44 protein-coding genes, 2 tRNA genes and 1 pseudogene (1 of these 47 running past the window's edge) are annotated in these 57671 nt (G+C 68.5%); 22 read left to right on the plus strand and 25 right to left on the minus strand.

Annotated features, from left to right (window positions below):
* On the minus strand, window positions 1-1933 hold a 1933-nt coding region (locus AWC02_RS22860), incomplete at its 3' end, for a TPM domain-containing protein (protein WP_109560951.1).
* A gap of 137 nt (window positions 1934-2070) precedes the next feature.
* Between AWC02_RS22860 and AWC02_RS09705 the strand changes: the two genes are divergently transcribed.
* Together AWC02_RS09705 and dnaG are read left to right on the plus strand one after the other, a co-directional pair.
* Entirely contained in the window at window positions 2071-3333 is a 1263-nt protein-coding gene (locus AWC02_RS09705) for a deoxyguanosinetriphosphate triphosphohydrolase (protein ID WP_237160409.1), read from the plus strand.
* Between the two features lie 90 nt (window positions 3334-3423).
* Window positions 3424-5340 (plus strand): DNA primase, encoded by a 1917-nt coding sequence (dnaG, locus tag AWC02_RS09710; protein ID WP_085128578.1) that lies wholly within the window; start codon window positions 3424-3426, stop codon window positions 5338-5340.
* A gap of 118 nt (window positions 5341-5458) precedes the next feature.
* On the opposite strand, the gene AWC02_RS09715 is transcribed toward dnaG, so the two are convergent.
* Entirely contained in the window at window positions 5459-5713 is a 255-nt protein-coding gene (locus AWC02_RS09715; RefSeq protein ID WP_085128579.1) for a hypothetical protein, read from the minus strand.
* A gap of 134 nt (window positions 5714-5847) precedes the next feature.
* Here AWC02_RS09715 and AWC02_RS09720 point away from each other — a divergent pair.
* Window positions 5848-5923: transfer RNA gene (locus tag AWC02_RS09720), tRNA-Asn, on the plus strand.
* Window positions 5924-5938: 15 nt separating this feature from the next.
* Here AWC02_RS09720 and AWC02_RS09725 read toward each other — a convergent pair.
* Both AWC02_RS09725 and AWC02_RS09730 read right to left on the minus strand, forming a co-directional pair.
* Complete coding sequence (locus AWC02_RS09725; protein WP_085128580.1) at window positions 5939-6325, minus strand: hypothetical protein; 387 nt, start codon at window positions 6323-6325, stop codon at window positions 5939-5941.
* A gap of 50 nt (window positions 6326-6375) precedes the next feature.
* Window positions 6376-8322, minus strand: a complete 1947-nt coding sequence (locus AWC02_RS09730) for an acyl-CoA dehydrogenase family protein (protein WP_207568032.1) — start codon at window positions 8320-8322, stop codon at window positions 6376-6378.
* 81 nt (window positions 8323-8403) lie between these two features.
* On the opposite strand from AWC02_RS09730, the gene AWC02_RS09735 reads away from it, so the two are divergent.
* The 3 genes from AWC02_RS09735 to AWC02_RS09745 all read left to right on the plus strand — a co-directional run bounded on the left by AWC02_RS09735 (window position 8404) and on the right by AWC02_RS09745 (window position 11102).
* A complete protein-coding gene (locus AWC02_RS09735) occupies window positions 8404-9534 on the plus strand; it encodes an esterase-like activity of phytase family protein (protein WP_085128582.1) in 1131 nt (376 codons plus the stop codon).
* A 213-nt stretch (window positions 9535-9747) separates the two neighbouring features.
* Complete coding sequence (locus AWC02_RS09740; protein ID WP_085128583.1) at window positions 9748-10464, plus strand: TetR/AcrR family transcriptional regulator; 717 nt, start codon at window positions 9748-9750, stop codon at window positions 10462-10464.
* The gene (locus AWC02_RS09745; RefSeq protein ID WP_085128584.1) at window positions 10464-11102 is read left to right on the plus strand and encodes a TetR/AcrR family transcriptional regulator; all 639 of its coding nucleotides are present in this window, start codon (window positions 10464-10466) and stop codon (window positions 11100-11102) included. The genes AWC02_RS09740 and AWC02_RS09745 overlap by 1 nt, the downstream gene beginning before the upstream one ends.
* A gap of 27 nt (window positions 11103-11129) precedes the next feature.
* Here AWC02_RS09745 and AWC02_RS09750 read toward each other — a convergent pair whose 3' ends face one another.
* The 3 genes from AWC02_RS09750 to AWC02_RS09760 form a co-directional block, all read right to left on the minus strand.
* Window positions 11130-11495: a PAS domain-containing protein gene (locus AWC02_RS09750; protein WP_109560955.1), complete on the minus strand. Its 366-nt coding sequence runs from the start codon at window positions 11493-11495 to the stop codon at window positions 11130-11132.
* 421 nt (window positions 11496-11916) lie between these two features.
* Complete coding sequence (locus tag AWC02_RS09755) at window positions 11917-13725, minus strand: putative bifunctional diguanylate cyclase/phosphodiesterase (protein ID WP_085128641.1); 1809 nt, start codon at window positions 13723-13725, stop codon at window positions 11917-11919.
* Between the two features lie 252 nt (window positions 13726-13977).
* Window positions 13978-14427: a MarR family winged helix-turn-helix transcriptional regulator gene (locus AWC02_RS09760; RefSeq protein WP_085128586.1), complete on the minus strand. Its 450-nt coding sequence runs from the start codon at window positions 14425-14427 to the stop codon at window positions 13978-13980.
* A gap of 132 nt (window positions 14428-14559) precedes the next feature.
* Here AWC02_RS09760 and AWC02_RS09765 point away from each other — a divergent pair, with 132 nt between their 5' ends.
* Together AWC02_RS09765 and AWC02_RS09770 are read left to right on the plus strand one after the other, a co-directional pair.
* Window positions 14560-16563: an ATP-binding cassette domain-containing protein gene (locus AWC02_RS09765; RefSeq protein ID WP_085128642.1), complete on the plus strand. Its 2004-nt coding sequence runs from the start codon at window positions 14560-14562 to the stop codon at window positions 16561-16563.
* Window positions 16560-17354, plus strand: a complete 795-nt coding sequence (locus AWC02_RS09770) for a CbiQ family ECF transporter T component (RefSeq protein ID WP_237160410.1) — start codon at window positions 16560-16562, stop codon at window positions 17352-17354. Before AWC02_RS09765 ends, AWC02_RS09770 begins: the two co-directional genes overlap by 4 nt.
* Before the next feature lie 21 nt (window positions 17355-17375).
* On the opposite strand, the gene AWC02_RS09775 is transcribed toward AWC02_RS09770, so the two are convergent.
* The 4 genes from AWC02_RS09775 to AWC02_RS09790 are packed head-to-tail and all read right to left on the minus strand — an operon-like array spanning window position 17376 to window position 21400.
* Window positions 17376-18707: an ABC transporter substrate-binding protein gene (locus AWC02_RS09775; RefSeq protein WP_085128587.1), complete on the minus strand. Its 1332-nt coding sequence runs from the start codon at window positions 18705-18707 to the stop codon at window positions 17376-17378.
* Complete coding sequence (locus AWC02_RS09780; RefSeq protein WP_085128588.1) at window positions 18704-19516, minus strand: carbohydrate ABC transporter permease; 813 nt, start codon at window positions 19514-19516, stop codon at window positions 18704-18706. The genes AWC02_RS09775 and AWC02_RS09780 overlap by 4 nt, the downstream gene beginning before the upstream one ends.
* A complete protein-coding gene (locus AWC02_RS09785; protein ID WP_109560952.1) occupies window positions 19503-20357 on the minus strand; it encodes a carbohydrate ABC transporter permease in 855 nt (284 codons plus the stop codon). The genes AWC02_RS09780 and AWC02_RS09785 overlap by 14 nt, the downstream gene beginning before the upstream one ends.
* Before the next feature lie 26 nt (window positions 20358-20383).
* Window positions 20384-21400: a DUF2804 family protein gene (locus AWC02_RS09790; RefSeq protein ID WP_165757881.1), complete on the minus strand. Its 1017-nt coding sequence runs from the start codon at window positions 21398-21400 to the stop codon at window positions 20384-20386.
* Between the two features lie 62 nt (window positions 21401-21462).
* On the opposite strand from AWC02_RS09790, the gene AWC02_RS09795 reads away from it, so the two are divergent.
* Both AWC02_RS09795 and AWC02_RS09800 read left to right on the plus strand, forming a co-directional pair.
* Entirely contained in the window at window positions 21463-22977 is a 1515-nt protein-coding gene (locus tag AWC02_RS09795; RefSeq protein WP_085128591.1) for a TldD/PmbA family protein, read from the plus strand.
* The gene (locus AWC02_RS09800) at window positions 22974-24341 is read left to right on the plus strand and encodes a metallopeptidase TldD-related protein (RefSeq protein WP_085128592.1); all 1368 of its coding nucleotides are present in this window, start codon (window positions 22974-22976) and stop codon (window positions 24339-24341) included. The genes AWC02_RS09795 and AWC02_RS09800 overlap by 4 nt, the downstream gene beginning before the upstream one ends.
* 12 nt (window positions 24342-24353) lie before the next feature.
* Here AWC02_RS09800 and AWC02_RS09805 read toward each other — a convergent pair whose 3' ends face one another.
* Window positions 24354-31019, minus strand: a complete 6666-nt coding sequence (locus tag AWC02_RS09805) for a BTAD domain-containing putative transcriptional regulator (protein WP_085128593.1) — start codon at window positions 31017-31019, stop codon at window positions 24354-24356.
* A 166-nt stretch (window positions 31020-31185) separates the two neighbouring features.
* Here AWC02_RS09805 and htpG point away from each other — a divergent pair, with 166 nt between their 5' ends.
* Window positions 31186-33117 carry a molecular chaperone HtpG gene (htpG, locus tag AWC02_RS09810; protein WP_085128594.1) on the plus strand — a complete coding sequence of 644 codons (1932 nt, stop codon included), beginning with the start codon at window positions 31186-31188 and terminating at the stop codon, window positions 33115-33117.
* A gap of 11 nt (window positions 33118-33128) precedes the next feature.
* Here the strand turns inward: htpG and AWC02_RS09815 are convergent, their stop codons facing one another.
* The gene (locus AWC02_RS09815; RefSeq protein WP_085128595.1) at window positions 33129-34133 is read right to left on the minus strand and encodes a zinc-binding dehydrogenase; all 1005 of its coding nucleotides are present in this window, start codon (window positions 34131-34133) and stop codon (window positions 33129-33131) included.
* 40 nt (window positions 34134-34173) lie between these two features.
* Here AWC02_RS09815 and AWC02_RS09820 point away from each other — a divergent pair, with 40 nt between their 5' ends.
* Window positions 34174-34914, plus strand: coding sequence for a carboxymuconolactone decarboxylase family protein (locus AWC02_RS09820; RefSeq protein ID WP_085128596.1), 741 nt, complete (start codon window positions 34174-34176; stop codon window positions 34912-34914).
* A gap of 2 nt (window positions 34915-34916) precedes the next feature.
* Here AWC02_RS09820 and AWC02_RS09825 read toward each other — a convergent pair whose 3' ends face one another.
* Entirely contained in the window at window positions 34917-35780 is an 864-nt protein-coding gene (locus AWC02_RS09825) for an alpha/beta fold hydrolase (protein ID WP_085128597.1), read from the minus strand.
* A gap of 107 nt (window positions 35781-35887) precedes the next feature.
* On the opposite strand from AWC02_RS09825, the gene mddA reads away from it, so the two are divergent.
* Together mddA and AWC02_RS09835 are read left to right on the plus strand one after the other, a co-directional pair.
* Window positions 35888-36616 (plus strand): methanethiol S-methyltransferase, encoded by a 729-nt coding sequence (gene mddA / locus AWC02_RS09830; RefSeq protein ID WP_085128598.1) that lies wholly within the window; start codon window positions 35888-35890, stop codon window positions 36614-36616.
* A gap of 89 nt (window positions 36617-36705) precedes the next feature.
* Window positions 36706-36782 (plus strand) — tRNA-Ile (locus AWC02_RS09835).
* A gap of 59 nt (window positions 36783-36841) precedes the next feature.
* On the opposite strand, the gene AWC02_RS09840 is transcribed toward AWC02_RS09835, so the two are convergent.
* Complete coding sequence (locus AWC02_RS09840) at window positions 36842-37600, minus strand: PE-PPE domain-containing protein (protein WP_085128599.1); 759 nt, start codon at window positions 37598-37600, stop codon at window positions 36842-36844.
* Between the two features lie 331 nt (window positions 37601-37931).
* On the opposite strand from AWC02_RS09840, the pseudogene AWC02_RS23020 reads away from it, so the two are divergent.
* Window positions 37932-38355: pseudogene (locus tag AWC02_RS23020) on the plus strand (hypothetical protein); the annotation flags it as partial.
* On the opposite strand, the gene AWC02_RS09845 reads toward AWC02_RS23020, so the two are convergent.
* Window positions 38251-38862, minus strand: a complete 612-nt coding sequence (locus AWC02_RS09845) for a uracil-DNA glycosylase (RefSeq protein WP_085128600.1) — start codon at window positions 38860-38862, stop codon at window positions 38251-38253. The pseudogene AWC02_RS23020 and the gene AWC02_RS09845 overlap by 105 nt on opposite strands.
* Window positions 38863-39070: 208 nt before the next feature.
* Between AWC02_RS09845 and AWC02_RS21610 the strand changes: the two genes are divergently transcribed.
* From AWC02_RS21610 to AWC02_RS09855, 3 genes are all read left to right on the plus strand, one after another.
* On the plus strand, window positions 39071-39340 hold the full coding sequence (locus tag AWC02_RS21610) for a hypothetical protein (protein ID WP_133055619.1): 270 nt from the start codon (window positions 39071-39073) through the stop codon (window positions 39338-39340).
* 92 nt (window positions 39341-39432) lie between these two features.
* Window positions 39433-40404 carry a hypothetical protein gene (locus tag AWC02_RS09850; protein WP_133055620.1) on the plus strand — a complete coding sequence of 324 codons (972 nt, stop codon included), beginning with the start codon at window positions 39433-39435 and terminating at the stop codon, window positions 40402-40404.
* 282 nt (window positions 40405-40686) lie between these two features.
* A complete protein-coding gene (locus AWC02_RS09855; RefSeq protein WP_085128602.1) occupies window positions 40687-42780 on the plus strand; it encodes an Ig-like domain-containing protein in 2094 nt (697 codons plus the stop codon).
* Between the two features lie 29 nt (window positions 42781-42809).
* Here the strand turns inward: AWC02_RS09855 and AWC02_RS09860 are convergent, their stop codons facing one another.
* The 4 genes from AWC02_RS09860 to AWC02_RS09875 all read right to left on the minus strand — a co-directional run bounded on the left by AWC02_RS09860 (window position 42810) and on the right by AWC02_RS09875 (window position 46800).
* The gene (locus AWC02_RS09860) at window positions 42810-43436 is read right to left on the minus strand and encodes a hypothetical protein (RefSeq protein WP_133055621.1); all 627 of its coding nucleotides are present in this window, start codon (window positions 43434-43436) and stop codon (window positions 42810-42812) included.
* Between the two features lie 304 nt (window positions 43437-43740).
* Window positions 43741-44451, minus strand: a complete 711-nt coding sequence (locus AWC02_RS09865) for a cutinase family protein (RefSeq protein WP_419179231.1) — start codon at window positions 44449-44451, stop codon at window positions 43741-43743.
* Window positions 44452-44544: 93 nt separating this feature from the next.
* Window positions 44545-46128 carry a Na+/H+ antiporter gene (locus tag AWC02_RS09870; protein ID WP_085128644.1) on the minus strand — a complete coding sequence of 528 codons (1584 nt, stop codon included), beginning with the start codon at window positions 46126-46128 and terminating at the stop codon, window positions 44545-44547.
* Window positions 46129-46167: 39 nt separating this feature from the next.
* Window positions 46168-46800, minus strand: coding sequence for a TetR/AcrR family transcriptional regulator (locus tag AWC02_RS09875; RefSeq protein WP_085128605.1), 633 nt, complete (start codon window positions 46798-46800; stop codon window positions 46168-46170).
* A gap of 109 nt (window positions 46801-46909) precedes the next feature.
* On the opposite strand from AWC02_RS09875, the gene AWC02_RS09880 reads away from it, so the two are divergent.
* Both AWC02_RS09880 and AWC02_RS09885 read left to right on the plus strand, forming a co-directional pair.
* On the plus strand, window positions 46910-47944 hold the full coding sequence (locus tag AWC02_RS09880; protein WP_085128606.1) for a Rieske 2Fe-2S domain-containing protein: 1035 nt from the start codon (window positions 46910-46912) through the stop codon (window positions 47942-47944).
* Window positions 47941-49029, plus strand: coding sequence for an NAD(P)H-dependent amine dehydrogenase family protein (locus tag AWC02_RS09885; protein WP_085128607.1), 1089 nt, complete (start codon window positions 47941-47943; stop codon window positions 49027-49029). The genes AWC02_RS09880 and AWC02_RS09885 overlap by 4 nt, the downstream gene beginning before the upstream one ends.
* Before the next feature lie 51 nt (window positions 49030-49080).
* On the opposite strand, the gene AWC02_RS09890 is transcribed toward AWC02_RS09885, so the two are convergent.
* From AWC02_RS09890 to AWC02_RS09905, 4 genes are all read right to left on the minus strand, one after another.
* Window positions 49081-49746 carry an MPT63 family protein gene (locus tag AWC02_RS09890; protein ID WP_085128608.1) on the minus strand — a complete coding sequence of 222 codons (666 nt, stop codon included), beginning with the start codon at window positions 49744-49746 and terminating at the stop codon, window positions 49081-49083.
* 151 nt (window positions 49747-49897) lie between these two features.
* Complete coding sequence (locus tag AWC02_RS22865) at window positions 49898-50872, minus strand: MPT63 family protein (RefSeq protein WP_085128609.1); 975 nt, start codon at window positions 50870-50872, stop codon at window positions 49898-49900.
* 113 nt (window positions 50873-50985) lie between these two features.
* A complete protein-coding gene (locus AWC02_RS09900; protein ID WP_085128645.1) occupies window positions 50986-52725 on the minus strand; it encodes a serine/threonine-protein kinase in 1740 nt (579 codons plus the stop codon).
* Window positions 52726-52836: 111 nt separating this feature from the next.
* The gene (locus tag AWC02_RS09905; RefSeq protein ID WP_085128610.1) at window positions 52837-53949 is read right to left on the minus strand and encodes a glycoside hydrolase 5 family protein; all 1113 of its coding nucleotides are present in this window, start codon (window positions 53947-53949) and stop codon (window positions 52837-52839) included.
* Window positions 53950-54097: 148 nt separating this feature from the next.
* On the opposite strand from AWC02_RS09905, the gene AWC02_RS09910 reads away from it, so the two are divergent.
* Window positions 54098-54934 carry an SDR family oxidoreductase gene (locus AWC02_RS09910; RefSeq protein WP_085128611.1) on the plus strand — a complete coding sequence of 279 codons (837 nt, stop codon included), beginning with the start codon at window positions 54098-54100 and terminating at the stop codon, window positions 54932-54934.
* A 39-nt stretch (window positions 54935-54973) separates the two neighbouring features.
* The gene (locus AWC02_RS09915) at window positions 54974-56551 is read left to right on the plus strand and encodes a class I adenylate-forming enzyme family protein (protein WP_085128612.1); all 1578 of its coding nucleotides are present in this window, start codon (window positions 54974-54976) and stop codon (window positions 56549-56551) included.
* A 37-nt stretch (window positions 56552-56588) separates the two neighbouring features.
* Here the strand turns inward: AWC02_RS09915 and AWC02_RS09920 are convergent, their stop codons facing one another.
* A protein-coding gene (locus tag AWC02_RS09920; RefSeq protein ID WP_237160411.1) for an HNH endonuclease signature motif containing protein crosses the window boundary here: on the minus strand, window positions 56589-57671 show its 3' portion. Its footprint extends 336 nt past the window's final position; the window shows 1083 of its 1419 coding nt (coding positions 337-1419); its start codon lies off the right edge, out of view — the gene reads right to left on this strand; it ends in the stop codon at window positions 56589-56591.

Here is a 57671-nt window from a genome sequence, read left to right on the forward strand (position 1 = left end):
CGGTGGAGAACCGGTCGAAGTTGCCCCCGCCGAAGCCGCCGCCACCCCCGCTGAGGATGTTGCCGATGATGATGCCGCCCAGCATGGCGCCGGTGTCGTTGCCACCGCCGGGACCGCCGCCGTAGCGCCCGTAGTAGGCGCGCTGGGCCTCCTGCACGTCGGCCTTGGCCAGGGACTGCGCCGCGGCGGCCAGGGTGGCCGCGCCGTTGGCCTGGCTGATGGCGCCGGCCACGTCGGTGCCGCGCAGCGCCTCTGCCGCATCCAGCCGGCGCCGGGCTTCGGCCAACCGGGTACGGGCTTCCGGCCCGACGCTGCCGCGACGGGTGTCGATGTAATCCGATACGGCCCGAATCCGCGACGACGCGGTGAACAGCGCCTGCTCGAGGGTGCGGGCCAACCGTTCGGCGGCCGCGCGCGCTTGCGCGACGGTGTCCAGCAGCTGATCCAGGGCGGCGTCGGCCTTGATCAGCGCGGTGAACGCGCCCAGCGGATCTCCGGGGGTGCGGGCGTCGGCGACGGCTTTGACCACGGTGTCGCGCGCGGTGGTCAGTTCGGCCCGGTGCGCACCCACCCCCCGCGCCAGCTGTGCGGCGGCCTGGGCGATGCCCGCCTCGGCGTCGGCGATGGTCTCCGGCAGCGCGGCGACGGCGTGGCGGATGTCGCTGGCCGCACTGTCCACCGCGTCGAGCAGTGCCCGGCCCTGGACCAGCGCCGACTCGGCGGCCCGCACCACGTCCACCAGTTCACTCTGCCCCCCGGTCACCGGACGTTCGGCCAGGCTGCGCGCCCGGGTGATGTTGCGCTCGGCGAAGGCCGCCCGGTCCTGGGCGGTCTTGACGTTGCCGGACACCGAACTGAGGGCGGCGGCGTCGAACTCGGAGTGCAACTGCCTCAGATGCTGTTCGGAGGCCGGGATACGCCCGGTCAGCTCGACCAGTTGCTGGGTGAGGGCGTCGAGCCGTTCGGCGGAGTGCAGCACCAGATCGCGTAACTGCTCGAACGCCGCCCGCTGGGCCTCGAGTTCGCGGTCGGCCGTCGACGCGGTGACGATCACACCGGTCAACAGGTCGCGCTGTTGGGCCGGGGTTTCGGGAATGTCGTCATCGAGCTGCTGGCGCACGGTGAAGGCGTGCTCCATGGCCGCCTTGGCCGAGGCGACGGCCTGCGCGAACGGCTGGGTGCGTTGCTCGCCGAACTCCTCGATGGCCAACTGCAACTCGTTGGCGCTGGTGCGCACCGCGTTGTCGACGTCGACGACCTTCTCCCGGGACAGCGCGTCCAGCGCGGACACCGGCACCTCGGACAGTGCGTTGGGGTCGGTGGAATCGAGCCGCCGGGCGGCCGCCAGCGCCGCCACCCGTCGCCGGCTTCGCAGCCGGCGCACCACCAGCGCCACCATCAGGCCGGCCAGCGCCAGGGCGCCCAGCGCGATCAGGATCGGCGCCCAGCTGACCTCGGTGGGTGCGGCTGCGGCGTCGAGTCCGGTGGCGGCCGCGGTGGCCGCCCCCGACCAGTCGCCGCGGCGCAGCGCGGGCTCGATCTGGTTGCGCCGTAACGCGTCGACGTCGCCGCTGCTGATCTCGGGGATGCCCTCGGAGACCAGGAAGGCGTAACTGCGGTCCGCGATGGCGACGGCCAGCACGGCGTCGTTGCTGCCGAGTTCGCTCAGCCGCGCGGTGCTGCGGCCCCAGTTGTCAGCGGTCTGCCCGGAGAACACATCGACATAGACCACCCACAGCCGGATGTGCCGGTCGGCGTAGAGCGTGTCGATGGCGCTCTGCACCTTGGTCCGCTCGGGTTGCGACAGCACCCCGGCGTTGTCGGTGATCGAGCTGGGCAGACGCATCGGAGGTTCCGCCGCGGCGCCCGGAGACACCAGCAGCACTGCGATGAGAAACGCCAGGGCGGCGCTGGCCAGCCGGGTGATGCGCATGCTGGCCAATCTATATGCGATCGGCAGGTGATCCACGCCGATTCTGCGACCGGGCCGTCCGGTTCCGCCGCACTCGGGCGGGCCGCTTCGGCCCGCCGTGTCATCCGCGCGGGCGAGGTCAAAATAGACTGGCGGCGGTGGCCACAAACTTCCCTGACAGCTACGACGCGCACGACCGCGCCCGCATCGTGGCGGAGTCCCCGAAAACGGCCGGCCTGCCCGGAACCGACGGCCAGTACCGTACCGACTTCGCCCGCGACCGGGCCCGGGTGCTGCACTGCGCCGCGCTGCGCCGGCTGGCCGACAAGACTCAGGTGGTGGGCCCGCGCGACGGCGACACCCCGCGCACCCGGTTGACCCACTCGCTGGAGGTGGCGCAGATCGGGCGGGGGATGGCGATCGGTCTGGGCTGTGATCCTGACCTGGTCGACCTGGCCGGGCTGGCCCACGACATCGGTCACCCGCCCTACGGGCACAACGGGGAGATGGCGCTCAACGAAATCGCCTCGACCTGTGGCGGTTTCGAGGGCAACGCGCAGAACTTCCGCATCTTGACCAGCCTGGAGCCCAAGGTGATGGGCCCCGACGGTGCCAGCGCCGGACTGAATCTGAGCCGGGCGGCGCTGGATGCGGTCACCAAGTATCCGTGGTACCGGCGCACGTCAGACGGTGCGCTGCGCACCAAATTCGGTTTCTACGACGACGACCGGGCCGCCGCCGAATGGATGCGCCAGGGGGCCCCGGAAGGGCGGGTCTGTCTGGAGTCGCAGATCATGGACTGGGCCGATGACGTCGCCTACTCGGTGCACGATGTGGAGGACGGCGTCATCTCGGGCCGGATCGACCTGCGGGTCCTCGCCGATCCGTCCACGGTGGCCGAGCTGGCCCGGCTGGGCGACCCCGACGGGGTGCACGATCTGGCCGGGGCGGCGCGCCGGCTCACCGAGCTGCCGGTGGTGGCCGCGGTGGGCGCCTACGGCAGCTTCCCGGGGACCCTGTCGGCGTCGGTGGCGCTCAAGCGGTTGACCAGTGAACTCGTCGGGCGTTTCGCCTCGGCGGCGATCACCGCCACCCAGGAGGCCGCCGGGCCCGGGCCGCTGCGGCGCTACCAAGCCGATCTCAAGGTCCCCGAACTGGTCCGCGCCGAGGTGGCCGTGCTGAAAACCCTTGCGGTCCAGTTCATCATCTCCTCCGAGCAGCACCGCAGGATTCAGGCCGCCCAGCGCGAGCGGGTGCACGAGGTCGCGCATCGGCTGTCGATCACCGCGCCGGAGAGCCTGGACCCCGTCTTCGCCCCGGCGTTCGCCGCCGCGGCCGACGACGGCGAGCGGCTGCGGGTGATCGTCGACCAGATCGCGTCGTGCACCGAGGGGCGGCTGGAGCGGTTGGTCGCCGGCTGAGCGGACCGGCCGCGGCTCACCGGGCAGCTCTGCCCGGTTTCACCGCGCATGAGCGCCGCGGGGGTCCAGGGCGCGCTCTAGACTGACCCGGTGCCCGGCCGTATCTCCGATCGCGACATCGCCGCCATCCGCGAACGTGTCCGCATCGAGGACGTGGTCGGCGACTACGTGCAGCTCAGGCGGGCCGGCGCGGATTCGCTCAAGGGCCTGTGCCCGTTTCACAACGAGAAGTCGCCGTCCTTTCACGTCCGGCCCAACCACGGTCTCTTCCACTGCTTCGGCTGTGGGGAGGGCGGCGACGTCTACGCGTTCGTGCAGAAGATCGAGCACGCCAGCTTCGTCGAGGCGGTGGAGATGCTCGCCGATCGGGTCGGTCACACGATCACCTACACCGGCGCGTCGGCGACCAACATCCAGCGCGAGCGCGGCGGCCGCAGCCGGCTGATCGCGGCCAACGCGGCGGCCGCGGAGTTCTATGCCGCGGCGCTGGGCACCCCGGAGGCCGAACCGGCGCGACGTTATCTGACCGAGCGGAACTTCGACGCCGCGGCAGCCGAACGGTTCGGCTGCGGCTTCGCCCCCTCGGGCTGGGACACCCTGACCAAACACCTGCTGCGCAAGGGCTTCGAGTTCAAGGAGCTTGAGGCCGCGGGTCTGTCGCGGGAAGGCCGCCGCGGCCCGATGGACCGATTCCACCGCCGGCTGCTGTGGGCGATCCGGTCGTCGGCGGGGGAGGTGATCGGATTCGGCGCCCGCCGGTTGTTCGACGACGACCCCATGGAGGCCAAGTACGTCAACACCCCCGAGACCACGCTCTACAAGAAGTCCAACGTGCTGTTCGGCCTGGACCTGGCCAAGCGCGACATCGCCCGCGGGCATCAGGCGATCGTCGTGGAGGGCTACACCGACGTGATGGCGATGCACCTGGCCGGTGTGACCACCGCCGTCGCCTCCTGCGGCACCGCGTTCGGCGATGAGCACCTGGCGATGCTGCGGCGACTGATGATGGACGACAAGTTCTTTCGGGGCGAATTGATCTATGTCTTCGACGGCGACGCCGCGGGTCGCGCCGCCGCGGTCAAGGCGCTCGAAGGCGAACAGCAGCTTGCCGGGCAATCGTTTGTCGCGGTGGCCGCCGACGGCATGGATCCGTGCGATCTGCGCCTGGCGCACGGCGACGAGGCGCTGCGCGACCTGGTGGCACGCCGGACCCCGCTGTTCGAATTCGCGGTGCGCACGGCGCTGAGCGAGATGGATCTGGACACCGCCGAGGGCCGCGTCGCCGCGCTGCGCCGCTGCGTGCCGATGGTCGCCCAGATCAAGGACCCGACGCTGCGGGACGAGTACGCCCGCCAGCTGGCCGGATGGGTGGGCTGGGACGACGTCGCGCAGGTGATCGGCAGGGTGCGTGCCCAGGCCAAGGGCGGGGCCAAGGACGTCGGCCCACGCGGTCAGCGTCCGGTGTCCCGGGAGGCCGCCACATCCGCCGAACAACCGGCGGTTGCCCGGCCCAACCCGGCCGACCCGACCCTGTGGCCGCAGCGCGAGGCACTCAAGGCGGCGCTGCAGTTCCCGGCGCTGGCCGGTCCGGTGTTCGACACGTTGACGGTGGAGAGCTTCACCCACCCGGGCTACGCCGCGGTGCGGTCGGCGATCGACGCCGCCGGGGGAACCGCCGGGGTGGCCGGCGCCGGGGGAGCGCAATGGGTCGAGACGGTGCGTGCGCAGACGACCTCGCCGCTGACCACGGCGCTGATCCAGGAGTTGAGCGTGGAGGCCATCCGCGTCGACGACGACAAGGTGCCGCGTTACATCGGCGGGGTGCTGGCCCGGCTGCAGGAGGTGTGGGTGGGCCGCCAGATCGCCGAGGTCAAGTCCAAGCTGCAGCGCATGTCACCGGTGGAGCACAGCGACGAATACCATGCGCTGTTCGGCGACCTGGTCGCCATGGAGGCCTACCGGCGCAGCCTGCTGGAGCAGGCCAGCGGCGACGATCTGACCGCCTGATCGCAAGCCCGGCCGGAGGTCGGGTGCAGCGGGTCAGGCGTTGTGGGTGGGGCCTGATCGCAAACCCGGCCGGAGGTCGGGTGCAGCGGGTCAGGCGTGGAGGTCGGGCCTGATCGCCTCACCGCTGCGTGTCGTCGCCCGGCTCTTCCGGGCGCACCACGGTGATGCCCTCTTCGAGCTCGGTCAGCGTCACCATCGTCGGGTCGGGGTGGATGCGGTCGGCGATGCTGCGCCGCGCCTTGTCGATCACCGCTTGGGCGACCGGACTGCTCGTCATCGCGTGATAGGTGCCGACAATCTGCTCGTAGCGGCGGCGGCCGGCCTTGGTGCCCAGCACGTAACCGACCCCCATCACCACGACATACCCGATCAATGTGGCCCCTTAGAACAGTTGATGCAGTAGTTCCATCCTGCCTCACGCGCCGGCACGGGGGCCGGGTGCGACCCCCGTTGCACGGCGGTGATTTCGGTATGCGCTAGAGTCTTGCAAGTCCACGCGGACAGCAGTCCCCTGTAGCTCAATTGGCAGAGCATTCGGCTGTTAACCGGAGGGTTGGTGGTTCGAGTCCACCCGGGGGAGCCACGTTTGGTACCGGCGCTAGTCCAGCCGGGGAATCACCGAAGGACCCGCCTGCGAAGGCGGCTGTTGCTGGGCGAACATCGCCGGCGCTGACTGCGACTGCTGCTGGGCGGCACGGGCCTGGGCCAGTGCGCTGACCAGCGGGTTGTTGGCCATCATTTCGCGTCGCTCTTCCTCGGACAGCTCGTAGATGGCCCACGCGCCCCAGGCTGCCGGGCGCACGTACACGGTGACCCGCTGGCGGCCGCTGTTGAACACGGCGGGCACGGCAACAGCCCGGTCGCTGGCCGCGAAAGTGGCCAATTCCTCGGTGATCCGCTCGATGTCAGCGGTTTCGTGCAGCTCGTAGGTCGGTGCTTGCACACCCTTGGTGGGGGTGGCATTCAGGGCGAGGAACCACGCCATGATGAGGTACTCCTTTGTTCGTCTGGGGTCCAGACAGCCTATAAAGGCGGCTACCTGGGGGGCGCACCGGCGGGCGGTACCGCCAAGTGTTCCGGATGCAGCATCTCGGCGTACCGCAATTGCTCGGGGATGCCGAATCCGTCGATCAGCGTCTGGGCGTGCGGACGCAGCTTGCGGCACCGGTCGTTGATGGCGCGGGTCACGGCCTTGGCCCGCTCGGTGGACAGATACCGGTGCTCGATGTACCAGGCTTTGTCGTCTTCGATCACGCTGAGCGCATACAGGTCGCACACCAGCCCCAGCAGCTCGCGGGCGCCGGGATCGAGGCAGGTCGCGATGCCGGCGACGAACGCCTCCAGGATCACCCGGTCGATGTGCGCGGTGGCCGCGTGCAGCATGTGGTCCTGGACGGCGTTGAAGGCGTCGAAGTCGCCCATCTCCTGAGATTTGGCCCGCAGCCGGCGGGCCACCGAGGACAGCAGGTACTGCTCACGGTCTTCGAACATGTGCACCTGGGTGCCGCGGTTGAACAGGCTGCCCTCCTCCTCGCTGTCCTGCCGGGCGTCCACGATGGTCTGGATGATGGTCTCGGCCGCGGTGCGTTTGAGCACCCGTTCGCCGACCGTCTCGGCGGCGAATCGCACCCATGCGGCCGGGCTCATGTCGGCGATGTCATCGGCGTAGGCGGTCAGCAGCTGCTTGGCCACCAGTTGGGTCAGCACGTGGTTGTCGCCCTCGAAGGTGGTGAACACGTCGATGTCGGCCCGCAGGGCGATCAGCCGGTTCTCGGCCATGTACCCGGCGCCGCCGCAGGCCTCTCGGGCCTCCTGGATGGCCCGGGAGGCGTGCCAGGTGTTGGCCGCCTTGAGTCCGGCGGCCCGGGCCTCGAGCTCGCGTTGTTCTTCGGCGTCGGGATCGTCGGCGGTCTGCAGATCATGGCAGCGGCCCACCAATTCGTTCTGGGCGAACTGCAGGGCGTAGGAGCGGGCTATCAACGGGAGCAGCCGGCGCTGGTGGATCAGGTAATCCATGATCAGCACCTCCTCGCCGTCGCCGTCGTCGCTCGGCGCGCTGAACTGCCTGCGCTGCAGGGCGTATCGGGTGGCGATGTCCAGCGCCACCTGGGCGGCGGCACCCGCGCTCCCGCCGACGGAGACCCGGCCGCGGACCAGGGTGCCGATCATGGTGAAGAACCGGCGACCGTCGCTGTCGATCGCGGACCGATAGCTGCCGTCGGGTTCCACGTCGGCGTAGCGGTTCAGCAGGTTCTCCCGGGGCACCCGGACGTGGTCGAAGACGATACGACCGTTGTCCACCCCCGGCAGCCCGCCCTTGTAGTGACAGTCCGAGGTGGTGACACCGGGCAGATCGTTGCCCTGCGCGTCGCGGATGGGCACCAGGAAGCAGTGCACGCCGTGGCTGGTGTCTTCGGTGATGAGCTGGGCGAAAACCGCGGCTACCGTAGCTGTTTCGGCTGCGCCGCCGATGTAGTCCTTGCGTGCGGTCCCGGTGGCAGAGTCGATGACGAATTCCCGGGTCGACGGGTCATAGGTGGCCGTGGTCTCCAGGGACTGCACGTCGCTGCCGTGGCCGGTCTCGGTCATCGCAAAACAGCCGAGCAGGTCGAGGTCGATGATCTTCTCCACGTAGGCGCGGTGGTGGCGTTCGGTGCCGAGGTTTTCCACCGCCCCGCCGAACAGGCCCCACTGCACGCCGGCCTTGACCATCAGCGACAGGTCGGACATCGCCAGCATCTCGATCATGGTGACCGCCGCGCCGACGTCTCCGTTGCCGCCGTGTTCCTTGCGGAAACTGTCCGCGGCCGCCCCGGAGCCCGCGAGGATTCTGAGCTGCTCGGCGACCTTGGCTCGGGCGATCACGGTGTTGGGCGTGTAGTGCGGGCGAAACTTCTCGTCGCTCAAGGTGGCCCGGACCCGCTGCTTCACCGGCCGCCAGCGGCCGTCGAGGGTGTCGCGCAGGGCCTTAGAGGTGTCCACCTCGACCACCGTATCCGCGCGGAGCCGCTGCTAAACCGGGTTTACATTACGAAGGTGCGTGGGAAACCGGGCCGGGCGCCGATGTTGTGCGGTGTAGTGCTCGCCGGAGGGGCCGCACTTTCGGGCTGCGCGCCCTGCGACACCGCCCCGCCTGCGGCCGGGCTGCAGTATCTGGGCCAAGCCGTGCTGGCGCCGCAGACCGTGGTCGAGGGCACGGTGGTGGGCGGCCTGTCCGGGATCAGTTACGACGCCGGCCGCGACTGTTATTACGTGATCAGCGACGACCGTTCCGCCAGCGGCCCGGCCCGGTTCTACACGGTTCGGATGTCGGTGTCCGATAGCGGCGTCACCGACGTGACGATCAGCGGCGTGCACCCGCTGCTCGACGACGACGGCCGGCCGTTCGGTCCGCGGGACTTCGCCGCGACACCGCCGGTCATCCCACCCGACCCCGAGGGCATTGCCTTCGATGCCGGCCGCCAGCGGCTGTACTGGTCGTCGGAGGGGGAGCGCACCGAGGGCCCACACGGTGCGGTGCTGGCCGACCCGTGGGTCCGGATCGCCGGACTCGACGGCCGCTACCTGGGCCGGTTCTCGATGCCGCCGCAGCTGGCCATGTCGCAGGAGCTCACCGGGCCGCGCCGCAACACCACCCTTGAGGGACTGACGGTGACCGGCGACGGGCGGATGCTGTTTGCCGCGATGGAGGGGCCGGGCTACGACGACGGACCCCTGCCGGATGCTGCCCACGGCGCCTTGACACGCATCACCGCCTACGACCTGACCGGGCCGGCCCCCGACGCGCCGGTCGCCCAGTACGCCTACCGGCTGGAGCCGGCTGACCAGGGCGCCGGGCGGGCGGGCACCAACGGGCTCACCGACCTGGTGGCACTGTCAGACACCGAGTTCCTGGTGACCGAGCGTGCCTACGGCGAACACCCGACGGTGCGGCTGTTTCGCGCCGAGATCGCCGACGCCACCGATGTGCTGGCTACCCCGGCGCTGGCCGGCTCCGAGGTGACCCCGATGCGCAAGACCCTGTTGGCCGACCTGTCCATGACCCCGGGCCTGCACCCGCTGGACAACATCGAGGGCCTGACGTTGGGCCCGCGGCTGCCCGATGGCCGCCGGACGGTGATTCTGGTCAGCGACGACAACTTCTCGCCGAGCCAGGTGACCCAGTTCGTCGCGTTCGCACTGCCCGCCGGGTAGCAGCGGCGTGTCCCCCCGCCGGCGTGCACCGCCGTGCGGGACGGGCGCGAGCAGACCGAATGCAATCCGGCGCCGCAGAATTGGCGTTTTCAGAATGGCATCGAAGGTGAATGGCTATTCCAAGTATAGAAATGGGTCAACTTTGCCATTCGACTGATACCGTTACCCCGGTGTGGTACGACTGGGGGACTTCGATGAGGCTGAGCACGGGCATTGGCTGATTCGACCGACCGGCGTGCCGATGCAACGCGCCAGCAGATCATCCGTGCCGCTGCGCATCAGTTCGCGCAGCGGCCCTTTCACGACGTCGGGCTCGACGACATTCTCGCCGAAGCGGAATTGACCAAGGGCGCGATGTATTTTCATTTTCGTTCTAAGCATGCGCTCGCACTTGCCGTCATCGACGAACAACTCGCCAAGAGCGGAACGGCTGTCCGGGCGTTGGTGGACCGCAACCTTTCCGGCTTGGAAACGCTGCTGGACGTGGGCTATCTGATGGCGGTCGAAGACCTCACCAGTGACGGCGCCCGGGCTTTGCTGCATCTGCTGCCGGTGGTGGGCCGCGCCGAGGGGCTGCAGGCATCGGTGCTCAACAAGGTGATCCGGGGGCTCAGTGTGGTCGCCGAGCGGGCCATCGCCGAAGGCGATGTGCTCGAGCGTGATCCGCAGGACATGGTCCGGATGATGGTCGCGCTGTACCTGGGCCTGCGCCAGGCGGGCAATCTCGATGAACCCGAACAGTTTCTGCGCGAGCTGGAGCGGGTCTGGTCGATAGTGCTGCCCAGCGTGGTGCCCGCCGACCGCATCGACTATTTCGCTCAGTTCGTCAGGCGTCGCACCGTGCTGGCGATCAAGGCCGCGAGCGAGCAACCCAAGCAGGAGCCCAAGCAGGAGCCCAACCCCACCGTGCTCGACGATGAGGCCGGCTGATGGCACGCCAGGTGCGGTCCGAGGTGACCCGGCGCAAGCTGCTGGACGCGGCCATCGACGTGTTCGGCGAGGTCGGTTATGTCGCGGCGGGAAGAACCGCGATCATCGAGCGGGCGGGGGTGACCAAAGGGGCCCTCTACCACCATTTCGAATCGATGGACTCGTTGGTGACGGCCATCATCGAAGGCGGGTTCACCACCGTCTTGACCACCTTCCGCAAGATGTGCCAGCCGTCGTCGCCTGCCCTGGAGGGCATGATCCACGGCATCTTCGCGGTCACGGAGGTGCTGTCGGTCGACAAGGAGGCGCGCGCCGCCGGTCACCTGGTCTTCGCGCTGGCCGACGACAACGAATTGGGGGCACGGGTCGGCGGCGAATGGGCGGCTGCGATCACCGACCAGATATTGCGCGCGATAGCCGAAGGCGACTTGCGCGAGGACCTCGATGCGCGCCACGCTGCCGAATCGATCACCTCGGCCATGCTCGGGACGTGGCTGTTGACGCACGCCCCGCAGGACGGTGTCGGCCGCGTGACCCGGATGTGGGAGATGATGCTGCCGGCCATCGTGGCAGCCGATTCGCTGGCGTACTTCCAACAGTTTCTGGCGCGCGATGCCCTGCGGTATCAACGCGCATAGCGGCTCGACCGCCGCGGCGGCAATGCGCTAGCGCTCTTCGAGCCAGAGCTGCTCGGTGAGGTCCTGGAAGGTGGCGAGGGCGACGCGGTCGTCGGCGCGTTCGAGTGCTGACTTGCTCATCAGTGCCCGGACCGTTGAGCCGTCCCGATGTTCCAGGGAGACAACCAGATTGGCCAGCGAGTGCATGACCGACAGGGCTGACTCCTCGGCCGGGGGTACTTCCCCGAAGATCTGGCGGAATTCCAGGGACAGCACCTCTTCCTGGCTGTAGCCCAGCATGGCGGCGAACCCGCTGTTGGCGAACAGGATGGTGCCGTCGTCGGCGATCGCGAGCACCGGAACGGGGATCCGCTCAAGGGCGACCAGGGCCGGCAGCTGTCGCAGCGTCTCCATCGGTGCCAGGGGGGTTTGCGCGTTGCGCCGTCGCTCCATCGGCTGATTATGACGGGTGCCGAGCGTTTCGATGCGCGGTTCTGGCGGCGGGGCGGCCGGTGTCGGAAATGTGGGCCGCGGTGCCGCGTGGGAGCGTGATGTGACACACAGTCTGTTGGTGATTGGACACCATTCAAAAGGTATGTACTATTCGGAATTATGCGAGGAACTGGTCTGTACGGATCGGTGGCGCCCACGCGTGCGCCGCGGCCGTCGTCTTCCTCTTCCTCCCACAGCATCGCCCGGGGCACCTCGAGGGGTCCGTATCGCCGACTGCCGCCGCACGCCGAGCCGCGTTGGTGCACCGCACCGACGGCTGTGCTCGCCGGCAGGCAGTCGGGGGTGCGGTTGCGTGCCGCTTTCCACCGGGCGAGTTGCTTTCTCAGATCACCAAAGCCTGGCTGTCTGCCAGGAATGGCATCGCCATCCAGCGCGACGCCAGCATAGCTTCGGCGGCCGGACCCGGAACCGGACGCGAGAACAGGAAACCCTGCGCCCGGTGACAACCGTGCCGCATCAAGGTGAGCGCGGCCGCTGAGGTTTCCACGCCCTCGGCGACCACCTGCAGTCCGAACGCCTCGGCAAGGGCGATGATGGCCCGAACAATCGCGAGATCGCCAGGGTTGACGCCCAATTCACGTACGAACACCGTGTCGATCTTGAGGATGTCCACGGGCAGATCCTTCAGGTGCGACAACACGGCGTAGCCGGTGCCGAAGTCGTCGATGGCGATCTGAACACCCGCTTCGCGCAGTTCGGCCAGCGTGCGACGGGTCGTCTCGATGTTCTGCACCACCGCGCGCTCGGTGATCTCCAGGCACAGCGAGCCCGGCCGTAGGCCGAACTCGGCGGCGGTGTCCACCACATTCTGGACAAAGCCGCGGGCGGCCAACTGAACTGGCGAGACGTTGATGCGCAAGGTGGCGTTGGTCCGAACGCCGTTGGCCTGCCACCGGCTGTACTCCGCGCACGCACTGCGCATCACCCAACGGCCCAGATCGTCGGCGAGATTGGCCGACTCGGCGATGCCGATGAACGAGCTCGGCAGCAGCAGCCCGCGGGTGGGATGCCGCCAGCGCACCAGCGCCTCCACCGCAACGATTGCGCCACTCCACAGATCGACCTCGGGCTGGTAGTACAGCAGCAGCGACTCGTCATCGATCTTGCCCTGCATGTGCAGCTCGATGTCTTTGCGGAACAGGCTTTTCAGCGACATGTCGTCGGTGGAGCTGACCGTCTGGTTGCCCCCGCCGCGTTTCGCCGCCAGCACCGCCTCGTCGGCGCGGTGCAGCAGACCCGCGCTGGTGTCCTGGCCGGGCAAACCCACCGTCACGCCCACGCTGACGGTGCTGTTGACCGAGTGGCCCTGGATGTCGACCCGCGCGCGCAGGGCGCTTTGGAGCCGGTCGGCGAAGGTCTCCGCGCTGGCCATCGACATCGGCCAGTCCGGAATGACGACGAATTCGTCACCGCCGATCCGCGCGGCCACGGACCGGTTGCCGGCATAGGCGCGCAGCCGCCGGGCGAAGTCCTGGATGAACCAGTCGCCGGCGGCGTGTCCGAGGTAGTCGTTGATCGGTTTGAGCCGGTCGAGGTCGATGTAGAACACGCCGACCGGTCCGGGCTGGCCCGCGACGAGCCGCTCGGACAGGTGCGCGACCAGCGCACGCCGGTTGTACAGGCCGGTCAAGTCGTCGTGGTCGGCCAGATAGCGCAGCCGCTCCTCGGCGGCGACACGGGCCTGCAGCTGAGCGAACAGCGAAGCGATCGCCTCGATCGTGTTGAGTTCCTCGGTCCGCCACTTGGGTCGCCGGAACTTGACCAGCCCCAGCATGCCGATGGTCACCGGGCCGGAGATCAGCGGCGCGGTGGCCACCGACAGCGACTCCACCGAATGCTCCCGCGCCATCTGGCGTACGTAGCCGGACTCCCCGGGGTCTGGGCGCATGACCGCGACCTGCTTGCCGTGGGCGCAGGAGGTGAAGACCGGGTCGGCGGTGGTGAACGAGACCACGGCGAGCGGATCCGGGTCCGGAGGATCGGTGCGCGGCGGCCATTCGGCGACCAGTTTCGACGCGCGGATCTCATGATCGTTGTGGCGCAGAAACGCGGCGTCGACGTGCAGTTGCTCGACCAGCGTCTGCAGCACCCGTTCGCTGATCGCAGCTGCCGTCGAAGGCGTGGTGGCCATCAATTGGGCGGCGATCGAGGTGACCAGCGCCAATCTATCCGCCACGATGTCCTTCCCCCGAAGACCGCCAGCCCAGGGGCCCGCCGCAGGAAGCCTGGATCGCTTCGGGCCGATGCCGCTGTGAGCATATTCCGAAAGGGGCCGGGCTGGAAACAGCTCCGCGGAAACGGTGCGAGCCGACCGGCGCGAGGCGCGGCGGTTTGGCCGCGGGGAATTCGGGGGCCGGGATGCGGCCCGGGTCGCAGCGTGGGGTTAGCGGGCCGGCCGCGCCGGTGCGGTCTCGGCGAGGAAGCGGTGCAACACCTCGACGGCGTCGGCGAGGGTCTGGCGATCCGCTGCCGAGAGCCGGTCGAGCTCGGGGTCGATCGCCGCGGCCCGGTCCTGGCGAACCCGCGCCATGGTCTGGACGCCCTTCTCGGTGATCCGGATCAGGACGGCGCGGGCGTCGAGCGGGTCGGGGGTACGGGTGGTCAGGCCCGCATCCTCCAGGCGGCGCACCTGGGTGGTCATGGTCGGCTGGGAGCAGTGGTCCACCGCTGCCAAGTCGGAGATCCGGGCTACGTCCAAGTCCTCGATAGTGGACAACAGTCGAGCCTGCGCGCCGGGGATCGGAAGCGCGACGCGCTGAGTGGCAAGCCGATTGAGCCGGGATACCACGCTGAGCAAATCGGCTCCAAGGCTGGCTTGGGCGGGGGCAACCATCGGGCAAGTATTTCACAACCGTGCACGAAAGTGGACGAGGCCGGTACATGCCGCGAGCAGGGGCCCGACGGCTGGCAGAATCGACGGGTGACGAAGACCGGCCAGGGCGATGCGCGAGTCCGGGGGCGGTCGATGCGGCCCGTCGAGACCGCGCAGGCCGCCGTGATGGCGGCGCTGTGCGCGGCGACGGCGATCATCGCGGTGGTGGTTCCGTTCGCCGGCGGGCTGGCGCTGCTCGGGACGGTACCGATGGGTCTGTTGGCCTACCGCTACCGGATCCGGGTGCTGATCGCCGCCACCGTCGCCGCCGCGACCATCGCGTTTCTGATCGCCGGGATGGGCGGCTTCATGACGGTGGTCAACAGTGCCTACATCGGCGGTCTGACCGGTGTCATCAAGCGTCACCGACGCGGTCTGCCCACCGTGATTGCGGCCTCTGCGGTGGCCGGCGGGGTTTTCGGCATCGCCATGGTGCTGGCGCTGACGGTGCTGTCGCGGCTGCGCCACCTGATCTTCGACACCATCACGGCCAATGTGAACGGTGTCGCGGCGGCCATGGCGCGCGTCCCGCTACCGGAGTTCCAGCGCGCCGCCGCGGACCTGAACGGATTCCTGGGAGTGCTGCTGCGCTACTGGCAGTGGCTGATTCTGGCGCAGATGACCACCAGCGTCATGATCGTCTCGCTGCTGGGCTGGTGGGCGCTGTCGCGGGTGCTCGACCGGCTCCGCGGGGTCCCCGACGTGCACAAACTCGACCTGCCGGACGAGTCCGGCCCGGTGGCGCCGGTCCCGGTCCGGCTGGATCGCGTGCGGTTCCGGTATCCGCAGTCCGACCACGACGCCCTGGGGCCGGTGAGTCTGGAAGTGCGTGCCGGCGAACACGTCGCGGTCACCGGCGCCAACGGTTCGGGCAAGACCACCCTCATGTTGCTGCTGGCCGGACGGGCGCCGACCGCCGGCACCGTCGAGCGTCCCGGCGCGGTGGGCCTCGGGGCGCCCGGTGGCACCGCCGTGGTGATGCAGCACCCGGAGAGCCAGGTGCTGGGCACCCGGGTCGCCGACGACGTGGTGTGGGGCCTGCCGCCGGGGACCACCCCCGACGTCGAGCGGCTGCTGGGGGAGGTCGGCCTGGCCGGCTTCGCCGAGCGCGACACCGGCGGGCTGTCCGGCGGGGAACTGCAGCGGTTGGCGGTGGCGGCGGCACTGGCCCGCGAACCCGCGCTGCTGATCGCCGACGAGGTCACCAGCATGGTCGACCCGCAGGGCCGGGAGGTGCTGCTGGGAGTGCTCTCGGAGCTGGCCGGGTGCTCCGGCCGGCGCTGCACGTCATTGGTGCACATCACCCACTACAACGACGAGGCCGGCAGTGCCGACCGGACCATCGACCTGTCCGGTTCCCGCGACAACACCGTCATGGTCGAGACCGCGCAGGTGCCCACCCCCGCAGGCGGCGCCGCACCGCGCCGGTCCGGGCCGCCGGTGCTCGAACTGCGCGGCGTGGGACACGAATACGGCAGCGGCACCCCGTGGGCCAAGACCGCGTTGCGCGACATCACCTTCAGCGTCGCCGAGGGTGACGGCCTGTTGATCCATGGCGGCAACGGTTCGGGCAAGTCCACCCTGGCCTGGATCATGGCCGGCCTGACGACCCCGACGACGGGCAGTTGCCTGCTCGGCGGCCGGCCCGCCGACCAGCAGGTGGGTGCGGTGGCGCTGTCCTTCCAGGCGGCGCGGCTGCAGTTGATGCGCGGCTATGTCGGCCTGGAAGTGGCGTCGGCGGCCGGATTCTCCCCCCGCGATCACGACAGGGTCAGCGCCGCCCTGGCCGCCGTCGGCCTGGACGCGGCCCTGGCCGGCCGGCGCATCGACCAACTCAGCGGCGGACAGATGCGCCGCCTGGTGCTGGCGGGCCTGCTGGCCCGATCGCCCCGGGCACTGATTCTCGACGAGCCCCTGGCCGGGCTCGACGCCGCCAGCCGGGACGGCTTGCTGCGCCTGCTCGAGGACCTGCGGCGCGAGACCGGGCTGACGGTGGTGGTGATCTCGCACGACTTCGCCGGGCTCGGCGACCTGTGCCCGCGAACCCTGCACCTGCGCAACGGCGTCCTGGTGCCGGCCCCGGCGGGTGCGGCGTGACGGGGCAGCCGCGCCCGGTGGTGCTGTTGCGGCCGGTGCCCGGCGACTCCGTGGTGCACCGCCTGTGGGCCGGGACCAAGCTGACGGTGGTCTTCGGTATCTCGGTCCTGCTGACCTTCTACCCCGGCTGGGCGACCATCGGGGCGGTGGCGCTGCTGGTGCTCGGCGCGGCCCGGCTCGCCCACATCCCCCGGGGTGCGGTGCCCTCGGTGCCGCGCTGGTTGTGGGTGCTGCTGGTGGTGGGCGGCGTGACCGCGGCCATGTCCGGCGGCGATCCGGCGGGCCTGGGCGGGCTGCTGTACTTCCTGCGGATCACGGCGCTGTCGATCGTGCTGCTGGGTTTGGGCGCGATGGTGTCGTGGACGACCAATGTCGCCGAGATCGCCCCGGCGGTCGCTAGTTTGGGCAAGCCGCTGCGGGTGCTGCGGATCCCCATCGACGACTGGGCGGTGACGCTGGCGCTGGCGCTGCGGGCGTTTCCGATGCTGATCGACGAGTTCCGGGTGCTCTACGCCGCCCGCCGGCTGCGGCCCCGAACGCGGCCGCGTACCCGGCGGCAACGGCGGCGGCAGTGGGCGCGCGAGGCCATCGACTTGATCACGGCCGCCATCACCGTCACCCTGCGGCGGGCCGACGAGATGGGGGACGCGATCACCGCCCGCGGTGGTATCGGCCAGATTTCGGCCGCGCCGGCGCGGCCGGGCGTCAACGACCTGGTTGCCGCGGCGATCGTGGTGCTGATGTGCGGTTCGGCTGTGGCGGTGGAACTGACGGTGCTGGCCACGCCCTGAGGCCCGTGCGGTCCGTCCGCGTTACCGGCGGGCGGCGGCGTTGGCGGCTTCCTGGGCGTCTCGCAGGGCAGTGCCCACCTCGGTGCGGCCGAGGAACATGTCGTCGAAATAGGGCTTGATGGCCTGGTTTCCGGCGGGAAAGCCCGCCCCGCCACCGGGCGCGGCGATTCGCGGTCCGTCGAGTACCGCGAAGAACGGCGTGAGGTCCACACCGCGCCGGCGCCAGTAGTCGAAGTAGACCCGTTGGGCGCTGAGCACCGCTGGTATCGCCGCCCCCTGTTGCCCCAGGTACGCGTTGCCCGCACTGCTGCCGAGCCACGCCAGGACTTCCCGTACCGCTGCCGGGTGCCGGGTGGCGGCGTTGGCCACCGCCGCGATCCCGTTGGTGACGCTGACCCGGCCCGCCGGCCCGGCCGGCAACATCGCCACACCCCAGGGGAACCGGGCCTGCTCGGCGATCGCCGCCAGGCTGTAGGTGCCGGACTGAAACAGCGCCATCCGGCCGGCCAGGAACTGGTTGCGGGAGAAGTCCCCGTTGGTGTTGGTCTCCGATGCCGGCGGTGCCACGTGATCGGTGTTGATGAGGCGCACCAGATAGCTGAAGGCCGCGACCGCGGCCGGATTGTCGAAGGCGAACTCGTCACCGCGCTGAAAGACTCCGCCGGCTGAGCCGACGTAATTCAGGTAGATGCCCTGCGGATCGTTGGCGGCGTTGTACCCCCACTGCCGGATACGGCGCTCGTCGAAGCCCGGGGTGCCGGCGCTGCGCCCGGCACTGTCGCGGGTGAGCCGGGCCAGCAGCGGGCGCAACGTGTCCTGCGTGCCCTGCGGGTCCCAGCGCAGCCGCGCCAGCACAGCCGGATCGACCCCGGCGGCGGCCAGCAGATCCGCGTTGTAGAACACCGCGATCCCGGCGTCGGTCAGTTGCGGAACTCCCCACAGCGTGCCGTCGCGGGTGAACTGCGCGACCACCGAGGGTTCCCAATCCGGGTCCGTCGCATCGATGCTCAGCAGTCGGCCGTTGTCGGCGTACCCGGCCAGATAGGCGTTGGAGAGCCAGAAGATGTCGTCGGCGCCGCCGCCGGCGACGTCGGTGCGCAGCGTGTCGAAGTAGGTCCGGTAGGCGACGACGTTGACGCGCACCTCGATGCCGGGGTGACTGCGGCGAAACGCGGCCAGCGACTGGCGGTAGGCGGCGGCCACCGGCTCGTCCCACAGCCGGACCGTCACCACCGTCGCCCCGGACGTTGCGGGGGTCGCGCCGCGGTCCAGCAGCACCGCCGCCGCGCCGAGCAACCCCGTCAGTGCCACGATCGCCGCGGCGAACGCGGTGGAGAACCGCGGCCGGCTCACTTGATCCCCGTGACGACGATCGACTGCACGATGCGTCGCTGAAACACCATGAACAGCACGATCAGCGGGATCATGGCCACCGTGGTTGCCGCCATCACCAGCGTCCACTGGGCGTCGTAGCGGGACTGCAGCGCGGCGGTCGCCACGGTGAGCACCCGCCACTTGTCGCCGCTGGTGATCACCAACGGCCACATGAAGTTGTTCCACTGCGAGACCACGGTGATCAAGCCGAGGGTGACCAGAATCGGTCTGCTGGCCGGCATCATCACGTGCACGATCACGTCCAGGGTGTTCGCGCCGTCCAGGCGGGCGGCGTGGATCAGATCGTTGGGCACTGTCCGGAAATGCTGGCGCAGCAGGAAGATCGCGTACGGAGAGCCGAATACGAAGGGCAGCACCAGCGCCCAGAAGGTGTTCCGCAGGCCGGTTTGCGCCATCATCAGATACAGCGGCACCACCGTCACCGTGGCCGGCACCATCAGGGTTGCCACATACACCCAGAACAGCTGGTCGCGACCCGGAAACTCCAGGCGCGCAAACGCGTAGGCGGCCAGCACCGAGCAGGTCAACTGGCCCAGCACGATCACCGCCGTCATCAGCGCCGTGACCGCGGCCGCCCGGCCGAAGCCGGCGCCGGCGAGGTCGGCGTAGTTGTCCAGTGTCGGCGGGTCGGGCCAGGACAGCGGGGTTCCGGTGGCGAACTGGCGGGCCGGAGTGAACGACGTCAGCAGTCCCAGCCCGAAGGGCGCCAGGGTGATCAGCGCGCCCAGGGTGAGCAGCGCATACACGGCAGCGTTACGTGAGGTCATAGCTGACCCGCCGGCCGAAGGAGAGCTGCTGGAGCACCGTCACCCCGACCAGCGCGGCGAACAGCACCAGTGCCATCACCGCGGCCCGGCCGATGGCCGCCGACCCGAACGCCTCGTCATAGATGCGGTGCGCGATCAGGTCGGTGCGTCCGCCGGGCCCACCCCCGGTCAGCGCGTAGACGGTGTCGAACACCTGCGCTGCGCTGACCACGCCGGTGACCACGACGAAGAACATGGTGGGGCGCAGCATCGGCAACGTGACCCGCCAGAACCGCTGCCACGCGTTGGCCCCGTCGATCCGTGCCGCCGACAGCACCTGGGTGGGGATGGCCAGGATGCCCGCCAGGAAGAACAGCGCGACATAGCCGACATTGGTCCACACCACCACCGCCGAGGTCACCGGCAGCGCCAGCCCGGGATCGGTCAGCCATTCGATGCGGTGACCCAGCACGGTGCTCACCGCGCCGTCGGTGGGGCTCAGAATCCAGCGCCACAGCACCGCGATCGCCAACGGTGCGCAGATCCAGGGCAGCACGTACACGGTGCGGTACACGCCGCTGCCCGGCAGTCCGCGGGCCAGCAGCATCGCCACCGCCAGCCCCAGCACCGTCTGGACCGGCACGACGAACGCGACGAAGAGCACGGTCACCACAAGGGAGTTGCCGAACACCGGATCGGTCAGCACCGAGCGCCAGTTGTCGGCCCCCACATAACTGATCGGCCCCAGCAGATCCCAGCGGTGCAGACTCAGCCACACCACCACCAGCATGGGCAGCAGCAGGAAGGTGACCACGCCGAACAGGCTGGGGGCCAGCAGCGCATAACCCAGCGTCGGGCTCATCGGAGCAGCGCGGCGCTGACGTGGACTCAAAAGCGGGCCTTCATCCGCTCAAGCACCCCCGGCACGTGATCGAAGGCGAAACACTCTCCGGCTAAGGATCGCACTGTTCCCCGGTAGGTTCCGCTGAGTTGCCAATAGTCGATTCCGGCGGCCACCAGGTTGGCCTTGACCGCTTTGCGGCCCGCCGGCGTGAACGTCACATCCAGACGACCGTCACGGTCGCGCACCTGCGCGCTGGAGCGCGGCTCGTCGGACGCGAAGGCGAACTCGACCCCGGCGAGCGGCTCCACTCCGCCGGGAACCCAGTTGCAGGACTCGTCGTCGTCATCGCTGAGCTCCTGCCGCTCGACGAAATTGGAACCGACCACACCACCGCCCATGTGCACGGCGAACGTGCCCCACGTCCACGTCGTCGAATACGGGAACTGCGAACGATGTTCATCAAGGATGGCGAAATCGCGGGCCGGGTCGAAGACGTAGCTGCGGTCACCGACCGTGAGTGTCCCGCCGGCCGGGAGGGGCTGCTTGAAGGTGTAGTAGTCCATCGTCGACGTGAGCCTGGCGCTGAGGCTGAGCGGCGGCGCGGCCCCGTCGAGGTACAGCGTCAGCGCCCCGGCGATCGCCGGCCCACGGCGGTCGGCCGCACAGTCCATCCGAATGGTGATCGTGCCGGCTGGGGCGTCGAAGGCGTAGTCGAGCAGATAACGCCGGGTCTTGACCCGGCAGTGGCCGCCGTGCAGCAGGTCGTCGGGCAGGCCCAGGCTGGCGCCCCGGAAGCGGGCGCTTTTCTCCACTAGGACACCGGTGGCCTGATCACGGACGAACAGCTCCGACGACGCCAGGTATTTGACGTCCTGCATGATCATCGCGCCCGATATCTCGGGATGGACCAGGCCGAATCCGATCCATTCCTTGAGCCGAAATTCGCGCCACAGGCGCGCGACACCGCGGTGCGCGTCGACGGGGTTGACGTCGCGGACTCGCCCGTCGAAGCGGCCGTAGTGGCGGACACCGTCTTGAACCAGTCGCTGCGGCGCAGTCACGCCGTGATCATTATGGACACCTATTCCGTGGTCAACCTTCGGTACGTCGTTACGGTGGACGGGTGAGCGCGAACCGGGGGATCGACACCGAGTTTCTGGACCTGCCCCGCCACGAGTTGGCCGACGCCGCGTTGTCGGCGGCCAAAGCGGCGGGCGCCGAGCACGCCGACCTGCGTATTCACCGGATCGCCACCGAGGTCATCCGGCTGCGCGACGGTGCCCTGGAGACCGCCGTGCTCAACCGCGAACTGGGCTTCGCCGTGCGGGTGATCGTCGACGGCACCTGGGGCTTCGCCTCGCATGCCGAACTGGCGCCCGGCGTGGCCGCCGAGACCGCCCGCCGTGCGGTGCAGGTCGCCAAGACGCTGGCCGTCCTCAACGCCGAACGGGTCGAGCTGGCCGCCGAACCAGTGTACCGCGACGCCAGCTGGGTCTCGGACTACCGGATCGATCCGTTCGAGGTGCCGACGGCCGACAAGATCGCCGTGCTGGAGGACTACTCGGGCCGGTTGCTGGCCGCCGACGGCGTGCACCACGTGACGGCCGCGCTGACCGCGGTCAAGGAGCAGACCTTCTACGCCGACACGTTCGGCTCGTCGATCACCCAGCAGCGGGTGCGGCTGATGCCGGTGTGCGACGCGGTCACCGTCGGTCCGGACGGTTTCGACTCGATGCGCACATGCGCGCCGCCGACCGCACGCGGGTGGGAGGCGGTCGCCGGCGACGAGGTGTGGGACTGGTCGGGCGAGCTGGCGGAGATTCCGGTGCTGCTCGCCGAGAAGGTGAAGTCGCCCAGCGTGGCGGCCGGGCCGACGGACCTGGTGATCGACCCGACCAATTTGTGGCTGACCATCCACGAATCGATCGGCCACGCAACCGAATACGATCGAGCGATCGGCTACGAGGCGGCCTATGCCGGGACGTCGTTCGCCACCCCGGACAAGCTCGGCACGCTGCGCTACGGCTCGCCGGTGATGAACGTGACCGCCGACCGCACGGTGCCCTACGGGCTGGCGAGTGTCGGCTACGACGACGAAGGGGTGGCCGCTCAGAGCTGGGACCTGGTGCGCGACGGGCGGTTCGTGGGCTACCAGCTCGATCGGGTGTTCGCCCCCCGGCTGGGCCAAGCCCGCTCCAACGGCTGCTCCTACGCCGACTCTCCGCATCACGTTCCGATCCAGCGGATGGCCAACGTGTCGCTGCAGCCCGGAACCGACGGCCTGTCCACGGCCGATCTCATCGGCCGGGTGGACGACGGCATCTACATCGTCGGAGACCGGTCCTGGTCGATCGACATGCAGCGCTACAACTTCCAGTTCACCGGGCAGCGTTTCTTCCGGATCCGGGACGGCCGGCTCGACGGGCAGGTCCGTGACGTCGCCTACCAGGCGACCACCACGGAGTTCTGGAATGCGATGGAAGCTGTCGGCGGGCCCGAGACATGGCGGCTCGGCGGGGCGTTCAACTGCGGAAAGGCTCAGCCCGGTCAAGTGGCCGCGGTCAGCCACGGCTGCCCGTCGGCGCTGTTCCGGGGGATCAACGTGCTCAACACGCGCAGCGAGGGGGGCCGGGAATGATCGGGCCGCAAGACGTCGTCGACACCGCGCTGGCAGCGGCCCGCAGCGACGGGGCCGAGACCATCGTGCTGGTCACCGACCGGACCGAGGCGTCATTGCGCTGGGCCGGCAACTCGATGACCACCAACGGGGTGTCGACCAGCCGGACCACGACGGTGATCTCGATCCTCACCGACGACGAGGGGTCGCGCGTCGGCTCGCTGAGCTCGGCCGAGGTGGACCCCGCGCTGATCCCCGAACTGGTCGCGGCGTCGGCGGCGGCGGCCGCGCAGGCACCGCCGGCGCGTGACGCCGCGCCGCTGCTGGGCGGCACCGACGTACCGCAGGACTGGGACGCGCCGGTGCCCCAGACCGGCGCGGAGGTGTTCACCGAGCTGGCAGCCGGACTGAGTCGCGGCTTCAAGGGCGCCGAGGCGCTCTACGGCTTTGCCCGCCACGAGGTGGAGACCACGTTCTTGGCGTCCTCGACGGGACTGCGGCGGCGTTTCACCCAGCCCACCGGGACGGTGGAGATCAACGGCAAACGCGACGGCGCCAGTGCCTGGGCCGGGATCAGCACCCCGGACTTCGTCGACGTCCCGACCGATTCCCTTCTGGAGCAGCTGGGGACGCGGTTGGGCTGGGCGGCACGCACCGTGGAGCTGCCGGCCGGGCGCTACGAGACGTTGATGCCGCCTTCGACGGTGGCCGACATGATGATCTATCTCGGCTGGACGATGAGCGGCCGCGGAGCCCAGGAAGGCCGCACCGCGCTGGCGGCACCCGGCGGCGGCACCCGGGTGGGGGAGCGGCTGACGGAACTGCCGCTGACGTTGTACTCCGACCCGCACGCGTACGGGCTGGAGTGCGCGCCGTTCGTTGCCACCGGCACGTCCTCGGAGACGGCGTCGGTGTTCGACAACGGCCTGGACATCGGGTGTGTGGACTGGATTCGGGGCGGGGTGATCAACGCGCTGGCCTATCCGCGGGCCGTGGCCGCCGAGTTCGGTGCCCCGGTCGCCCTGCCTGCCGACAACCTGTTGATGACGGGCGGTTCGGCCAGCATGGACGAGATGATCGCCTCGACCGAGCGTGGGCTGCTGTTGACCACGCTGTGGTACATCCGCGAGGTGGATCCGACCACGCTGCTGCTGACCGGGCTGACCCGCGACGGTGTCTATCTGGTCGAAGACGGCCAGGTGACCGCGGCGGTGAACAACTTCCGGTTCAACGAGAGCCCCCTGGATCTGCTGCGCCGGGCCACCCAGGCCGGGATCGCCGAGCCGACGCTGCCGCGCGAGTGGGGTGACTGGGCGACCCGGGCGTCGATGCCGTCCCTGCGCATTCCCGACTTCCACATGTCGTCGGTGAGTCAGGCGCAATGACGGCGGCTGCGATCAACTGAGTTCGTCGAACCGGATGAGCGCGGCGTCGAGGTCGTCCCCGTCGAACAGTTCAGAACGATTGAACAGGTGGCCGTCGACAGTCATGACGACGATATCGCGCCATTCGGCGGCGAAACCGTCTTGTGACATCCCGTGCGCCACGTGGGTGACGACCGCTCCGAAGCTGCTGAGCCGATGCACCGCTGCGATATAGATGGTGGTGTCTGGTGAATCGGCCCAGGCGGCCTGGATGTAGGGGATCATGTCCCCGGACTCGAAACCTGCTCCCCGCCGGTGGTCAATGCTGATCCAGTCCGGCGTCGTCGGAAAGACTTCGCGCCGGTTGAACCCGTCATAGGCGGCCGTGACCAGCGACCACGTCTGCGCACAGGCGGCGGCCTCGTCGGCGATGTAACGGGCGTCGAGTTCGGCCAGCGCGGTGTCGAGGTCGTCGATGTCGAAGGACATGGTCAGCTGTATGAGACCGGCGGAGTCGAGTTGCACCAGATGCAACAGCTCGACGGATATCGGGCGGTCGGGATCATCGATGTCGCGATAGCAGTCGCGGGTCAGCGAGAGCCGGGATCCGCGCACGGCGATGGGTTTGACTTCCATCCGCCAGGTGCTTGGGACCGTTGTCACCGTGGCGTCGATGACTTTCCGCCGATCTGGGCCCTCGAGCACAGAACGCAGACCTTTGCGCCGGTCGTCATACCGGCCGTCCTCGCTGGTAAGGGCGAAGATCGCGTCCCCGTCACGGCGGTTGAAAGCGTCGGCAGCGAGTACGCAGCGCCGTGTGGCTGCGTTCTCCAGCGCAGATCTCGATCGGCTCAGCTCGTCGAATCTGGCGAGTGCGTCGTCGAGATCGGCCTCGTCGAATACTTCGCAGCGGCTGATCATTTCGCCCTCGACCGTGAACAGCACGACTTCGCGCCATTCGGCCTCGAACCCCTCTTGTGAGGTCCCGCGCACCACTTGGGTGACGACTGCACCCAAGCCATTCAGCCGATGCACCGCCTCGCCGTAGCACCCGACGTTGGGCGCGAGGTCCCACGTAGCGCGCATATAGGCGGCCAACTCACCGGGGGCGAATGCCCTCCCGCGACGATGATCGACATTCTCCCAGTCGAGTTCGGGAAATTCGCGTTGGTTGAAGGCGGCATAGCCCGCGGTTATTACCGACCACGTGTGTGCGTAGGCCGCCGCTTCGCCGGCCAGGTAGCGGGCGTCAAGCTCGGCGAGGGCGGCCTCGAAGTCGTCGGGGTCAAACGAGACACTCGCCGCCAACCGCCCCTCCGCATTGAACTCCCCGACGTCGAGTTGCTCGGCGACGAATGCCTCGGGGTCTTGATCCCGGAATGAGAAGACGCTCCGAGTGAGGATGAGGTGCTCCCCGCGCGTCGCGATGTCGCTCACGTCGACGTCGGTGATATTGAGGTCGGCGACAGCCCGCATGTTGGCCAGGGCAGCCTCTCGGCCGTGTCGAATCCCGGCGTTCACGATGCTGCGGTGGTCGTCGTGGTAGTAGTCGTCGGCCCATATATCGGCCATAGCGGCCCAGTCATGGTTGGTGAACTGGGCTAGGAAGCGTTGGGACGCCTGACTTGCCATATTGTGCAATCGCCGCGTCTTGCGCGACTGCAGCTCCTCCAGCCGTGCCAGTGCGGTGTCGAGGTCTGCCTCGTCGAACATCTCGCAGTGGCTGATCAGACCGCCGTCGACCACGAGGGTGTCGACCATGCGCCACTCGACGTCTGAGCCGTCTTGCGATGTCCCCTTGGCCACATGCGTGATCACTGCGCCGCGGTCGGTCAACCGATGTACGGCTTCGACGTAGATGAAGGTTCGCTCCATGTCTGCCAGCGCGACGCGAAGGTATGCCATCAAGTCGCCCGCCCCGACGATCGCAAGCGCCCGATGGTCGACATCGGTGAAGGCGGGCATGGTCGTCGGCGTGTCGCCCCGATTCAGCGCGCCGAAAGCCGTTGTGATCGCCGACCAGGTGGTGGAACACCCGGCCGCTTCGCCCGCGAGATACCGCGCATCGAGCACGGCCAATGCGTCAGCGGAGTCGTCAGCATCGAAGATGACACCTGCCGCGAGCCGTCCGTCGGTGTCGATCTCGATGACGCTGAGTATCTCGCCATGAAACGCATCGGGCCGGTGCTCATGTTCCGACAGTCGGTCAAGGCAGAGGGCGAGGTGCTCGCCGCGGGTGGCCACGACCGTCGACATCATGTTCGTATCAAGCTCGGCGAGAACCCGCATGTCGGCGATTGCGACATCTCGCCCCCGTCTGACCCCGGCGCCCACCACGCGCCGCCGATCGTCGGTGCAGATATTGTCGGCTGACATAGCTGCCATGGCGGCCCAGTCACGCGCCGCGAAGTGTTCCCGCCAGCGCTCAGCCATCTTGCTTGCCAAGTTCCCGAGCGGCAGTCGAGGATGTGCCTTTTCGCACTCCGCGTGCAGCGCATCGAGTTCAGCGATTGCGGCGTCCATGTCTTCGAAGTCGAACGATATCCGCAGTGCGATCCGGTCATCCGCGCCGAGACCGAACAGCTGGAGTATGTCCTCCTTCGGCGCCCCAGGGCTGACGTCGGCAGTGCCTACCTCCAGCCGGGTGAGTGCGAGGCGTTCGCCCCGCACTGATACCACCATGTTCCGGTGCCGCACGGTGAACATCGCACGGTAACGCCTTGCTTCGCGGGCCCATTCGATTGCCGGGAGGTTGTGGGGGCCGAAACCAACCAACCTGCGGCGGCTCTCGACCAAGACCGTGGGCGCGTACAGCTGCTCGACCTCTTGCCAGGCTTCCCGATCAAAAGCTGCTTCGATGCGGCGGACTACTCGCACGCATGCATTGACCGGTTCGACGGGCGGTTCTTCGGGCGGCGGTGGTGCGGTGTGCATGTCGTGATCACCGAAGATCCGGCGCGCCTTGGCGACAAGCGCTTCCGCGCCTTTCCGCTCGTAGAGCCCCGTCGCTCGCTCCGCCGCGGCTCGCGCTCCCTGCGTGTCGCCGGCGGCGTGGCGCACCGTCGCCAGTGCCAGGCAGGCATCGCCGTGATCGACCAGGGCGTCGGTGCGTTCAGCCAGGTTTATGGCAGCTTCGGCGAACCGGCGGGCTTGCTCATGATCACCGCGGCGCGCCGCCAACAGCGCGCGCAGAGTCCGCCAGGCGATGGACGCCTTCAGCGCATGACCCGCGAGACGCTCACTCTCAGTGCACAACTGCTCGGCTTCGGCATCTCGGCCAAGCGCCAGGCAGGCACGGCCAAGCAGGGCAGCGGTCTCGGCGGTGTCGGTGTCCATCCTCATGCGACGAAAACCGTTGTAGGCCTGACGTAGGTGTGGCTCGGCGCCGCCTGGGTCATCGAGAACCAGCTCAATGATTCCGGCGAACTGCTCCACCTCGAGCAATGCATGGCGCAGGCCGATCTCGGCCACGGTGCGCCGCGCCGAGTCGATCATTCGTCGGGCGGTGGCGGCACGGCCGCGGAACGCCTCTAGGACGGCTTGGCATCGCGTCGACGTCGCCTCCACCGCAGGAGAATCCGTCGTGATACGCAACAGCCGTACCACATCAAGACAACGCCCACCGGCACGCGGAACCGGGCTGGGACCCCATAGTGCGGCCAGAGGCGCTCCCGCCAGCACGGCGTTGACCCGGCGCTGCTCGCGGGCGTGCCGCGCCGCGGTCAGCGCCCTGTCCAGCGCGATCTCGCAGTCGCCGATTCGCCCAAGACGGGCAAGGCATCCCGCCCGCACGGTGTGGGCTTTGGCTTCTCCTTCGGGGTCGCCCAATCCGGCCAGCCGGTCGGCGGCCGCGCCCAACGCGGCCTCGATCTCGTCCAATCGCTCCGGATGCATCAGCATCGACAGTTGGCCGTCGAAGCAGGTCGCCCACGCCGCCAACCGAGCCGAATCCACCGTCGCCGCCTGCAATTGCGAGACCGCGTGGGTGGCCGCCGTCACCTCACCGGCGGCCAGCAGCGCCTCGCAGCGCGCGACCAGCAGATCCGCGGTCTGGTCGCCCCGATCGGGCAGCTCGTCGTCGATCTCCTCCAGGGCGTGCAGCGCCCGGTCGTACAGATCGGCGGCGGCTTCGTAGGCCAGGCGCGACATCGCCTGGTCTGCCGCTCGCCGGCAGTATTCGACGGCTTTGGCCGCGTTTCCCGCCCACGCGCATTCGAAATAGTGGTATGCCAGTTCTCCCAGCAGCTCCTCGTCGGTGCCGTGGGTGGCCTCCAGCGTGGCGGCGATGCGCTGGTGCAGTCGCATGCGCCGCACCGAGGCCAGCTCGGCAATCAGTGCCTGCCGAACCAGGGCGTGGTTGAACCGGTATCGACCGCCGGGTTCTTCGATGACGATGCCGGCCTTGCAGGCCTCGTCGAAGTCGTCGACCAGGTCGCGTCCGACCACCCGCTCCACGAGGTCCACGGCGAAGTGGCTGCCGACCACGGCGGCGGCGGCCAGGGACGTGTTGGTCTCTGCCGGAAGACGCGACAGCCTGCGGCTCACGGCTTCACGCACACCCTGCGGCAAGGTGTTGGGATCCCAGACTCCGCCACTTTCCGCCACGTGGCGCAGTGCCTCGATCAAGAAGAACGGGTTGCCGCCGGTCACCGATGCCAATGCCCGGGCGAGCTGTTCGTCGTCGTAGCCGGCCTCGGCGATATAGGCGGTCACGTCGTCGGCGCCGAGGCCCCCGAGGGAGAGGCGGTCTGCGGTGCCGTCCCGGCTAAGGTCGGCGAGCATTGCCGCCAGGGGATGAGATCGGTCGAGGTCGGTACTTCGGTACGTCGCGACGATCTGCACCCGGGTGTGATCGCCGAAACGCAGCAGATGCCGCAGCAGCAACAGTGTCGGTTTGGCCGCCCAGTGCAGATCGTCGAGTATCAACACCACGGGCGCACCGGCAGAGGCCAGTTCCAGCAGCCCGACCACGGCGTCGAAGAGCGCATAACGTTCGGTGTCAGGGTCGGCGCGGGGCGCCGCGGACAGATCTGGGAGTAGCTCGCTCAAGCTGGGAATCAGAGCAAGCAGCGCCTCAACGCCGCGCAATCCGCGGAGTCGGTGTGTGCCGATGCAGGGTACGAGTGAGCGCAGCGCTTCGGCGAATGGCTGATAGGGCGCTCCGAGGTCCTCGTCGGACCGGCCGTACAAGACGACGGCGCCCTGCTCGAAGGCCTGTCGCGACCATTCACCGGCCAGACGCGTCTTGCCCACACCGGGTTCGCCTGCGATCAGCATTGCGTGAATGCCGCCTGCCAGCACGACATTCCACGCGGCGGCCAGTCGTTCCAGCTCCAGACCGCGCCCCACGAACCGCCCGGGGCCGGTCAGCACCGCGGGCAGATCGGGCCGCTCGAAGGGTTCGCCGAGGGGCTCCTCGGGCTGCTGCGCGGTCTGCGGGCGGAGCTCGAAGACATGCTCCGGTCGCGGCAGGTTACGCAGTGCGCGCATCCCGAGGTCGTCGAGGACGACGTCGTCGGGCAGGGTGTCGATGACGAGCTCGGCCGTAGCGCCTGAGCACAGGATCTGGCCGCCGGCGGCCAGTGACCGCAGACGGGCGGCGCGGTTGACCGCGCGACCGAAGTAGTCGCCGTCGCGCAGCTCGACTTCGCCGGTGTGCAGGGCGATCCGGATGCGCATGGGGTCATGGAGAGCCCACGGCTCGTGGGCGATGGCGTCTTGCAGCTCGATGGCCGCGGCGGCCGCCGCTGAGGGCCGGTCGAAGACCGAGAAGGTGGCATCGCCTTCGCCACGCGTTTTGATGAGCCGCCCGCCGCGGGAGGTGACGACCTGTTCGACGAGTTCGTCGTGGCGCGCGAGCGCTTTTCCCATGGCGTCGGCATCGGCCTCCCACGCGGCCGTCGATCCCTCGATATCGGTGAGCAGAAAGGTCACGGCCCGGGTCACCGACGGAAGGTGCTGGGTCACCGGGTGATCCAGTGCGGAGTCCTGGGCGACGATCGCGGCCGCCAGCCGCCGCAATTCCGGTCCCGGGTCGACACCGAGCTCGTCGGCGAGCAGCGATCGCGCTCGTTGATAGGCGCCCAGCGCTTCGCCCTGCCGGCCGGCACGGTAGAGGGCCAGCATGAGCTGGGCCCAGCGCCGTTCGCGCAGCGGCGCCTCGGCCACCGCGGCCTCCAGTTCGCCGATGAGTTCGGCGGCGCGCCCCGTCGCCAGCAGTGCATCGGCCCGGTCCTCGACCATCGCGGCGTGGCCCTCGATCCAGCGGGTCCGTTCCGAGGCGCCCCGGCGGGAACCGGGAAGTTCGGGTGCTCCGCGCCAGAGGCACAGCGCCTCCTCGAAACACGCCGCCGCCTGATTGGCATCCCCGGCCGCCGCTGCGTCTCGGCCGGCTTTGGCCGCGAGTAGGTAGCGCGGGGCGTCCACCTCGGTCGCGTCCAGAACCCAGCCCGCGCCCTCGGTGCGGACGAACCCGTCGCCCAGCGCCCGCCGCAGCGCCGAGATGTGGGTTTGTAGGGCTTTGGCGGCGGTGCGCGGGGGATCCTGGCCCCAGAGCAGATCGATCAGCGTTTCGGCGGGCACGACCGCGCCACCGCGCAGTCCCAGCATCGTGAGGATCGCACGCGGTTTGGCGCCCGGGATGGCGACCGAGGCGCCGTCCCGCCGGGCCTGGAGAGGTCCCAAAACCCCCAGCTCCACGGTTTGAATGGTAGTCACGGGAGAATCGTCGGTGGGCCGATTCAACAGGCGGTCAAGATCCGGTAAAGGCTCGATTCGCCCCCGCTGCCGGGGCCTGCCGCGACGCCGGGCCGCCTGTTCGGCCCCCTGAGCATCGCGACGAATCCGTCGGTAAAATTCGGCTCTTATGAGCGAACGTGTGGAGCGGCTGGAGTTTCAGGCTGAGGCTCGTCAGCTGCTGGATTTGATGGTCCACTCGGTGTACTCCAACAAGGACGCGTTCTTGCGGGAGCTGATCTCCAACGCCTCCGACGCATTGGACAAGCTGCGGCTCGAGGCCTTCCGCAACAAGGACCTGGAAGTCGACACCTCCGATCTGCACATCGAGATCGACGTGGACAAGGCGGCGCGCACCCTGACGGTCCGCGACAACGGCATCGGCATGTCACGCGACGAGGTGGTGGATCTGATCGGCACCCTGGCCCGCTCCGGCACCGCCGAGCTGCGCCAGCAACTGCGGGAAGCCCGCGACGCCGAGGCGTCCGAGGAACTGATCGGCCAGTTCGGGGTGGGGTTCTACTCGGTGTTCATGGTCGCCGACCGGGTCGAGATGCTCACCCATAAGGCCGGCGAGAGCGAGGCCGTCCGGTGGGAGTCCAGCGGTGATGGCACCTACACCATCGAATCGGTCGAGGACGCGCCGCAGGGGACGTCGATCACCTTGCACCTCAAGCCTGAGGATGCCGAAGACGCGCTGCACGACTACACCTCCGAGTGGACGATCCGCAGCCTGGTCAAGAAGTATTCCGACTTCATCGCCTGGCCGATCCGGATGCAGGTGGAGCGCCGCACGCCGCCGGCCGAGGAAGGCGGCGAAGAGACGGTCACCGTCGAGACCGCGACGCTGAACTCGATGCAGGCGCTGTGGGCACGGCCCAAAGACGAAGTCTCCCAAGAGGAATACAACGAGTTCTACAAGCACATCTCGCACGCCTGGGACGATCCGCTCGAGGTCATCGTGATGAAGGCCGAAGGCACGTTCGAATACCAGGCCTTGCTGTTCATCCCGTCGCACGCGCCGGTGGACCTGTTCAACCGGGATGCTCACGTGGGCGTGCAACTGTATGTCAAACGCGTGTTCATCATGGGCGACTGCGATCAGCTGATGCCCGAGTACCTGCGCTTCGTCAAGGGTGTCGTCGACGCAGCGGACATGTCGCTGAACGTCTCCCGGGAGATCTTGCAGCAGGACCGGCAGATCAACGCCATCCGCCGGCGGCTGACCAAGAAGGTGCTCTCGACCATCAAGGAGCTGCAGTCGCAGCGGCCCGAGGACTACCGCACCTTCTGGACCGAGTTCGGTCGCGTGGTCAAGGAAGGACTGCTCTCCGACTTCGACAATCAGCAGACCCTGCTGGAGATCAGTTCCTTCGCCTCGACGCACAGCGACTCCGAGTCCACCACGCTGGCCGAATACGTCGAACGGATGAAAGACGGTCAGGAGCAGATCTTCTACGCCACCGGCGAATCGCGTCAGCAACTGCTGAAGTCGCCGCATCTGGAGGCGTTCAAGGCCAAGGGCTACGAGGTGCTGCTGCTGACCGACCCGGTCGACGAGCTGTGGGTGAACACCGTCGCCGAGTTCGACGGCAAGCCGCTGCAGTCGACGGCCAAGGGCGAGGTGGATTTGGACTCCGAGGAGGACAAGGCAGCGCACGAAGCCGAGCGCAAGGAACAGCAGAAGGATTTCGCCGACCTGATCTCCTGGCTGGAGCAGACCCTGGCCGAGCACGTCAAAGAGGTCCGGCTGTCGACGCGGCTGACCGAGTCCCCGGCCTGCCTGATCACCGACACCTTCGGGATCACTCCGGCATTGGCGCGCATCTACCGCGCCAACGGTCAGGATGTGCCGGTCGGCAAACGCATTCTGGAGATCAACCCGACCCACCCGCTGATCACCGGTCTGCGGCAGGCGCACGCCGAGCGCAGCGACGATCCCGGCCTGGCCGAGACCGCGGAGTTGCTCTACGGCACAGCGCTGTTGGCCGAAGGCGGAGCACTCGAGGATCCGGCCCGCTTCGCCGAGCTGCTGGCGCACCGGCTGGCGCGCACCGTCTGAGCCGGGCCCGGCTAGGGCACCAGTACCACCTTGCCGACGTTTTCGCGGGCCGCCAGAATGCGGTGGGCCTCCGGGGCGTTGGCGAACGGCACCGCCGCATGCACCACCGGGGCGGCGATCCCGTCGGCCAGCGCCGCGGTCAGCGGGGCGATCCAGGGGCCGAGGGTGCCGCGGTCGTCCCACAGGCGCAGCATGTTCAGGCCGATGACGGTCTTGGACTGCTCCATCTGCGTGATGAGACTGAACCCGCGCAGCATCGCCGCCGCCTGCGGCGCCGCGCGCAGCAGCGAGCGTTTCTCGCCCTGCTGCAGCGACGAGATGCCGTAGGCGACCAGGCGTCCGCCGGGACGTAACAGCGCGAACGAGCGCCGCAGCGAGGTGCCGCCGAGCCCGTCGAGCACGATGTCGTACGGCGGCAGGTCACGCCACCAGCCTTTGCGGCGGTAGTCGAGCGCCCGGTCGATACCCAGCGCGGTGAGCTGGGCGTGCTTGCCCGGCGACGCGGTGCCGTGCACGACCGCGCCGGCGGCCTTGGCCAGCTGGATCGCCGCGATGCCGACCCCGCCGGCCGCGGCGTGCACCAGAACCCGCTCACCGGCCTGCAGCGATCCGTAACCGTGCAGCGCCGCCCAGGCCGTCGAGTAGTTGACCGGAATCGCGGCGCCCTCTTCGAAACTCATCGACGGCGGCAGCGTCACCGTGTCGGCGGCATTGGCGTTGACGATCTCGGCATAGCCACCGAAACGGGTGCCGGCCAGAACCCGCTCGCCGACGCGCGCCGGGTCCACACCCTCGCCGACGGCCTCGATGACCCCGGCGACCTCATAGCCGACCACGGCGGGCAGCTTCGGCGCATCGGGATACAGCCCGACGCGGGCCAGGTGGTCGGCGAAGTTCACCCCGGCCGCACGGACCGCGATCCGCACCTGGCCGGCCGCCGGAGGGGGCGGATCGGGACGATCCTGTACCCGCAGCACCGACGGGGGACCGTGCTTGGTGATGACGACGACGCGCATGGGCCTCAGCCTATTGCCCGCCCGGGCCATAATCCTTGGCATGGACATCCTCGCTGAGCTGAATCGGTTGGAGGCGTTGGCGGGCGGGCCGGCGGCCGAGTCCGATCCCGCGGTGGCCGAGTTCACAGAGCAGTTCTGTGTCGATGTCTCGCTGATCACTGATGATCAGCGCAGCCGGCTGTGGGAAGCACTGGGGGAGCAGACGCCCGGGGCGGTCGTGCAGATGTTCGTCGCCGATTTTGCGCCGCGGGTGCGTGCCGGCCTCGCTGCCCTGGGGATAGCCGGCTCGTCACCTGCGGCTGGCGGGGATACCTCGGGCCAGCTGGCCGACGCGCTGTTCAACGGGTTCATGCCCGCGGTAGCCCGGATGCGGTCCCTGGATGCGGTGACCTCCGAGGTGGTGCGGCTGCGCGGTGCGGCTCAGCACAACTGCCGGCTGTGCAAGTCGCTGCGGGAGACGACTGCCCTGGATGCGGGCGGATCTGAGTCGCTCTACGACGACATCGAACGTTTCGAGGAGTCGGTGTTGCTCAGCGACGCGCAGAAGGCCGCGCTGCGCTACGTCGACGCGCTGATCTGGTCGCCAACGCACATCGACGCCGAGGTGGTCGCCGGGGTACGCCGGCACTTCACCGACGAGCAGGCCGTCGAGCTGACTCTGGACGTGATGCGCAACGCTGGGAACAAGATTGCGGTGGCGCTGGCTGCCGACGCCGCGCGGGTCGCCGACGGCACCGAGCGCTATCTGCTGGACGCCGACGGCCAGACGGTGTTCGGCTGAGCTCAGTCGGCGTGCCGCGCCAGGAACTCCAGGATGGCGTCGGCGAAGACGTCATTGCGGTCCCCGGCGACCATGTGGCCGGCGCCGGCGACGTCGACGAACTCCACCTGCGGGAATCGGGCCAGGAACTCCTCGGCGTTGGCGGCGCTGACCAGGTCGCTGAGCTGGCCTCGCACCAGCAGCATCGGGACACCGCCCTCGAGGATGGTGCGCACCGCGGCGTTGAGCCGGTCGACGTCGTGGATCTCCATCGGCCCTTGGTGCTCGGGGCCACGGATGAACTCCGGGTCCCAGTGCCAGTACCAGCGGTCGCCGCGCCGGCGCAGGTTGGTGGTGAGGCCCTGGAGGTCGGCGGGGCGGGGCCGGTGCGGGTTGTAGGCGGCGATCGCGTCGGCGACCTCATCAAGGGAGTCGAAACCGGATTCCATGTTCTCGGCCATGAACGCCTGCACGCGCTCAGCGCCGGAGGCGTCCATGTTGGGCACGATGTCGACCAGCACCACCGCGCTGGCGGCCCCGGGCGCCAGTTCGCCGGCGAGCAGCATTGCAGTGCACCCGCCCAGCGAGGCACCCACGAGCACCGGGTCTGGCGGCAGAGTGCGCAGCACCTCGTGGACGTCGGTGGCGAAGCTGACCAGGCGGTAATCGCCCTGGTTCGCCCAATCCGACTCGCCGTGGCCGCGCAGGTCGACGGTGACCGCTTGCCAGCCGCGTGCGGCCACCGCCGCGGCGGCCCGGCCCCAGGATCGGCGGGTCTGCCCACCGCCGTGCAGGAACACAACGGCGCGGGCGTCGGGGTCACCATGGCGGTCGGAGATGATCCGGAGATCGCCGGGGGTGTGGGTGACGAACGTTTCGGCGGTCATCCTGGGATCGTAAGCCGAGGCCGATCGGTGCCCGTCAGACGGCCGGTCGAACCCCTATCGAGCTGCGGAAATGCGAGCTAGAATGGCTTATTCCCTAGGAGCGCGCCATGGCACGTCACCTCGCCCTCGTCTACGGGGTGCTCAACTATCTGGTCTTCCTCGCTGTCTTCGCCTATGCCGTCGGGTTCGTGGGAGATCTCGTGGTGCCGCGCACCGTCGACCACGGACCGCAGGCGCGCCCGGTCGCGGCGCTGGCCATCGACGTGTTGCTGCTGAGCCTGTTCGCCGTGCAGCACAGTGTGATGGCCCGGCCGGTGTTCAAGCGGTGGCTGACCCGGGTGGTGCCGGTGAGTATCGAGCGCAGCACCTTTGTTCTGGCCTCGAACGTGGTTCTGGCCCTCTTGTTCTGGCAGTGGCGTCCGATTCCGGCGGTGGTCTGGGAGGTGACGGCCCCGGCGGGCCGGATAGCGCTGTGGGTGTTGTTCTGGCTCGGCTGGGGGATAGCGCTGGTGTCGACCTTCCTGATCAGCCATGTCGACCTGTTCGGGCTGCGCCAGGTCTACCAAGCGTGGCGGGACCAGCCCTACACCACCGTCGGGTTCCGGACACCGATGCTGTATCGGCTGGTGCGGCATCCGCTGATGCTGGGCTTCCTGATCGCGTTCTGGTCGACGCCTCAGATGACCGCCGGCCACCTGCTGTTCGCCGCGGCGACCACCGCCTACATCGCGATCGCGGTGCGCTTGGAGGAGGGCGACCTGATCCGGTTGCTCGGCGACCAGTACCGGCAGTACCGCGGCGAGGTCCCGATGCTCGTTCCGCGGCGGGTGCGCTGACTTCTGTATCAGCGGCAGCGAAAGTGCCGCACCGCCGTGTCGTCTACGGCCCCGGCGGGCGCTAATGTCATGGTCGCCAGATAGACCAGGGGGCGGTAGCTCAGTCGGTTAGAGCCGCGGACTCATAATCCGTTGGTCGTGGGTTCGAGCCCCACCCGCCCTACCATCAATCGTCCGCGAGGCGTACGTGAGCCCAGTGCCGGGCGCAATGCCCTTATCGGTGCATCACACCGAAAAGAACGAGTTGAACAGCGCTTGGATCAGTTCACCGGTGTCGAGGGTGGGAATATCGTTGAACGTGGTCATCCCGTCGACGGTCGCGGTGGCCGAGTCGATTTGGTCTGCCGTCAAGCCGAAGTAGACCTGATGAATCGCCAATCCGTACAGCAGGTCTTGCCAACTCGTGTTTCCCAACAGCAGGTCCCACCAACTCTTGCCCAAGTTGTCGGCGAAGACGTCGCCTTCGATGTTGAATACCTCGGTCGGGTACAGGTCGGTGGGGACAGCAGCGGGGTTGGCGCCGAGCATCACGAAACGTAAAGCCTCGGTGGGTACGCCGGCTTCGGCGAGTTGCTCCTGGGCGTAGGAAGCGATGAGGCTGCTCTGGGAGTAGGTGAAGATGGTCAGCGGGTCGGTGCAGACGCCCGAGGCGTCGCAGCCCATCTCGCCGGCGTGGTAGTCGGCGAGGATCGCATCGACGAGGATCGCCTGACCCTGCGGAACGCTGTTCAAGAAGTCCCAGCTGTTGGGCATGGTCAGCGGCAACGTCGACGCCAGGGTGCCGTTGTAACCCAGTGGCTCGAGGTACAGGTCGATCCCGTTGCTGATGTAGTTGGCACTTGGTGTCGGGATTCCGGTCGGGCCCAGGACCAACGCGTCGGTTGAGCCGTAGAGGAATTCGTAATTGTCGTTGGCGGCGTTGGCTGCACCGGCCAGGCCCAGCGCGGCGCCACACAGTACGGCGCCGAAGATGATCTGCTTCATCGATCCCCCCTTGATCGCAACAATCACTGACGATGTCGCCAAGCTGATTGGACGACACGTGACTGCGCCGTGCGACATGCCCCCGAAGATGTCGAATCGTGCGCCGCGCCGTCCGCCGGCGACTGACAGAATTATTGCAAGCAGCGTCAATTTGGTGGGGCGAATCAAGATAGTCGCAGAAGAAAGTTGACGAACGTCAGTGCCGTTGAGGTGTGGGGTTCGGGCGCCGCGGGGCCCGTCGGATGGGCTCGCCCCTGCGGCGTCGGCGCCCGGTACCGCGGGCCGGCTCGCAAGCCGCAGACCTAAAAATCACCCGTTCCCGCGGTTGAGGACGGCCAAAATTGAGCGCTTCCATCGCAGTTTGCGTGCTGAATTCCTCAGCAACCGAGAGCCGTTCGCTCACCTGCGTATAGCACCGCCCGCCCGCACCAAGCCATCTTCAGGGCCACACCAGCTCAACGGTTTTCCCTAGGGCGGTCAAGACCGCAGCGCGGACCAGCCGCGGTGAGGTAAGAAACAAACGGGCGTTCCGCATCCGCGGAAAGGCCCAATCACTACCTAGAGTGTCACGGATCAACCGAAGAAGGTCCGTCAAAGGATCAACCGACGTTGAACAGCCCTACAGCTTTTGGTATCGCAGAGCTGCTTGCTCAGGTTCTGCGCTGGCGGTTCCTTACCTTGAAACTCCACTCAATGGCAGCGGCCAGGCTAGGGGAGTAGTACGCACGATCTGTGGTCTTCTTGTAGCGCAGTGAGCCGGGATGCTCGGGGAACAGCAGATATGTGGTGTCTGGGTCCACTTTGCGCGGGGCTTCGAATGGCCAGGGGAGTTCGTGGCCATCGCCGTAGTGCGCCCGTAATTCTGCTCTGGCGTCTTGGCCCAAGCCTATGGCGAGGACAGGTCCGACCAGTTTCAGTTCCTCATGGAGAAATCGCCGACAGTTATTGATCTCCAGGCGCTTGGACTTGCGGTTTCCGGGCGGGTGGCAGTGGACGACATTCGTGATGAAGATCTGGTCCTTGCGCTGCCCTGCCTGGTCGAGTGCATCATCGATGTAACGACCGCTGCCGCCAGTGAACGGTACGCCCGTTTCCATGCACTGACGGCACAAACTTTGCCCGACGATGACCACGGGGGAATCTACCGAGCCAAACCCCGGTGCTGATTCGGTTTCCTGTGGAATGTTCATTCCCGGACACGCCCGGCACGTTCGAATTTCTGCGGCAATGGCATCCATTTGCCGCTGCTTGGTGGCCGTCATATGGTGTTGCACCTCAGATTCATTTGGTAATCGGTGACCAGCACTTCTGGTCACCGTAGTACCGGTTTGCAGTGTTGTGGATTGGTTTACCGCAAAGGTCTGACAATGCTGCGGCAGCGCCTAACCTGGGGAGCCGTACAAAGTGACGTCGGAACTCTAGCGATCGGTAGCTCGCACGCTTGTCGGACCGGCGCGACAGTATGGCGCTATGAAGTTCGGAATTGCATCCGCCACGGCTGCTGCCGGCGCCACCGCCATCTGGCTGGCCGCGGCTGCGCTCGCTGCTCCGGTCGGTGCCGAGCAGGGCCATTCGCCGCCGGGGTGTGGATTCACGAGCCAATTGCCGTGGTCACCATGCGCGGCGGTACCGCCGTGGGGCCATCGGTACCCCGGCGGATACGACTGGTCAGGCAAAGAGCCGGGCAAGTGGGGTCCGGGCGGCTACCACTACTGCGATTACCGCGAGGGGTGCCCGTGACGCCGTGACGGGCCCCCGCCGCACCACAAACCCGCGCGTTTCTCCTCGCTGACCTGCGTTCCTAGAGTTACCGTAGTGGCTCCAGTCATGAAATGAGTGTTGTGGGATCAGTCAGCCGCCACCCCCGTATCACCGTCGGCATCGCAGCCCTGGCCGCCGGTGCCCTCGTCATGCCGCCGTCGGTGGCGCCGCCTCCGCCGGCTGTCACGCGCGCAGTCGAGTTGGCGGCCAATCCGCTGGACCCCTACGTAGACCTGGTCACCAACACGTTCAACAATCTGGTCACCATCGGCGGGCACTGGCTCGAAGACCCGCTGCCCACGGTGGTGCAGCTCGTCACGAACTGGTTCGGCTATGTGGAGACGACGTTCGACTTGTTGGGTGCCACGGCGCGGTCGTTCGTCGACGGCCTGATCAACCTGCCCGGACAGCTGGAAGTCCTGTTCGGTGCCATCGAGGCCGGGAACATCGTGGAGGCGCTCGGGCAGGGCATCATCGTCGTGTTGAGCGCGTTTCCGGTCCTCGGATTGGTGGACCACCTGGTGGCGATTCCTTACGGAATCGTGGGCAACGTCGTCAGCGCGGCCATGGCCACGCTGCATGCGGTCCAGGTGCCGGTCGGGCTGGCCGCGCTGAGCTCGGTGCAGGCCGCGTTCGCCGAGGTGGGAACGATTGCCCGCGACTTCATCGACGACCTGTCCTCCGGAGATATCGCCGGTGCGCTGGTCGGGTTGATCGGTGCGCCGGCCCAACTTCTCGACGCGTTCCTCAACAGTGAAACCCCCGGCCTGGCAGGACTTCTCGCGCCCTTCGAAGATGTGAACCAATCCGGGTTCGTCGACGCCCTGGTGAACTATCTGCCGCGTGCCGTCGCCGAATCGATCGGCGCCCCCTACTCACCGCTCGCCGAACCGCTCGTGCCGGACGTCGCAGACATCGCAGGCATCGCGCTCGCCGAACCCCTCGTGCCGGACGTCGTAGACATCGCGCTCGCCGAACCGCTGCTGCCGGACGTCGCAGACGCCGTGCTCGCCGATCCGGGCGACCTGCTGCCCGAGTTCTGAACCTTCCGGCGCCGATGACGCCGGCGGGCCCCTGCTCCGGTAAATCCAAGCCAAGTTAACCCGAAGAACGTATTGCGCTTGTTCTGTGATCGTGTCGTGTTACGGGTGTGATTTTTGTTGCCCATTGTTACGGACGTTGCATGAGCGTTCTGAGAGCGAGTCGGTGTCGTAACCGAATGAGGAGTTTGGTTCGTGGGTCAAGGGGCAGTTGAGCGGTCTCGGCGCCACCTGGGGTGGACCGCCCCGGCGAGGACCATAAAACGCCGACTGCGCTGGACGGCCGTGATCGCCGTTCTCTCAGTGCTTTCCGGCGGAGCGGGGATCGCCTCGGGCGTGCCGGCGGTGCCGTTCGCGTCGAGCGCCCAAGTGCAGAACGTGATGGCCGTGACCACCACCTCCACCCCCGTGACGGCCGGACTGGTGGCCAACCCGGCCAACCCCGCCGCCCAGTTCACGATCGTCACCCCGCCCGCGCACGGCACCGTGACCGTCAGCGACGCCACCTTCACCTACACCCCGGCCACCGGCTATGTCGGCACCGACGCCTTCAGCTACACCACGGCCGATGACGCCTCGTTCTCGAACCCGGCTACCGTGGGCATCCAGGTGGTGTCCGAGTCGTCGGCGCCGCCGTCGCTGGCCACCGCCTGCACCGACCTGGGCCCGGCGTTCAATCCGGTGTGTACGGCGATCGGCGATGTCACCGATCCGCTGGTACAGGCTTGCAGCACAGTCGGTTCGGTGGCGGCCTGTAGCTGGTTCGGCGGCAACAAGCACGGGTTGATCAGCGCCTGCTTCGACGTCGCCACCGGACAGCTCGCCGTGACATGCAAGACCCTCGACGCCGCAGCGCAACTGGTGGCCAGCCAATGCCGGGTGATCAACGGCCCGATCAACTACTGCGCCCTGCGCGGCGGCAGTCCCATCGGCGACGCCAGCGTGCAGAAGTACCTTGCCGGGCCGGTGCACCGGGCGCTGGTTCAGCAGTACCGGCTGACCCTGGACCTACCTCTGCGGGACGCCCAGCTGCCGTCCACCCACAACTCGTACAACTACACCAACGCCAATATCCCGCCGACTCTTTCGGGCATGGATCCCGACCAGCTGTATTCGGTGGTCAACCAGCTCGACATGGACATCCGGGCGCTGGAGATCGACGTGCACTGGTTCACCAGCCTGGGCGCGCCCGGCGGGTACGCGCCCATCTTGTGTCACGGCTTCGACAATCACCTGGGCTGCACGTTCGAACGCACCGCGGCCTCCGGCTTCCAGGAGATCCGCCGCTGGCTCGACGCCCATCCCGACCAGGTGATCGTCCTCTACATCGAGAACCGCCTCGACGACCCGGTCGACGACGTCACCAAGTCGCTGCCCGCCGGTGCCGCGGTCATCGAGAGCACGCTGGGCAGCACCTCGGCCCGCGACCTGTTGTTCCGGCCCAGCCAGGTCCAGGCTGGCGCCACCTGCGCCACCACCGGGGTACCGCTGGACGTGAGCCTGGCCGATATCCAGGCCTCCGGAAAGCAGGTCCTGCTCTACACCAGCGGATGCGGCCGCGACCCGGGCTGGGATGCGCTGGGCTTCAATGACAGCAACGTCGTGGAAAAGGGCCAGCCGGTCACCGTGCAGTACCCGGACTGCTACTTCTCCCGGGCGCAGTTCGACACCAACTGGACCCGCTTCTTCGACTCCAACACCCTGGTCGACGTACTCGCCGGCGGCGGCGCCTACCAGCCGATGTCGGGGGAGGCCATTCACGAGATGATGCGCTGCGGCACCAATGCGCCCGGGCTGAACTTCGTGGACCCGCAGAGCGATCAGCTGGGTGGGTTTGTATGGAGTTGGTCCTACGGCCAACCGCTGTCCAGCCCCACTCAGCAATGCGCGGTGCACAACGGTTCCGGTCGCTTCCAGGCAGAGTCCTGCGGCCAGAACATGCCGTACGCCTGCCAGGGTCCCGACGGCTGGCACGTCAGCTCCGGATCCGGCCAGTTCGGCGGCGGCACCGTTGGCTGCATCGGTCACGGCTCATTCGCCGTGCCGCGCAACGGCTATCAGAACGAACAGCTCAAGGCGGCCAAGGCCCAGGCCGGTGTCGAGCGGGTCTGGTTGGCCTACACCGCCGGCAACGACGGCAACTGGAGCGCGGGCACGGCCGCCCCGGCCGCACCGGCGTCCACGCCGGCACCGACATCGCCGCTGACCCCGACATTGCCGCTGACCCCGATGACACCGACGGAACCGCTGACCCCGATGTCGCCGGCGTCGCCGCTGACACCGTCGGCTCCGCTGGTGCCCGCGGCCCCGGTCCCGCCGGCTCTGCCACCGATGCTGATGACCCAGCCCGGTGCGCCGCTGACGGGACGGGTGTCATGATCACTGCCGGGCGGGCTTACCCGCGCCTCTCACAGGCCGACGAGGTCGAGCAGGCTGTCGCCCAGCAGCGCAGGGACCCCGAGGAAGACCATCGCCGGTAGCATGACGAACAGGTCGTCCACGCCTGCGAAGGTGTGATACAGGCTGTCGGCGATGTCGCCCGCGAAGAAGCTCTGCACGCCTGCGCTGAGCTCGTAGGCGCCGGCTTGGAACAACTCCGTCAGGCTGGGAACAAGCGTGGACCAGTCCGTGAGTGGCGGGTTGATGGCGAATTCGCCGGCGAAGGATAGGTAGCCCCCGAAGTTCTGGCCCAGCACACCGCCCACCGCGGCCAGCAGGATGTTCTCTGGGACAGCGGGAAAGATATTGGCACCGGCCGAGGCGAAGTTTCCGACGGCTCCCAAAAGGTCGAGTTCGAAGAGGTCCGATAGTCCCTCCTGCACAAGGTTTCCGGCAAGGGACAGGTTGATTCCCAAGGCCGGCAACAGATCTGAGGCCGTCCCTGCGGGATAGGGGAGGATGGTGAAATCGGCTGTGCCTGCTGTTAGCTGGACCGCGGCTTGGCTTAGCTGAGGGGATGCGGGACCGACGGCGAGAAGGCTGGCGCCGGCCGCGACAATGGCTGCTGCTGCGTGCGTGCGACGGACGTGGTTCATGGGTGCCCTCCCAGCGAAGTTAACGGACAGTTTTCCTGCTTTCACGAACGTAGCGTTAGCAATTACTGAGCGCAACCTGAAGTTTCAGTGGCCTTAGCTGAGGATTCTATTGGGTGGCTCCGCCCGTGGGCCTGCGGAAAGTCACGTCCGGAATCCGCTCGCAGCACCCCGGGTCACTCCTGCACTCCCGGGTGGAATGGGCGCTGTCGGCACGGCCGTGCGAAATCCGCGCCACGATGTGCCGAGCTACCAACACCGGCCGGGGGACGCCGCGGTCTGGGTCGCGGCGCAACCGCTTGTGCCGCTACAGCTTCCCGGCGACGAAGTCAGCCGCCTGGTTGACCATGCCTGACGAGATGTAGGCGCTGGCCAGGTGCTGCGGCCAGTTCTCCTGCCACGTGTTGGGGTCGGCGGGGTTGCAGACCGGGTCGGCGCCGTGGCACTGCTCGATGGTCCGGTCGTTGTACACCGGGTTGAAGTTCGTGATGGGGCCGACCCATTGGCTGCCATTGCCGAACAACGCAACCGCGGCGATGTGCTGGTCGGCGCCCGGCGGCAGGGGATTGTTGAAGCCAAACGCTGAGAACGGGACCGCAAGCACCACGTCGGTGACCGCCGCGCCCAGCGAGTATCCGCCCGGCACGATGCGGGTGTTGGGGCAGCCGTTGATCGTGTTCTGAATGTGGGCGCTCATGTCATTGGCGCCCACGTCGATCTGATTGTCGGCGGGGTATTTCACCGCGTACAGACTGATGTTCTTCGACGACTTGGCGCGCAACGCGCTGACGAAGGCGTTGCCCACCGCACCGGCCCCGGGGGACTCCAGGCGCCCGCGGGCGAACACCACCTCGACGTCGGGGCAGGCCGCGGCGGCCGGGGCAACTGCTCCGGGCGTCCCGGCGGGAATCACGACGGGCGCGGTCAGCAAGGCAGCCGCCAGCACCGTGCCGGAGCCGGCGAGTCGCAATCGGCGGGCCAGGGTTTCGCTCACGAAATGGATAGTAATGCGTTGCATCGTCTCGTCGCCACCGGAGCAGCGGGGCACCGTCGGCCGTCGGGCACCGATCGGCTCAGCTGGCCCCGCGCTGTAATGGATGAGATCCGGCCGCTATTCGGCGTCGGCGGGTCCCAGCAGGCGTACCTCCTCCAAGTCCATCTCCGCCTGGACCTCGCGTAAGACGATGTCGTCGATCTGATTTCGGTCGCGCAGTTCGGTGACCACGCGGCGCTGGTGCTCGAGTACGCCCAACTGCAGCTGCCGCATGACGTCGTCGCGTTCGGCGACGGCGTTCGCCTGCTCGGGCGCCGTCGCCAGCGCAGCCCGATCCTGGTATTCCTGGCGCAGTCCACTCACCAGGTCCGCGTCGGCCTGAAGGTCTTCGGCCACCCGCGGCAACGCCTCCAACGCCGCTTCGGCGGCACGGGTGCGGGCCAGCTGCAACTCCTCGGCGTGGGCGGTGTCGGCGGGCATGCGGGCCCAGCGGACGACGGCGGGCAACGTACTGCCCTGCAACAGCACCGTCACCAGGATCACAAACGACACCACATAGATGATCAGGTGGCGATCGGGGAACGGTGTGCCGGCATGGGTGGTCATCGGGACGGCCAGCGCCGCGGCCAGCGAGACCGCACCGCGGAACCCGGCCCAGCTCGACACCATGCGCTGACGCCAGTTGACGCGACGGGCGCGCTGTACGGCCCGGCGGTCCACCATGCGGATGAGCATGGTGGTGATCTCCGTCCACGCGATCCGGGTGACGATGACGACAGCGGTGACGGCCAGTCCCAGGACGGTGGCGTGCCGAAGCCCGGCGCCGACGTGGTGAATGCCATGGACCGCACCGGGAATCTGCACCCCGACGAACACCCACAGCGAGCCGTTGATCAGAAACGTCGCCATGTCCCAGAACGCAAAGGCCTGCAGTCGCGAGCGCGCCCCGACCACCCGCGGCCCCACATAGGTGAGTACCAGTGCTGAGACCAGCACCGCCACCACGCCGCTGCAATCAAAGGTCTGGGCCAGCAGGAACGCCGCGAACGGTGTCAGCACGCTTAAGGCGCCTTCCTCCAGGGGCGCGTCGATACGGCGGCGCAGCAGCGTCACCGCCCCGGCCACCAGCAGACCGGCCGCGATACCGCCGAGGTAGGAGCCCACGAAACGTTCCACCAGATGGAGCGGCCCGATCGCCGGGCTGCCGGTCGCGACGGCGACGGTCACCGCGAACAACACCAGGGCCGTCCCGTCGTTGATGATGCTCTCGGCACGCAGCACGGTCAGGGGCCGGCGCGGCAGCTTCTTGGCCAGTCCGGCCACCGCGGCGGCGTCGGTGGGCGAGAGCACCGCGCCCAGGACGGAGGCCGCATGCGGCTCCATCCCCAGCGCGCGGGCGGTCCACGACACCGCCACCGCGGTGGCTATCACCAGGCCCACGCTGACCAGCACGATCATGCGCAGGTTCGCGCGGATCTCGCGAAAGCTGGTGTTCATGCTCTCCCAGTACAGGATCGCCGGCAGGAACAGCAGCAACACGATCTCCCCGTCAAGCTGCGCATCGCCGAAGCGGGGGATGAGACCCAGCGCGCCGCCGAGCAGGATCAGCAGTACCGGGGGACCGACCCGATACCGTTTGCCCAGGACGGTGCCCAGGACCACGGTGGCGACGAGGGTGACAACGACGACGAGGCCAAACACCTTCACATCCTCGCTTGGATGCCCGTTATCCGCAGCGGCTCAGCCGTTCCGCGAGGGCTCCAGGTAGGCCGCCAGCGCATTGGTCAGCCCGCGGCGGGCCTCGTCGAGGTCGGCGTAGGAGCCCAGCTGGCGTTCGGACACCAGGCCGCGCATTGCGCCCGGAATGAGGGCGGCCACTTCGCGTACGCGTTGCGGGTCGACGCCCAGATCTGCGAAGGCGGCATGGCATGTGGTCAGCCAGCTCTTGCCCCAGGAGAACAGTTCGGCAGCGGTGCGCGGGTACAGCCGCTCCAGTTCGCGGTGGTCGCGGGGCAGGGCGGCCCGCAGGTTCTCGATCGCCCGGGAGTCCGGCGATGCCAGCCCTTCATAAAGCGTGTCGATGATCGCCGCGACCCGATCCCGCAGCGGCGCACCCGAATTCAGGGTTCCAAAGGCTGAGATGGCCGCGTCGCGCCGTTCGGCGGTGCGGTGCAGGACCGCCGCCCAGAAGCCATCGACGTCGCCGAACTGGTACTGCACGGCGCCCCACGTGGCGCCGCACTCCCTGGCGATCCGGCTGGCCGAGACCGCGCCGGGATCGCCGGTGGCCAGGGAGCGCACCGCGGCGTCCAGCATGGCCTCGCGGGTAGCCAGCCCGCGCTTGTTGCTGCGCCGCGCCTCCGATTGAGCCATCCCCGGAATCCTAACAAGATTTCCATAGTGCCCACTATGATTCTGTGGCGAGGCGCATTATGCTCCGACAGTCGGTGTCCGGTCCAGACCACAGAGAGGACGCGTTGGCATGGCCAAGCCGCCGTTGTCGATGAACCCGACAGGCTGGTTCCAAGTCGCCTGGTCTGACGAGATCGGCGTCGGCGACGTACACACCATGAAGTACTTCGGCCGGGAGATGGTCGCGTGGCGGGCCGAGTCGGGCCAGCTCACCGTGATGAACGCCTACTGCGAGCACCTGGGTGCTCATCTGGGCTACGGCGGCAAAGTCTGCGGCGAGGTGCTGCAGTGTCCGTTCCACGGCTGGCAGTGGAACTCTCAGGGCCGCAACGTCTGTATTCCCTACCAGGACAAGCCCAACCGGGGCCGGCGCATCACCACCTACCCGGTCGTCGAACGCAACGAGTCGGTATACATCTGGAACGACGCGCAGGGCCGTGAGCCGTACTTCGACGCGCCGGACGTGTTCGCCAGCTTCGACGATCGCACGGCCGCCGATTACTACCCGCAGCAGCGGCTGTTCCGGCCGCAACTGGAGCTGCACCCGCAGTACGTGCTGGAGAACGGGGTGGACTTCGCCCACTTCAAATACGTGCACCAGACCCCGATCGTGCCGGTCTTCACCCGCCACGACTTCGCCGAACCGGTGTCCTACGTCGACTTCACCATCACCTTCGAGGGCGACGACGGCCAGTCGATCGAAGATGTCAACAGCGGTGTCGAGGCCATCAACGGCGGCTTGGGCATCGCGGTGACCAAGAGCTGGGGGATGATCGACAACCGCACCATCTCGGCGATCACGCCCGTCGACGAGTCCACATCCGATGTCCGCTTCATGGTCTACATCGGCCGGACCCCGTCTCGTGATGCGGCCAAAGCCGAGGCCAGAGCGGCGGACTTCGGCCGCGAAGTCATCCGCCAATTCGAGCAGGACATCCACATCTGGTCGCACCAGCGGTACTCGGATCCGCCTGCTCTGGCGACCGCCGAGTACGAGGGCTTCACCGCAATCCGCCAGTGGGCCAAGCAGTTCTATCCCGACGGCATCGGCGGCAGCGCTGCTGAGGTCGCTGAAATGATTGCCCAGAAAGGTTTCACCGCATGAACGCAGCCGCCGCACCCGTCCGCGTGTTCCAGGTCGCCACCGGCAACGTCGGGACCGAGATGATTCGGCGGTTCGCCGCCCGCGATGACCTCGAACTCGTTGGAGTGCATTGCTATTCGCCGGACAAAATCGGCAAGGATGCCGGCGAACTGGCCGGCATCGCGCCCAACGGCGTGATCGCGACCGGCAGCGTCGAGGAGATCATCGCCGCCAAGCCCCACGTCCTGACCTTTCACGGCGTGTTCCCCGACGAGGATCTCTACGTCGCGATCCTGGAAGCGGGCATCAACATCGTGACCACCGCCGACTGGATCACCGGCTGGCACCGCGACACCAACCACCCGCACCCCTCGGGCAAACCGGTGACCCAGCTGCTGGCCGAGGCCTGCGAAAAAGGCGGCGCCACCTTCTACGGGACCGGCATGAACCCCGGGCTCAACCAGATTCTCGGCGTGGTGTGCTCGGCCGACGTCGCCGAGATCGAGAACATCACCACCATCGAATCGGTGGACGTGTCCTGCCACCACTCCAAGGACACCTGGATCGAGGTCGGCTACGGCCAGCCGGTGGACGATCCGGAGATCCCAGCCAAGCTGGAGAAGTTCACCCGGGTCTTCGCCGACAGTGTGCTGATGATGGCCGACTGCTTCGACCTGACCCTCGACGAGGTGACCTTCGACTACGAACTCGGCGCCTGCACCCGGGATGTCGACCTGGGCTGGTACACCCTGCCCAAAGGCTCACTGGGCGGCAACTACATCAAGTACCAGGGCATGGTGAACGGTGTGCCGCGCGTTGAAACCCACCTGGAGTGGCAGATGACGCCCTACACCGAGCCGAACTGGAACATCAAGGGCTGCTACATCACCCGGGTCACCGGTGACCCGTGCGTCTACAACAAGCACATGATCTTCCCCAAGCCCGGTGTGGACCTGTCCAACCCGGACAACTTCGCCTCCATCGGCATGACCGTGACCGGGCTGCCCGCCCTCAACGCGATCAAGTCCGTGGTGGCGGCACCGCCCGGCCTGCTGACCAGCGCCGACCTGCCGCTGCGCGGATTCGCCGGGCGATTCCGTCCGTGACGACGCGCGCGGGAATCCCCGGCTGAGCCGGCCCGCGAAGCGGCTGAGGGGTCAGGACCCGGCGGGCAGCGGGGTGCCGGAACTGCCCGCGGGCAGCGGGGTCCCGGCGCTGGCCGGCGGCGGTGTTGCCGGGCGTGACGACGGCGGACGGGCCGGCGACGGCGCCTGCTCGCCGGCAGCGCCGGAGGAGGCCGGAGTCTGCGGGGCGGCCGGTGCCTGCGGTTGCGGCGCCGGCACCACCCACCGGGCCAGGTCCGCGCCGGCGGTCTGGTAGACGATGCTGGTCGGGGCGTCGCCGGTGACGTCGAAGTAGAGCTTGCCGCTGGCCCGCTGGCCCTGGGTCAAGGCGGTCGGAACGATGCCATGCGTCGTCGGCACGGTGAACAGCGACTGATAGGACTGGCCGCTCGCCGACCGGGCGCTGAAGTTGGCGACGATGGGGAAGACGGTGCCCTGGATCGCCTCGTCAGTGGCGGTGACCTCCCACAGGGTCCCGCGCGGCTGGTAGGGGATGGCGTCCGAGCTGGGCCGCAGGTCGCTCACCGTCCAACCGTGCACACCGGGACCTTCGGGAACGGTGCCCTGAGTGCCGATCGGCTGGGTTGCCGGGCCCTGCACCGCGACGATGGTGTCGGGCTCGGCGCCGGCGATCCCGGTGCTCAGAGCACCCGCGATGGCCAATGCTCCCGCGGCCAGTGCGGTCGATATGGACTTCATGGGTCTCACTCCTCCAGTGCGGCGGCGTCCCGAAGATATTGGCAGTGAAAGTGCTTCGACCGTATCGGGCTCGCAGACAGGGTAGCCGGAGCCGGGCACGGCCCAGACGCGCAGGACGCGTGGGCCGAGCCCGACGGGTGATCGGCGGTGGTCAGCGCGCGGCGGACGAGCCGCTTGCGCCGCCGGAGGAGTCAGAGCCCCCGGCGGTGCCTTCCGAGCTTGCGGTGCCGGTGGCCTCCGTCGTCGATGCGCCGCTGGCGTCGGTGGGAAGCGGCGTTCCCGAGCTGCCGGCAGCCGCAGCGGCCTCAGACGGAGCCGGCGTGGCGGGGGCCTGTTGCGAGGACGGGGCCGGGGTGCCGGCCGACGTCGACGCTTCGGCGGTGCCGGTGCCTTCGGCCTGCGCCCCGGTGCTTGCCGTGCCGGCCTCTGTCTGCGATCCGGACGCCGCGGTGCCGTCGGCCTCAGCAGCCAGCGGCGTGCCCTCGCTGCCGGCGGACAGCGGGGTGCCCTCGCTGCCGGCGGCCGTGGCGTCGGTGGCAGTCCCGGCACCCGGGGTGCCCTGCTGGGCGGGCTTGGCGCCGGTGGCCGCTGGGCCGGTGGTCCGGTGCGCGCCGGTGGCCGGGTTGCCCGAGGCGTCACCGGACGGTGCGGCGGGGATCCAGACCAGCAGATCCTGGCCGGCGCCCTGGTAAACCGCACTGTTGGGTGCGTCGCCGGTGACGTCGAAGTACACCTTGCCGCTGGTCTTCTGGCCCTGCGTCAGGTTGGCCGGGTTGACGCCCTGCGCCGTGGCCACCGTGAACAGCGCCGGGTAGGTCAGGCCGCTGGACGAACGGGCGCCGAGGTTGGCGACCACCGGCGTGACCGTGCCCTGAATCGCCACTCCGGTCGCGGTGGCCTCCCACAGGGTGCCCTGCGGCTGGTAGGGGATGGCGTCCGAGCTGGGGCGCAGGTCGCTGACCGTCCAGCCCTGGATAACGTCACCATTCTTCACGGTGCCCTGGCTGCCGATCGGGTGGGTCGAGGGGGCGGCGTCGCCGGCGTCCGCGGTGGCGGTCGCGGCGGTGACGGCTCCGGCTGCGGCCAACGCGCCCGCGGCTGCCACGGCAGTTGCGAAGAATCTCATGGTCGGTGGGCTCCTCGGTTCGACGGGATCGCTCGGGGATGACGCAGTGACTCCAAAGCGAAAATGCTAACGGAGTCAACGACTGCGTGGGCCCGCTTGAGGCCGATCCGCGGTCAGGAATGCGAACTCCACCAAGTGTAGAACTGTTCCAGCGTCGGGGTGTTGCGCTCGGCCCGCAGCGAGCCGATCACCAGGTTGGCGTCGTTGGTCCAGACCAGCACCGCAGACCCGTTGCGCGTACCGCACAGCAGTGTTCCGGCGGTCTTGTCCGGGGTGGCGGTACGGTGCCAGGCCCCCGGCGACTGAATGCGCCCCGGGCAGGTGACCACATTGGTGGCCTGCACGGTGTCGTCGAAGCTCACGCGCAGCGCAACGATGTCGCGGAACAGGGTGTAGGTCGCCGTGGGCGGGCCGTCGACGTCGACGTTGCGGCCGCACGTCACCTCCGCGATCGCCCCGTTCGAGGGCGTGACGGCCTTACAGGTGCCCTGCGGGTAACCCGGCGGCAGCAGCTTGAAAAGGCGGTCCTGCGCCTCCGCCTGCGACGCCGTCGTCGGGGCTTGGCCCGCTGCGGTTGCCGAGCCGGACGTGCTGCCCGCAACGCCACCGCCGTCGGAAGCCGGCCGACTCGTCATCCAGGTGGCCAACCCTACGATGGCCACGACCAGCGCCGCTGCGATCCACAACACCAGCGGTCGAGCGGCCAGGCGGCCGGGCAGGCCCAGCCGGCGCGGTGAACGCAACCAATCGTCGCCGGTTGCGGTTCGGGGCAGGGCTGCCGGCGCCGCAGCGGGTACCGGTTCGGGAACATCGGCGGCGGGAGCATCGGCGGCCGGGGCAGGTGGCTCGGCCGCCTCCAGGTCCGGGGATGTGGACGGCTCGGCCGGCGCGGTGGACGGCACCGACGCTTCGCTTTCAAGCGCCTCGCTCGTCGCCGCCACCGGTGTGCCCGGTTCGGGCTGACCGACCAGGGGTGGGGTGGCCTGCTGGCTGGACTCGTAGATCTGCACCGTCTGGTGCTGATCGGGCGTGCTGAGCGCCTGATAGGCGGCGGTCGCAAGCTCGGCGGCGCTGGCATACCGCGCCTGCGGCTCCTTGGCCATGCCTTTGGCTATCACCTCGTCCAAGGCTTCCGGGATCGCCGCCCCGGCCCGGCTCGGGCGCGGAATGGCCTTGGTCTGGTGCGCGTGGGCCAGTGCGGCCAGGTTGTCTGCCCGGTAGGGCGGCGTCCCGGTCAGGCACTGATAGAGCACGCACGTCAGCGCATAGATGTCGGCGGCCGGGCCGAACTCACTGCCGGAGAACAGCTCCGGCGCCGCGTACTTCCAGCCGGCGCTCGCATGCTCGGCCGCCTCGGCCCCGGGCGCGCCCGCCAGCGCGAAATCCACCAGATAGACGAAGTCGTCGCCGGTCACCAGGATGTTGCGTGGCCGCACGCCCCGGTGAAACACCCCGGCACTGTGCGCGGCATCCAGCGCCGAGGCCGCCTGCCACACGATGTTGACCGCACGCGGCGGGGAGAGCACGCCGGTCCGCTTCAGCAACGCGGCCAGGTCGGCACCGGCAACCAGCGGCATGTCGAGGTAGACGCGGCCGTCGAGTTCGCCGTAGTCACGGACCGGGACCACATGCGGCTCCTGCACCCGCCCGGCAACCAGGGCCTCGCGCTGCAACCACTCGCGCAGGGCGGGCCCGCACAGCGCCGGCGCGAGCAGTTTGAGCGCCGCGGGGCGGTCCCGGCGGGTGTCGAACGCTTCGTAGAGCTCACCGGTGCTGCCGCGGCCCAGCAGCCGTTTGAGGAGGTAGGGCCCCAATCGTGACCCGGCCCGCGAACCCGACGCGGTCTCGTCCATCACCGACTCCTCACGGAAACCCACGGCCCCGGCCACCGAACTGTGTGCCTGACGGTTTCGCCGCCCATGATTTCATCACCGGACCCGGCGGCCATCAGCCGGTGGCGCCGGTCAGCGGCCGGTGAGGTTGCTGATCGTCAGAATCTCCAGATTGCGATAGGCCCGGCCGGTGGGCTGCACCAGATCGTGGAACCAGACCTGCGGTTCTGCGCTGTAGGGACTGTCCCAGGAGTCCCACGGCAGGTAGGTCTGCGTGCGCCCCGCCACGAAGCCCCAGTTGTAGGCGCCCACGTTATGGCGCTTCATGATCGGCAGAATCCCGTCGATGGTGTTGCCCCGGGTGCGGGCCAGATACTCCGTGCACATCAGCGGCCGCCCCAGGGGCGCCAGTTCGGCGATGCGGTCACTGAACGTGGCCGGCTTGTCGTAGGAGTGGAACGTGATGACGTCGGAGCTGTTGAGCTGGGTGTTGACGATCGTGCTGCCCTGGCGCGAGCCCTCCCATATCCCACTGGTCAGCGGCTGACGGGCGTCGACCGACCGTGCCCAGCTGAACACCTGCGGCAGGAGGTCGCTGATGAGGTCGAGCTTGTCCGATCGTTCGACGGCGCTGTACTCGCGGGCCATGTTGTCCGGCTCGTTCCACAGGTCCCAGGCAAGCACGCGTTCGTCGTACCGGAACTGGCTCATCACGCCGGTGACGTAGTCATACAGAGTGCGGTAGTAGTTGCGGTCCCCGAGGCGGTCGGCGCCGGGACTCTGCACCCAGCGTGAGTTGTGGATGCCGACCCGCGGCGCCGGCTGGGGCCCGGCTTTGGGGTGCGGGTCCCAGCAGGAGTCGAACAGCACGAACATCGGCTTGATGCGGTGGCGGGCGGCGACGGCGACGAACTGGCCCAGCCGGTATTGGAAGCCCCGCTGGTCGGCGGCCCACAGTTGATCGTGCAGGAACACCCGCACGGTGTTGAAGCCCGCCGAGCGGGCCCAGCCCAGCTCGGCGTCGATCCGCCGCAGATCGAACGTGCCCGGCTGAAACATCTCGAGCTGATTGACCGCGGAGGAGGTGATGTAGTTGGAGCCCACCGGCCAGCCCTGAGCCTGGTACCAGCGATTAACCCGCTCGATCGACCAGCGGCCGGGGTCCGCGCCGGCCCGTGGGAGCCGACTTAACGTGGGGCCGGCCGCCAGCAGCAGTGGCAGCCCCAATGCCGTGCGACGCTTCACGCAGTGACCATAACGTCCGCAGAAGTTAGCGGCCGTCCGGACGCACGGAAAGTCGCCGAGCAAATTGGGGGGCCGCGCCGGGGGCGACCGCGGCCCCCTACACTGCTGCGGAACTGTTCAGTCCGATTCGTGGTGCCGGAGGCCGACAATGTCGCAGTACCTGCAGGACAAGGTCGTCGTCGTCACCGGTGCGGGCGGCGGATTCGGCAAACTGATCGCCGAGAAGTGCGCCGCCGCCGGGGCCCGCGTGGTCGGACTGGACATCGGCGCCGAGGCCCTCGCGGAGGTCTTCGACGGCATCCGCCAGGCGGGACTGACCGGCAGTTATCAGGTGGCCGACGTCACCGACATCGAACAGATGAAGGCCGCGGTGCAGCATGCGGTGCAGACCTTCGGCGCGGTGGACGTCATCGTCAACAACGCCGGGGTGATGCCGCTCGCCTACTTCGCCGACCACGAGAAGGCCTGGCAGCGCTGGCACCGGGCGATCGACATCAACGTCAAGGGCGTGGTGAACGGCATTTCGGCTGTCTACGACCAGATGATCGCCCAGGGCCGCGGCCACGTGGTCAACATCTCGTCGATCTACGGCAACGCCGGTGTGGCGGGCGCCGGCGTGTACAGCGCGACCAAGGCCGCCGTCACCGCGTTGTCCGACTCGCTGCGTATCGAGGCGAAGGGCAAGATCAAGGTCACCACGGTCAAACCGACCGGTGTCATGGGCACCAACCTCGGCCACGGAATGGTCAACGGCTCGGCGATCATGGAAATGGTCGGAGCCCGCCGCGAGAGCTACCAGCAGTCCGTCGCCGCCTACACCACGGGCACCCTGGCGCCCGAGCAGACCGACATCGACTCGGTGCAGTACTGGCTGATCACTCCCGAGGATCTGGCCGAGGCAGTGGTGCACGTCATCGATCAGCCGTGGGGCATCAGCATCAGCGACATCACGGTGCGGGCCAGCGGCGAGGACTACATCTACTGACGGCAACCGGAGCCGGCGAATCGGAGGCGGCACGCGACGATGTCTACCGGGCCCGCATGGCGCTCTCCGGCCTACACCGCCGCCGAGATCGCCCACTATCACGCCGTGGGGTGGTGGTCGCCGACGACGCTGTCGGACGCGGTGCGCCGCAACGCCCGCCAGTTCTCGGCCCGCAACGCCTATGTGGACTTTTCCGCTTCCGGGTTGACCTGGCAGGAGTTCGACGCCGCGGCGGACGCGCTGGCGGCGCGGCTGGCGGGAGCCGGCGCGCGTCCCGGTGACCGGATCGCGGTGTGGCATGGCGATTCCGCCGCCATCCACGTGTTGTACGTGGCGATCGAGCGCTGCGGCGCGGTGGTGGTCGGCATCGGCGCACGGGCCGGAACCCGCGAGGTGGCCGCGATCCTGGGCGCCTCGCGGGCCCGGGTGCTGATCACCGACGCGCAGCGGCGTGCCTCGGCAGCCGGCCTCGACATCGAAACGTTGAGCATGGATGAGCTGAACTCGGTCGCCGCCAGTGCCGCCGGCCCCCAACTGGGGCCCGACGACGTCTTTCTGATCAATTCCACCTCCGGCACCACCGGGTTGCCCAAATGCGTGGTGCACACCCAGAACCGCTGGCATTACTTTCACCAGCTGGCGGTGTCCAACGGGCGACTGCGCCCCGACGACGTCTTCCTGCCCGTCATTCCGACTCCGTTCGGCTTCGGCATCTGGACCAACCACACCACCCCCATCCGGCTCGGCGCCCAGACGATCCTGCTGGACCGCTTCAGCGTCGCCGCGACGTTCGCGGCCATCGAGCGCCACCGGGTCACCGTATTGTGCTGTGTCAGCACCCAATTGACCATGATGATGGCCGATCGCCTCAGCGCTGAATTCGACCTGAGCTCTTTGCGGGTGGTGTTCACCGGTGGGGAGGCGTTGCCCTACCGGCCCGCCGCGCGGTTCGAGGAGCTCACCGGAGCCACCATCCTGCAGTTCTACGGGTCCAACGAGACCGGGGTGCTCAGCGCCACCACCCCCGACGACCCGCTGGAGCGGCGGTTGCGCACCGGTGGGCGCATCGTGCCCGAGATGGCGGTCCGGCTTTTCGGCGGCGAGGACGGCAACACCGACGTGACTGATACCGGGCGGGGTCAGCCCGCCTGCCGCGGGCCGGCCACCAGTTTGGGCTATCTGGACGGGGTCGATCACGACAAGCTGTTCACCGCCGACGGGTGGATGCGCATGGGCGATCTCTGCGAGATCGACGCCGACGGCTATCTGAGCGTCACCGGCCGGCTTTCCGATTTCATCCTGCGCGGCGGAAAGAACATCAGCGCCGCCCAGGTCGAAGAAGCGGTGCTGACGCATCCGGCGATCGCGGTGGCCGCCGCAGTGCCGATGCGCGACGAGGTGTTCGGCGAAAAGGTCTGCGTCTACGTCGAACTCGCCAAGGGCGCACCCGGGGTGACCGGCACGCTGGAGTTGGCCGAGCTCGTCGAGCACCTGCTGGCCCTGGGCGTGTCCAAGGAGCTGCTGCCCGAACGCCTGGTCGTCCTCGACGAGCTGCCGCGATCCTCTGGCGGCAAGATCGCCAAGGGACGGCTCCGCGAGATCGGCGGCCACGCATAGGCGCCGCAATGCCGCGCGGAAGCGTTGTCCCGCAGCGCTACCCGGGATCATCGCCACGGTCCAGGAGCTCCATCGGGTGATGCAGGTGGTTGATCCGCGGCTGGCCCGTTCGGTCGGTCCAGGCCAGGCGGCCACGCTCGGTGAGCTGGGTCTGAAGGTCGCCGCGGGTCGCAGCGCCGTGGTCGGGACCGCAGGCGAAGTAGAGCTGGTCGGCGTCGGTACGCCCGCCGTGAGCCCAGTCGGTCGCGTGGTGCACCTCGCAGTGGTAGCCGGGCTCGGAGCAGTTGGGCCGGGTGCAGCCGCGGTCTCGGGCGTGGCAGATGATCCGGTGATCCAGCGTGGCGATGCGCCTGCTGCGGCCCAGATACAACGGCCGTTCCGAGTGGTCGTCGAAGACCACCAGATAATGAATCGCATTGGCCGCCATGCGGATCAGATCACGCATCGGCAGGCGGCTGCCGCCTCCGGTGCGGGCAGGCCCGGGCATCGGGAGGCTCGGGTCGGCGATCGCGCGTCCGGCCTGCTCGAGGTCGGCGAGCGTGGTGGTGGCGATGACCGAGACCGGAACACCGCGGTGGGTGCCCAGGGCGCCGGATGCAATGCCGTGGCGCAGGGCGAGTTTGAGGGCGTCGTGGTTTCGTTGGCCGTTGGAGCGCAGGTCCGGACCGGCTGGTGCTTCGGGGCACTCGGACGGCTCGGGGGTGTCGGGCCGGCGGTGGCCGGGCCGCACCGCGGCCATTGCCGCCTCGAGGTAGGCGCGGGTCTCGGGGTCGACGCAGCCGGACAGCCGGCTCATACCGTCGGGGCCCTGGCGGCCCAACACCAGGTTGCGCCGCCGCGCCCGATCCGCATCGGTGAAGTTGCCGTCGGGGTTGAGGACGTCGGCAATGGCGTGGCCGAGAGCGGTCACAAAGGCGGCATCCTGTTCGGTCGCGTGGCGCACCAGGGTGCGCTCGGCGGCCGCCCGATCGGCCGGTGCGACGTTCCCGGGCAGCTGGTCGAGGGCGGTGGTGACGGATCTGATGTGGTCGTCGCCGATCCGGCCGTCCTCGACCGCGGCGGCGACCGCGGGGAACTCCGGTGGGGCAGGGGGACCGGTCAGATTGCGACGGGGCCGGAT

The organism is Mycolicibacter engbaekii, from assembly GCF_002101585.1.
Classification (GTDB): Bacteria; Actinomycetota; Actinomycetes; order Mycobacteriales; family Mycobacteriaceae; genus Mycobacterium; species Mycobacterium engbaekii.

Coding starts and splice junctions, on each gene's coding strand:
- AWC02_RS09725 (WP_085128580.1), bottom strand. CDS start 6,325: ATGGCGTGGTTCCTCGCCCTGAATGCCACCCCCACCAAGGGTGTGCAA.
- AWC02_RS09735 (WP_085128582.1), top strand. CDS start 8,404: ATGTTGTGCGGTGTAGTGCTCGCCGGAGGGGCCGCACTTTCGGGCTGC.
- AWC02_RS09745 (WP_085128584.1), top strand. CDS start 10,464: ATGGCACGCCAGGTGCGGTCCGAGGTGACCCGGCGCAAGCTGCTGGAC.
- AWC02_RS09750 (WP_109560955.1), bottom strand. CDS start 11,495: ATGGAGACGCTGCGACAGCTGCCGGCCCTGGTCGCCCTTGAGCGGATC.
- AWC02_RS09755 (WP_085128641.1), bottom strand. CDS start 13,725: ATGGCCACCACGCCTTCGACGGCAGCTGCGATCAGCGAACGGGTGCTG.
- AWC02_RS09760 (WP_085128586.1), bottom strand. CDS start 14,427: ATGGTTGCCCCCGCCCAAGCCAGCCTTGGAGCCGATTTGCTCAGCGTG.
- AWC02_RS09765 (WP_085128642.1), top strand. CDS start 14,560: ATGCGGCCCGTCGAGACCGCGCAGGCCGCCGTGATGGCGGCGCTGTGC.
- AWC02_RS09780 (WP_085128588.1), bottom strand. CDS start 19,516: ATGACCTCACGTAACGCTGCCGTGTATGCGCTGCTCACCCTGGGCGCG.
- AWC02_RS09785 (WP_109560952.1), bottom strand. CDS start 20,357: ATGAGCCCGACGCTGGGTTATGCGCTGCTGGCCCCCAGCCTGTTCGGC.
- AWC02_RS09800 (WP_085128592.1), top strand. CDS start 22,974: ATGATCGGGCCGCAAGACGTCGTCGACACCGCGCTGGCAGCGGCCCGC.
- htpG (WP_085128594.1), top strand. CDS start 31,186: ATGAGCGAACGTGTGGAGCGGCTGGAGTTTCAGGCTGAGGCTCGTCAG.
- AWC02_RS09815 (WP_085128595.1), bottom strand. CDS start 34,133: ATGCGCGTCGTCGTCATCACCAAGCACGGTCCCCCGTCGGTGCTGCGG.
- AWC02_RS09820 (WP_085128596.1), top strand. CDS start 34,174: ATGGACATCCTCGCTGAGCTGAATCGGTTGGAGGCGTTGGCGGGCGGG.
- AWC02_RS09825 (WP_085128597.1), bottom strand. CDS start 35,780: ATGACCGCCGAAACGTTCGTCACCCACACCCCCGGCGATCTCCGGATC.
- mddA (WP_085128598.1), top strand. CDS start 35,888: ATGGCACGTCACCTCGCCCTCGTCTACGGGGTGCTCAACTATCTGGTC.
- AWC02_RS09840 (WP_085128599.1), bottom strand. CDS start 37,600: ATGAAGCAGATCATCTTCGGCGCCGTACTGTGTGGCGCCGCGCTGGGC.
- AWC02_RS09845 (WP_085128600.1), bottom strand. CDS start 38,862: ATGACGGCCACCAAGCAGCGGCAAATGGATGCCATTGCCGCAGAAATT.
- AWC02_RS21610 (WP_133055619.1), top strand. CDS start 39,071: ATGAAGTTCGGAATTGCATCCGCCACGGCTGCTGCCGGCGCCACCGCC.
- AWC02_RS09850 (WP_133055620.1), top strand. CDS start 39,433: ATGAGTGTTGTGGGATCAGTCAGCCGCCACCCCCGTATCACCGTCGGC.
- AWC02_RS09860 (WP_133055621.1), bottom strand. CDS start 43,436: ATGAACCACGTCCGTCGCACGCACGCAGCAGCAGCCATTGTCGCGGCC.
- AWC02_RS09865 (WP_419179231.1), bottom strand. CDS start 44,451: ATGCAACGCATTACTATCCATTTCGTGAGCGAAACCCTGGCCCGCCGA.
- AWC02_RS09875 (WP_085128605.1), bottom strand. CDS start 46,800: ATGGCTCAATCGGAGGCGCGGCGCAGCAACAAGCGCGGGCTGGCTACC.
- AWC02_RS09880 (WP_085128606.1), top strand. CDS start 46,910: ATGGCCAAGCCGCCGTTGTCGATGAACCCGACAGGCTGGTTCCAAGTC.
- AWC02_RS09885 (WP_085128607.1), top strand. CDS start 47,941: ATGAACGCAGCCGCCGCACCCGTCCGCGTGTTCCAGGTCGCCACCGGC.
- AWC02_RS09890 (WP_085128608.1), bottom strand. CDS start 49,746: ATGAAGTCCATATCGACCGCACTGGCCGCGGGAGCATTGGCCATCGCG.
- AWC02_RS22865 (WP_085128609.1), bottom strand. CDS start 50,872: ATGAGATTCTTCGCAACTGCCGTGGCAGCCGCGGGCGCGTTGGCCGCA.
- AWC02_RS09900 (WP_085128645.1), bottom strand. CDS start 52,725: ATGGACGAGACCGCGTCGGGTTCGCGGGCCGGGTCACGATTGGGGCCC.
- AWC02_RS09910 (WP_085128611.1), top strand. CDS start 54,098: ATGTCGCAGTACCTGCAGGACAAGGTCGTCGTCGTCACCGGTGCGGGC.
- AWC02_RS09915 (WP_085128612.1), top strand. CDS start 54,974: ATGTCTACCGGGCCCGCATGGCGCTCTCCGGCCTACACCGCCGCCGAG.